This window comes from Paraburkholderia sp. BGA-UO-ETr-F12, assembly GCF_059567945.1.
In genome coordinates, this window is record NZ_JCAQOZ010000007.1 from 1 (window position 1) to 50869 (window position 50869).

General features: G+C 61.0%; 62 protein-coding genes and 2 pseudogenes. 45 read left to right on the forward strand and 19 right to left on the reverse strand.

Annotated features, from left to right (window positions below; genetic code table 11):
* Window positions 1-116: 116 nt before the first annotated feature.
* The 4 genes and pseudogenes from AC57B6_RS01695 to AC57B6_RS01710 all read right to left on the reverse strand — a co-directional run.
* Window positions 117-680, reverse strand: a pseudogene (locus AC57B6_RS01695) (relaxase family protein); the annotation flags it as partial.
* Window positions 674-913 carry a hypothetical protein gene (locus tag AC57B6_RS01700; RefSeq protein ID WP_496416788.1) on the reverse strand — a complete coding sequence of 80 codons (240 nt, stop codon included), beginning with the start codon at window positions 911-913 and terminating at the stop codon, window positions 674-676. The pseudogene AC57B6_RS01695 and the gene AC57B6_RS01700, both read right to left, overlap by 7 nt.
* Window positions 914-938: 25 nt before the next feature.
* Entirely contained in the window at window positions 939-1304 is a 366-nt protein-coding gene (locus AC57B6_RS01705) for a plasmid mobilization protein (RefSeq protein WP_496416789.1), read from the reverse strand.
* On the reverse strand, window positions 1304-1561 hold the full coding sequence (locus AC57B6_RS01710; protein WP_496416790.1) for a hypothetical protein: 258 nt from the start codon (window positions 1559-1561) through the stop codon (window positions 1304-1306). Before AC57B6_RS01710 ends, AC57B6_RS01705 begins: the two co-directional genes overlap by 1 nt.
* 346 nt (window positions 1562-1907) lie before the next feature.
* On the opposite strand from AC57B6_RS01710, the gene AC57B6_RS01715 reads away from it, so the two are divergent.
* Window positions 1908-2438: a hypothetical protein gene (locus AC57B6_RS01715; RefSeq protein WP_496416791.1), complete on the forward strand. Its 531-nt coding sequence runs from the start codon at window positions 1908-1910 to the stop codon at window positions 2436-2438.
* 222 nt (window positions 2439-2660) lie between these two features.
* On the opposite strand, the gene AC57B6_RS01720 is transcribed toward AC57B6_RS01715, so the two are convergent.
* A complete protein-coding gene (locus tag AC57B6_RS01720) occupies window positions 2661-2936 on the reverse strand; it encodes a MerR family DNA-binding protein (protein WP_496416828.1) in 276 nt (91 codons plus the stop codon).
* A 33-nt stretch (window positions 2937-2969) separates the two neighbouring features.
* On the reverse strand, window positions 2970-5939 hold the full coding sequence (locus AC57B6_RS01725; protein WP_496416792.1) for a Tn3 family transposase: 2970 nt from the start codon (window positions 5937-5939) through the stop codon (window positions 2970-2972).
* 142 nt (window positions 5940-6081) lie between these two features.
* Between AC57B6_RS01725 and AC57B6_RS01730 the strand changes: the two genes are divergently transcribed.
* Genes AC57B6_RS01730 through AC57B6_RS01740 form a run of 3 tightly spaced genes read left to right on the forward strand, consistent with a single transcriptional unit; the run spans window position 6082 to window position 7860 of the window.
* Window positions 6082-6738, forward strand: a complete 657-nt coding sequence (locus AC57B6_RS01730) for a recombinase family protein (protein WP_496416793.1) — start codon at window positions 6082-6084, stop codon at window positions 6736-6738.
* Window positions 6710-7492, forward strand: coding sequence for a helix-turn-helix domain-containing protein (locus AC57B6_RS01735; RefSeq protein WP_496416794.1), 783 nt, complete (start codon window positions 6710-6712; stop codon window positions 7490-7492). The genes AC57B6_RS01730 and AC57B6_RS01735 overlap by 29 nt, the downstream gene beginning before the upstream one ends.
* A 26-nt stretch (window positions 7493-7518) precedes the next feature.
* A complete protein-coding gene (locus AC57B6_RS01740; protein ID WP_496416795.1) occupies window positions 7519-7860 on the forward strand; it encodes a hypothetical protein in 342 nt (113 codons plus the stop codon).
* Window positions 7861-7966: 106 nt separating this feature from the next.
* Here AC57B6_RS01740 and AC57B6_RS01745 read toward each other — a convergent pair whose 3' ends face one another.
* Complete coding sequence (locus tag AC57B6_RS01745) at window positions 7967-8110, reverse strand: MerR family DNA-binding transcriptional regulator (RefSeq protein ID WP_496416796.1); 144 nt, start codon at window positions 8108-8110, stop codon at window positions 7967-7969.
* Between AC57B6_RS01745 and AC57B6_RS01750 the strand changes: the two genes are divergently transcribed.
* The 7 genes from AC57B6_RS01750 to AC57B6_RS01780 all read left to right on the forward strand — a co-directional run bounded on the left by AC57B6_RS01750 (window position 8109) and on the right by AC57B6_RS01780 (window position 13245).
* Entirely contained in the window at window positions 8109-8585 is a 477-nt protein-coding gene (locus tag AC57B6_RS01750) for a mercuric transporter MerT family protein (RefSeq protein WP_245292648.1), read from the forward strand. The genes AC57B6_RS01745 and AC57B6_RS01750 overlap by 2 nt on opposite strands.
* A gap of 17 nt (window positions 8586-8602) precedes the next feature.
* Window positions 8603-8941 (forward strand): heavy-metal-associated domain-containing protein, encoded by a 339-nt coding sequence (locus tag AC57B6_RS01755; protein ID WP_225246255.1) that lies wholly within the window; start codon window positions 8603-8605, stop codon window positions 8939-8941.
* A 4-nt stretch (window positions 8942-8945) separates the two neighbouring features.
* Window positions 8946-9164: a hypothetical protein gene (locus AC57B6_RS01760; RefSeq protein ID WP_125302879.1), complete on the forward strand. Its 219-nt coding sequence runs from the start codon at window positions 8946-8948 to the stop codon at window positions 9162-9164.
* Window positions 9165-9173: 9 nt separating this feature from the next.
* Entirely contained in the window at window positions 9174-10604 is a 1431-nt protein-coding gene (gene merA, locus AC57B6_RS01765; protein WP_052642505.1) for a mercury(II) reductase, read from the forward strand.
* Between the two features lie 9 nt (window positions 10605-10613).
* Window positions 10614-10874 (forward strand): hypothetical protein, encoded by a 261-nt coding sequence (locus AC57B6_RS01770; RefSeq protein ID WP_052642507.1) that lies wholly within the window; start codon window positions 10614-10616, stop codon window positions 10872-10874.
* Window positions 10875-11004: 130 nt separating this feature from the next.
* Window positions 11005-12360: a dihydrolipoyl dehydrogenase family protein gene (locus tag AC57B6_RS01775; RefSeq protein ID WP_052642509.1), complete on the forward strand. Its 1356-nt coding sequence runs from the start codon at window positions 11005-11007 to the stop codon at window positions 12358-12360.
* A 219-nt stretch (window positions 12361-12579) separates the two neighbouring features.
* Window positions 12580-13245 (forward strand): hypothetical protein, encoded by a 666-nt coding sequence (locus AC57B6_RS01780; protein ID WP_052642511.1) that lies wholly within the window; start codon window positions 12580-12582, stop codon window positions 13243-13245.
* Here AC57B6_RS01780 and hisI read toward each other — a convergent pair.
* A complete protein-coding gene (gene hisI / locus AC57B6_RS01785; protein ID WP_077472851.1) occupies window positions 13176-13592 on the reverse strand; it encodes a phosphoribosyl-AMP cyclohydrolase in 417 nt (138 codons plus the stop codon). The genes AC57B6_RS01780 and hisI overlap by 70 nt on opposite strands.
* A 55-nt stretch (window positions 13593-13647) precedes the next feature.
* Entirely contained in the window at window positions 13648-13941 is a 294-nt protein-coding gene (locus tag AC57B6_RS01790; protein ID WP_077472850.1) for a hypothetical protein, read from the reverse strand.
* A gap of 387 nt (window positions 13942-14328) precedes the next feature.
* Here AC57B6_RS01790 and AC57B6_RS01795 point away from each other — a divergent pair, with 387 nt between their 5' ends.
* From AC57B6_RS01795 to AC57B6_RS01805, 3 genes are all read left to right on the forward strand, one after another.
* The gene (locus AC57B6_RS01795; protein ID WP_052642515.1) at window positions 14329-14751 is read left to right on the forward strand and encodes a mercuric transporter MerT family protein; all 423 of its coding nucleotides are present in this window, start codon (window positions 14329-14331) and stop codon (window positions 14749-14751) included.
* Window positions 14752-14770: 19 nt separating this feature from the next.
* Window positions 14771-15064, forward strand: a complete 294-nt coding sequence (locus tag AC57B6_RS01800; protein WP_052642517.1) for a cation transporter — start codon at window positions 14771-14773, stop codon at window positions 15062-15064.
* A 151-nt stretch (window positions 15065-15215) separates the two neighbouring features.
* Entirely contained in the window at window positions 15216-15614 is a 399-nt protein-coding gene (locus AC57B6_RS01805; protein WP_052642519.1) for a MerC domain-containing protein, read from the forward strand.
* A 132-nt stretch (window positions 15615-15746) separates the two neighbouring features.
* On the opposite strand, the gene AC57B6_RS01810 is transcribed toward AC57B6_RS01805, so the two are convergent.
* Window positions 15747-16373 (reverse strand): recombinase family protein, encoded by a 627-nt coding sequence (locus tag AC57B6_RS01810; RefSeq protein ID WP_052642521.1) that lies wholly within the window; start codon window positions 16371-16373, stop codon window positions 15747-15749.
* A 95-nt stretch (window positions 16374-16468) separates the two neighbouring features.
* Between AC57B6_RS01810 and AC57B6_RS01815 the strand changes: the two genes are divergently transcribed.
* Window positions 16469-19366: a Tn3 family transposase gene (locus tag AC57B6_RS01815; RefSeq protein WP_080843317.1), complete on the forward strand. Its 2898-nt coding sequence runs from the start codon at window positions 16469-16471 to the stop codon at window positions 19364-19366.
* 62 nt (window positions 19367-19428) lie between these two features.
* Window positions 19429-19557, forward strand: a pseudogene (locus AC57B6_RS01820) (Tn3 family transposase); the annotation flags it as partial.
* A gap of 204 nt (window positions 19558-19761) precedes the next feature.
* On the opposite strand, the gene AC57B6_RS01825 reads toward AC57B6_RS01820, so the two are convergent.
* Entirely contained in the window at window positions 19762-21864 is a 2103-nt protein-coding gene (locus tag AC57B6_RS01825; protein ID WP_496416798.1) for a ParB/RepB/Spo0J family partition protein, read from the reverse strand.
* 202 nt (window positions 21865-22066) lie between these two features.
* On the opposite strand from AC57B6_RS01825, the gene AC57B6_RS01830 reads away from it, so the two are divergent.
* From AC57B6_RS01830 to AC57B6_RS01855, 6 genes are all read left to right on the forward strand, one after another.
* Window positions 22067-22480 carry an antirestriction protein gene (locus tag AC57B6_RS01830; RefSeq protein ID WP_496416799.1) on the forward strand — a complete coding sequence of 138 codons (414 nt, stop codon included), beginning with the start codon at window positions 22067-22069 and terminating at the stop codon, window positions 22478-22480.
* Window positions 22481-22535: 55 nt separating this feature from the next.
* On the forward strand, window positions 22536-22856 hold the full coding sequence (locus tag AC57B6_RS01835) for a hypothetical protein (protein ID WP_496416800.1): 321 nt from the start codon (window positions 22536-22538) through the stop codon (window positions 22854-22856).
* Complete coding sequence (locus tag AC57B6_RS01840) at window positions 22853-23047, forward strand: hypothetical protein (RefSeq protein ID WP_496416801.1); 195 nt, start codon at window positions 22853-22855, stop codon at window positions 23045-23047. Before AC57B6_RS01835 ends, AC57B6_RS01840 begins: the two co-directional genes overlap by 4 nt.
* Window positions 23048-23091: 44 nt before the next feature.
* Window positions 23092-23316, forward strand: a complete 225-nt coding sequence (locus AC57B6_RS01845; protein WP_496416802.1) for a DUF3717 domain-containing protein — start codon at window positions 23092-23094, stop codon at window positions 23314-23316.
* Window positions 23313-23723, forward strand: a complete 411-nt coding sequence (locus AC57B6_RS01850; protein ID WP_496420606.1) for a hypothetical protein — start codon at window positions 23313-23315, stop codon at window positions 23721-23723. The genes AC57B6_RS01845 and AC57B6_RS01850 overlap by 4 nt, the downstream gene beginning before the upstream one ends.
* 341 nt (window positions 23724-24064) lie before the next feature.
* On the forward strand, window positions 24065-24364 hold the full coding sequence (locus tag AC57B6_RS01855; RefSeq protein ID WP_496416804.1) for an XRE family transcriptional regulator: 300 nt from the start codon (window positions 24065-24067) through the stop codon (window positions 24362-24364).
* 110 nt (window positions 24365-24474) lie between these two features.
* Here the strand turns inward: AC57B6_RS01855 and AC57B6_RS01860 are convergent, their stop codons facing one another.
* The 7 genes from AC57B6_RS01860 to AC57B6_RS01890 all read right to left on the reverse strand — a co-directional run bounded on the left by AC57B6_RS01860 (window position 24475) and on the right by AC57B6_RS01890 (window position 31785).
* Window positions 24475-27309, reverse strand: a complete 2835-nt coding sequence (locus AC57B6_RS01860) for an IS1096 element passenger TnpR family protein (protein WP_496416805.1) — start codon at window positions 27307-27309, stop codon at window positions 24475-24477.
* 16 nt (window positions 27310-27325) lie between these two features.
* The gene (locus tag AC57B6_RS01865; protein WP_496416806.1) at window positions 27326-27655 is read right to left on the reverse strand and encodes a hypothetical protein; all 330 of its coding nucleotides are present in this window, start codon (window positions 27653-27655) and stop codon (window positions 27326-27328) included.
* Window positions 27656-27679: 24 nt separating this feature from the next.
* Window positions 27680-27952 (reverse strand): type II toxin-antitoxin system YafQ family toxin, encoded by a 273-nt coding sequence (locus tag AC57B6_RS01870; RefSeq protein WP_496416807.1) that lies wholly within the window; start codon window positions 27950-27952, stop codon window positions 27680-27682.
* Entirely contained in the window at window positions 27952-28239 is a 288-nt protein-coding gene (locus AC57B6_RS01875; protein WP_496416808.1) for a type II toxin-antitoxin system RelB/DinJ family antitoxin, read from the reverse strand. Before AC57B6_RS01875 ends, AC57B6_RS01870 begins: the two co-directional genes overlap by 1 nt.
* An 815-nt stretch (window positions 28240-29054) precedes the next feature.
* Entirely contained in the window at window positions 29055-29909 is an 855-nt protein-coding gene (gene trfA / locus AC57B6_RS01880; protein ID WP_496416809.1) for a plasmid replication initiator TrfA, read from the reverse strand.
* A 177-nt stretch (window positions 29910-30086) separates the two neighbouring features.
* Entirely contained in the window at window positions 30087-30971 is an 885-nt protein-coding gene (locus tag AC57B6_RS01885; RefSeq protein ID WP_496416810.1) for a ParB/RepB/Spo0J family partition protein, read from the reverse strand.
* Window positions 30964-31785, reverse strand: a complete 822-nt coding sequence (locus AC57B6_RS01890; RefSeq protein WP_496416811.1) for a ParA family protein — start codon at window positions 31783-31785, stop codon at window positions 30964-30966. Before AC57B6_RS01890 ends, AC57B6_RS01885 begins: the two co-directional genes overlap by 8 nt.
* A gap of 284 nt (window positions 31786-32069) precedes the next feature.
* Between AC57B6_RS01890 and AC57B6_RS01895 the strand changes: the two genes are divergently transcribed.
* The 4 genes from AC57B6_RS01895 to pxpA all read left to right on the forward strand — a co-directional run bounded on the left by AC57B6_RS01895 (window position 32070) and on the right by pxpA (window position 37648).
* A complete protein-coding gene (locus AC57B6_RS01895) occupies window positions 32070-34340 on the forward strand; it encodes a bifunctional diguanylate cyclase/phosphodiesterase (protein ID WP_496416812.1) in 2271 nt (756 codons plus the stop codon).
* Window positions 34341-34344: 4 nt separating this feature from the next.
* Window positions 34345-35379, forward strand: a complete 1035-nt coding sequence (locus AC57B6_RS01900; RefSeq protein WP_496416813.1) for a helix-turn-helix transcriptional regulator — start codon at window positions 34345-34347, stop codon at window positions 35377-35379.
* 100 nt (window positions 35380-35479) lie between these two features.
* Window positions 35480-36616: a TRAP transporter substrate-binding protein DctP gene (gene dctP, locus AC57B6_RS01905; RefSeq protein ID WP_496420607.1), complete on the forward strand. Its 1137-nt coding sequence runs from the start codon at window positions 35480-35482 to the stop codon at window positions 36614-36616.
* 252 nt (window positions 36617-36868) lie between these two features.
* The gene (gene pxpA, locus AC57B6_RS01910) at window positions 36869-37648 is read left to right on the forward strand and encodes a 5-oxoprolinase subunit PxpA (RefSeq protein ID WP_496416815.1); all 780 of its coding nucleotides are present in this window, start codon (window positions 36869-36871) and stop codon (window positions 37646-37648) included.
* Window positions 37649-37656: 8 nt separating this feature from the next.
* Here pxpA and AC57B6_RS01915 read toward each other — a convergent pair whose 3' ends face one another.
* The gene (locus tag AC57B6_RS01915) at window positions 37657-38055 is read right to left on the reverse strand and encodes a helix-turn-helix domain-containing protein (protein WP_496416816.1); all 399 of its coding nucleotides are present in this window, start codon (window positions 38053-38055) and stop codon (window positions 37657-37659) included.
* Window positions 38056-38145: 90 nt separating this feature from the next.
* Between AC57B6_RS01915 and AC57B6_RS01920 the strand changes: the two genes are divergently transcribed.
* The 19 genes from AC57B6_RS01920 to AC57B6_RS02010 form a co-directional block, all read left to right on the forward strand.
* Window positions 38146-38394 carry a DNA-binding protein gene (locus tag AC57B6_RS01920; protein WP_496416817.1) on the forward strand — a complete coding sequence of 83 codons (249 nt, stop codon included), beginning with the start codon at window positions 38146-38148 and terminating at the stop codon, window positions 38392-38394.
* Window positions 38364-39200, forward strand: coding sequence for a lytic transglycosylase domain-containing protein (locus AC57B6_RS01925; RefSeq protein ID WP_496420608.1), 837 nt, complete (start codon window positions 38364-38366; stop codon window positions 39198-39200). The genes AC57B6_RS01920 and AC57B6_RS01925 overlap by 31 nt, the downstream gene beginning before the upstream one ends.
* Before the next feature lie 50 nt (window positions 39201-39250).
* On the forward strand, window positions 39251-39616 hold the full coding sequence (locus AC57B6_RS01930) for a hypothetical protein (protein WP_496416819.1): 366 nt from the start codon (window positions 39251-39253) through the stop codon (window positions 39614-39616).
* Window positions 39617-39623: 7 nt separating this feature from the next.
* A complete protein-coding gene (locus tag AC57B6_RS01935) occupies window positions 39624-40061 on the forward strand; it encodes a VirB3 family type IV secretion system protein (protein ID WP_496416820.1) in 438 nt (145 codons plus the stop codon).
* Complete coding sequence (locus AC57B6_RS01940) at window positions 40061-42631, forward strand: VirB4 family type IV secretion system protein (RefSeq protein ID WP_496416821.1); 2571 nt, start codon at window positions 40061-40063, stop codon at window positions 42629-42631. The genes AC57B6_RS01935 and AC57B6_RS01940 overlap by 1 nt, the downstream gene beginning before the upstream one ends.
* Window positions 42567-43427 (forward strand): TrbJ/VirB5 family protein, encoded by an 861-nt coding sequence (locus tag AC57B6_RS01945; RefSeq protein WP_496420609.1) that lies wholly within the window; start codon window positions 42567-42569, stop codon window positions 43425-43427. Before AC57B6_RS01940 ends, AC57B6_RS01945 begins: the two co-directional genes overlap by 65 nt.
* Window positions 43417-43662 (forward strand): hypothetical protein, encoded by a 246-nt coding sequence (locus AC57B6_RS01950; protein WP_496416822.1) that lies wholly within the window; start codon window positions 43417-43419, stop codon window positions 43660-43662. Before AC57B6_RS01945 ends, AC57B6_RS01950 begins: the two co-directional genes overlap by 11 nt.
* Before the next feature lie 23 nt (window positions 43663-43685).
* Window positions 43686-44606 carry a TrbL/VirB6 family protein gene (locus AC57B6_RS01955; RefSeq protein WP_137959719.1) on the forward strand — a complete coding sequence of 307 codons (921 nt, stop codon included), beginning with the start codon at window positions 43686-43688 and terminating at the stop codon, window positions 44604-44606.
* Between the two features lie 9 nt (window positions 44607-44615).
* A complete protein-coding gene (locus AC57B6_RS01960; protein WP_496416823.1) occupies window positions 44616-44741 on the forward strand; it encodes a hypothetical protein in 126 nt (41 codons plus the stop codon).
* A 93-nt stretch (window positions 44742-44834) separates the two neighbouring features.
* On the forward strand, window positions 44835-45149 hold the full coding sequence (locus tag AC57B6_RS01965; RefSeq protein ID WP_496416824.1) for a hypothetical protein: 315 nt from the start codon (window positions 44835-44837) through the stop codon (window positions 45147-45149).
* Window positions 45150-45162: 13 nt separating this feature from the next.
* Complete coding sequence (locus AC57B6_RS01970; RefSeq protein WP_496420610.1) at window positions 45163-45306, forward strand: hypothetical protein; 144 nt, start codon at window positions 45163-45165, stop codon at window positions 45304-45306.
* An 8-nt stretch (window positions 45307-45314) separates the two neighbouring features.
* Window positions 45315-46154 (forward strand): VirB8 family type IV secretion system protein, encoded by an 840-nt coding sequence (locus tag AC57B6_RS01975; protein ID WP_496416825.1) that lies wholly within the window; start codon window positions 45315-45317, stop codon window positions 46152-46154.
* Window positions 46151-47059, forward strand: a complete 909-nt coding sequence (locus AC57B6_RS01980; RefSeq protein WP_496420611.1) for a TrbG/VirB9 family P-type conjugative transfer protein — start codon at window positions 46151-46153, stop codon at window positions 47057-47059. Before AC57B6_RS01975 ends, AC57B6_RS01980 begins: the two co-directional genes overlap by 4 nt.
* An 18-nt stretch (window positions 47060-47077) precedes the next feature.
* A complete protein-coding gene (locus AC57B6_RS01985) occupies window positions 47078-48430 on the forward strand; it encodes a TrbI/VirB10 family protein (protein ID WP_496420612.1) in 1353 nt (450 codons plus the stop codon).
* Between the two features lie 11 nt (window positions 48431-48441).
* The gene (locus AC57B6_RS01990; RefSeq protein ID WP_496417504.1) at window positions 48442-49104 is read left to right on the forward strand and encodes a hypothetical protein; all 663 of its coding nucleotides are present in this window, start codon (window positions 48442-48444) and stop codon (window positions 49102-49104) included.
* 54 nt (window positions 49105-49158) lie between these two features.
* Complete coding sequence (virB11, locus tag AC57B6_RS01995) at window positions 49159-50196, forward strand: P-type DNA transfer ATPase VirB11 (RefSeq protein WP_496417505.1); 1038 nt, start codon at window positions 49159-49161, stop codon at window positions 50194-50196.
* A complete protein-coding gene (locus tag AC57B6_RS02000) occupies window positions 50193-50456 on the forward strand; it encodes a hypothetical protein (RefSeq protein ID WP_171928297.1) in 264 nt (87 codons plus the stop codon). The genes virB11 and AC57B6_RS02000 overlap by 4 nt, the downstream gene beginning before the upstream one ends.
* Window positions 50453-50680 carry a DUF3717 domain-containing protein gene (locus AC57B6_RS02005; RefSeq protein WP_315697671.1) on the forward strand — a complete coding sequence of 76 codons (228 nt, stop codon included), beginning with the start codon at window positions 50453-50455 and terminating at the stop codon, window positions 50678-50680. Before AC57B6_RS02000 ends, AC57B6_RS02005 begins: the two co-directional genes overlap by 4 nt.
* A gap of 60 nt (window positions 50681-50740) precedes the next feature.
* On the forward strand, window positions 50741-50869 hold a 129-nt coding region (locus AC57B6_RS02010; protein ID WP_496420613.1), incomplete at its 3' end, for a DUF5131 family protein.

Sequence of the window (50869 nt, forward strand, 5' to 3'; positions counted from 1 at the left end):
CGCGATAGCTCAGGGACGCATTCACGGCCCGAGTTCCTTATTCCATCAAAGCATAGAGATCCGTCGCTTCATAACTTTCAGGCTTATGATAGCAATTTGACCGGATCTTGGTCAGATCCCTTGTACCGGCTGATCATCTCGGATGCGTCGGTAAACGCGACGCGCCGGTTGTCCTTCGGACTCGCGAGGCCATATTTCGCGTTCGCGTGCTCCTGAAAGGCCTCGAGAAAGCGTGTCTGCTGGTCGACCTTGCCGAACGGTTCCAGCCGTCGCCCGGTCAGCAGATTGACCTCCGGCACCACAAAATGGATATGGATCTTGCGCTCGATCGGCTCGCCGCTTTTGCGGTCGGCGTAGCTTTTAAGCCGCGGCACGTGCGCCTCGGCATAAAACGCATACTCGTCGGGTCGATAGGCGGAAAAGGCAAACGCTTCGAAGTCACGCGCAATCGCTTCCAGCACGTCGCGCGAGACCTCGTCCTCCTTGAATGACAGGGTGATTGTCAGATACCGCTCGGCCGCCGTGTCCATCGACTGGATGATCTCGTTCGTCAGGTCCAGGTCGCCCGCGAGAATGACCCGCTCGTCCATCTCGTCGCGCTCGAACTCGCGATCCTGCTTCTGGCCTTTCTCCAGATATTCCTTGATGCCGTCATGGTGGCCACGCACGCGGATCAGCATGAGCCGGCCTCCGGCTGCGCGCGCGCCTCAAGCCACAACTCGACCTGCGCAATGCGCCGCTCGAGACCGAAATACACGTTCGCGTACAACAGGTGCCGCGCTGCCATGACCTGAGCGCGCACGCCGTCGCAGTGCGTGCGGCTCAACGCGCCCCGCCCGGCGCCAATGAGTTCGCAGTGCAGCCGCGTTTCAAGCTCGGCCACTGATGCGATCGCCTTCTGCACCTCGCTCATGTCGTCTCCGTATCAGGTCACCGTATCAGTCGACCTTGCCTAACGTCGCTTTCAGGTACCGCGAGATCATCTGCAACTGGTCAAGCAACTGCGCATACGTCGCCTCGGACAGCTTGCCGCGCACGTGCTCGGAGTTCGCACGGTGCGCGATCTGGTTCAGGTTGTTGCTCGTCTTGTTGAACACGTACAGCAGGCGCTTGCGATCGGTGCTTGCCTTCGGTCGCGCGACGATCTGCGTGCGGTTGGTCAGCACCGCTTGGCGGAAAAACTCCGATTGCGTCATCCCGCTTTGCGCCACCTTGGCAAGGTACGCTGCGCGATCCGCATCCGACAGACGGAACGCGATCGGCTTGCCCAGCCCTGCCACGCCATTGCTTTTCTGCTTTGGCATCACCAGAGCCCCTTTGAGCGACTACGGTCGATTTCAGCGCCGACCATCGCAAACGGCCTGCCGTCGTCATCGATCGGATGCGCGCGAAACTCGTATTCCGGCCACCGCAACTCGCACTCGCGCAGCACGCGCATCGCCTGGTCCCCCGTCATTGGCCACGTATAACCGGCCCACGGCGGATAACGCGGCTCGCTGCCGCGCTCATCGGCACGCGGCCCCACGACAAGCTGGATCACCCATTCGCTGCTCGGAATCATCGCCTGACCTCCGTATTCGCTACATATGCATTACGCATACCTGGCAGTGCTTAGTGTCGGTAACGGAGTGCCGACATGCTGACGCGGCAGTAGCCCGCGTCGGGGTTTCAAAGGGGCTCGCCCCTTTGGCACGAGATATTTTACGGGATGCGTAGCATCGCGTAAACATATCCGACGTGCCTCGCCTCGCCTTCAATTTTAACCGCGCTACCTCACAATACCCGCCTACACCCCGAACCATACCCTAAATGCACCTTTCAGGTGGACATCAACAGACACCAAGTGGACACAACATACCCATCATATGCCATCATCATCCCGTCCAGTACCCTCCCAGCAGACACCAATGCCCAAGATTGACATTGATGCCATTACCCAGTCGCTCGCACCCGACCATGACGCCCCTTCCGATCGCCGCGAATCGGCTTTGCTGGTCGATCTGATCGAGCACATTGACGCCGCCATTGCGAGAGGCGTCCCACGCGCCGTCGTCCTGTCGCGCCTCCATGAAGGCGGATTCACCATGACACTCCCGGCTTTCATCAAGGCCTTGCAGCGGATTCGCAAACGCCTGGGTAGGCCAGCCCCCCGCCGAGGTTCGCGCAACCCCGACCAGGCCATTGCGCAACCAGCCACACCGACACCTCAACCTCGGCCCGCATCGCCAGTCACTCACGCGCCTACGCCCAACGCAGCGTCTGCCATGACGAATAGCGCCACCGTCAAGACACGTGAAGAACTGCAACGCGACAACCCAACCTTGTCGAGCGTTCAGATCAGCAAACTGGTTGCCCAGCAGTACGCCGATCCAGTCGTTACGTCCGAAGAGCTTGAAGAAATGAAACGCAAATACAACCCACCTCAGGTGAAGCGCTAAACCGTATCGCCCCGCCGCGCTGCGCCGGGTCGGGCCGCTCCCCATGCATCCTGCATGGGTCCCCGTGGCCCTCGATACGGGCGCGCGGCGCGCGCCAATCCGCCTGGTGGTCGTCAGGCGCAGCAAAGGGTTTTCAGAAAAGGGGCGGTATTCAGGGTTTTACTGCCGTGCCGTTAATGGGGTCGGTTCCGGTATGGGGCGAAATGACACCCTAAGCGCCCGTCAAGCGGCGAGCGCGTTAAGGATCGGGCATTCCGGCACGTCTTCGCCAGAGCATTGCGAGATCATTGTCACGAGCACCGCTTCAATGCGCTGGAGGTCGGCAATCTTGGCGCGAACCTCGGCTAGATGCGGTTCGGTCCGGCGCTGCACCTCCGCGCAGGTCTGGCTTCTGCAATCGACAAGATGAAGCAGGCCGCGGACCTCGTCGATGCCAAAGCCGAGTTCGCGCGCCCTGAGGATGAAGCGCAGGCGGCGGACGTCGGTTTCGTCATAGATGGGGGCATCGCAGAATCTGGTCGTAAACGTACGCTAAGGTTCTGACTGGCGGTTTTGTGTGCGTAATGGACGGAATCCATCTTCCGGCAATTTCATATCACCCCAGAGGTAATCGCCGGTGAGGCTGATGTGCTCCCAGCCCAAGGGCGCCGAATGGCTGAGCAATGCGTCGTTGATGTCGCGGCCTTGCCCTCGAAGATAATCTGCCGCTTGCCCCAGATAGACGGTGTTCCACAGGATGATCGCCGCCGACACGAGATTGAGGCCCGAGGCCCGGTGCCGCTGATTTTCAAATGTGCGATCCCGTATCTCACCAAGCCGATTGAAGAATACGGCACGGGCCAAGGCGTTGCGGGCCTCACCTTTGTTGAGATTGGCGTTGGTGCGGCGACGCAGATCGATGTCATCAAGCCAGTCGAGCATGAACAGAGATCGTTCTAGACGGCCAATTTCCCGTAGCGCCCGCGACAATGAATTCTGCCGCGAATAGCCCGCGAGCTTCTTCAGCATGACGGACGCACTGACTGTACCGGTGCGGATCGATGCGGCCAGATGCAGCACATCCTTCCAATCGTCCTCGATGGCCTTCACATTGATGGTCCCGCCGATCAATTGATCGAGGGCGGCAAATTCGACGCTGGGCGTAAGCGTATAGAGCCGCCGCTCGCTGAGGTCGCGAATACGCGGGGCAAACCGGAATCCCAGCAAATGGCAAAGCCCGAACACATGATCGACAGCGCCAGCGGTGTCGGTGGCATGCTCCTTGATCTCCAGTTGGCTCTCATGGTTGAGCAGGCCATCGATGACATGCGCCGCCTCGCCAGCGTTGGCGGCGATGACCTTGTTGTAAAATGGGGCATAGCGGTCTGACACGTGGGTGTAGAAGAGGACCCCGGACTCTGAGCCATATTTGGCATTGTAGTCCGCGCGGCCTTCGCCCTTGGCGCCGGCTCGGTAAAACTGACCATCTGACGACGAACCGGTGCCTGGTCCCCAGATCGCCGAATGCGGCAAGACATGATGGTAATCGACGATGGCCGCCAGTGCGGCCGCATAGGTTTCGTCGCGGATGTGCCACTGCGCGGTCCAGATCAGGCGGGCGTGCGTCAACCCTTGCGAGCTTTCTGCCATGCGCCCCAACCCGAGATTGGTGGCATCGGCCAGGATGGCGGCCATCAAGGCTGGCCCATCCTGGGGCGGCTCGCCGCTTCGCACGTGGGCGAAGTGATCGCCAAACCCTGTCCATACCGCAACTTCGGCGAGCAGATCGGTGATGCGGATGCGCGGCAATAGGCCGTAAAGCTGGGCTTTGAGCACCTCGGCTTCCTCGGGAACGGCGTTGCGGAGCGGGGAGATTTTGAGACCGCCATCGTCGAGGATTACGTCGGGCAACTGGCCCTTCAACGCTTTGCGGTTAACCTCGGCCATGCGTGCACCGAGCCTTTGGCGTCGATCGGCGAGCCAGGCAGCAAACGAGGTATCGACCGCGACGGGGACATTCTGCTCGAGGAGCATGGTTTCGAACGCGGGCTTTGGAAGCAAATAGTCACTCAGCGTCCGATATGCCCGGCTGCCCTCGACCCAGATCGCGCCCGACGCCAAGCGCTCCCGCAAATGCACAATGACTGCGATCTCATAGGCCCGGCGATCCACCGTGCCGTCCTGAAGAACGAGCTTGCGCCAGCGAACCCGAAGAAATCCTAGCGGCACGTTGGGCGGAAGAGCCCGCCGGTTGGCCGTATACATGTCATTGAGTATAGCGACTGCCGCAAGAACGGGTTCGTTCGACTTCGCTGCCCTGAACGTAAAGGCCGCCAGAAAAGGCGGGGCGAAACGCCGTACCGATGGATAGCGTTGAAGCACATCCTCAAGGCCGTCTTCGCTCCCAGCAGTGAGCAACTCGGTTTCGCGAACGCTGCGCTCGATGTTCGACCATCCAATTTCCCGGTCAATTGCATCTCTAGGATCTTCGGGATTCCAGCGCCCTTCGATCAACAGGCGTCCGAGGGCTGCATAGATTTTGCCAATTTCCTTCAGACGGCCAGCTTCCTCGACAAGCCGGTCGGAGCGCGATCGGGCGGCACGACGGAAGAGCGACCCGATCATCTTTTCCATCATGAAGACGGCGGCGTCGGTCAGCGCCACTTCAATTTCGATGGTGAACGCGCAGAGCGTCGCGGTACGCCGAACCTCATCCAGCCTCGATAGATGCTGTGCGCTCATGATCGCCGCCTCGCGTGCCATGACGGCATAGCGGTTGGCGTGAATGGTGCGCGCCCGCTCCGGCTCGATGGCCAGACCCCGCGCTATTTCCAGCCTTTCAATCACTGCGGCGAGGTTGCCGGCGCTCGGCGCTTCGGGATATTCGCGCAACCAGGCCAACGTCGTCCGGCCAAGAGCTGGCCCCGTAATGAGCAATTGTGCGAGATTATCCCGCTGGTCGCCAGATAGGCCACGCGCAATTCCGGAATAAGCAGATTTTCGCGCACGGGCGCGGGCTACTAGGGCGATACGCTCGAACGTATCGCTGGCCGGCAAGGTGACATTGTTGTCGCGCATGGCCTGCACCATTGCCACAACGATCGCTTCGCCCCTGTCGGTCGCTGCAGCCACATCGGCGGCGATTTCGAACAGCGCACGCCTATCTGAAACCACGAACGGGCGCATGCCCAGCCACGCTTCGGCTTGAGCGCGATGTTCGCGCAGCGTCGGGGATCGATCTGCATAGAGGTCAAAATCCTTGACTGTGCAGGTGAGCTGTTCGGCGAGCAGCGCCAGCATCGGCAAGGGCGGTGCCTCATCTGCGCGAAGGGCTCGGCCCGGCGCTCGTAAATAGCAAAGCTGGACGGCAAAGCCGATCCGGTTAGCGGGACGACGCCGACGAAAGATCTCCGCCAGCTCCGCACTGCCCAGCGTGTAGACCCGCTCAATGCTGGAATGGTCTGTCGGGGGATCGAACAGCGCCGCACGCTGCCCGGGAGTGAGGATGGTTTTGCCCGCCATGTGCGATTCCCGATTTCACGTGTCACTTATTCATATTGAGAACCGTTTATCATCCATAGACAAAATGACGGATTATATGACACTATCGTGTCCAGTGGCAGGGTGCTGGCAACCGCGCTCCATAAACGGACGTATATGTGACATGCTCATCGGATATGCCCGCGTCTCGAAGGCCGATGGCTCGCAGGCCCATGACCTGCAACGCGATGCGCTGGTTGCCGCCGGTATCACCGCCGACCAGATCTACGAAGACAGTGCATCGGGACGCCGTGATGATCGCCCAGGGCTCGACGCCTGCCTGAAGGCACTGCGTGCCGGCGACACTCTGGTCATCTGGAAGCTGGATCGTCTAGGCCGCGACCTGCGACACTTGGTCAACACCGTCGGCGAACTGACCACGCGCGAAATCGGTCTCAGGGTTCTCGCAGGAGAAGGTGCCTCGATCGACACAACGACTGCCAATGGCCGCCTCATTTTCGGAATTTTCGCCGCACTGGCAGAATTCGAGCGCGAACTGATCGTTGAGCGCACAAAAGCTGGTCTCGCGGCGGCCCGCGCGCGCGGGAGGAAAGGAGGACGGCCATTCAAGATGACGCCAGCCAAGCTTCGCCTCGCGCAGGCGGCGATGGGAAAGCCGGAAACCGTCGTGGCAGACCTTTGTGTGGAAATCGGGATTACTCGGCAAACACTGTACCGGTTTGTCGATCCCAAGGGCGCATTGCGCGCCGAAGGCGAGCGCCTGCTCGGTCAGAGGAAAACTGGAAAATCTGATGAGCGAACCGTTAAAATCTCTGAGTGAACGGGAACAGGACACGTTGCGGTTGCTGCTGGCGGGACATGATGCCAAGTCGATCGCAAGAGATCTCGGTCTTTCGGTTCACACGGTCAACGACCGCCTTCGCGAGGCACGACGCAAACTCGGCGTTTCCAGCAGCCGAGAGGCAGCCCGGCTTCTCGGCCAAGCTGAGGGCGAACACCCCAAATCTCTTGCACCCACAAATTTCGGGATGGCCGAGCAGGAGATTGGAACTCAACAGACGGTGCGCACCGGCCCACTTACGGGCATCAACCACCGTCGCTGGTGGCTCGCAGGAGGATTACTCGTGTTATTTGCCATCGTCGCCGTCGCCTTCCTCTCAGTGAATGGCGTAGAGGAACCCCGCGCTTCTTCAGCGCTCGCGAGCCAAGCTAGCGCCCCTTCGCCCGCGCCGTCCAGTGCGGCTAGTGCAAGCCAAGCCCAAAAATGGCTGATGCTTGTCGACCAGCAGAACTGGTCGGAGAGTTGGCGCGAGGCGGGGACGATATTCCGTTCCCAGATTTCAGCAGATGGCTGGGCCTCTGCAATCGTCCCAGTCCGTAAGCCGCTTGGCGCGGTAATATCCCGTTCGCTTGCCAAGGCGACGAAAGCCACCTCGCTACCCGGCGTGCCAGCAGGGGAATATGAGGTTCTCGAGTTTCAAACGAACTTTGCCGCCAAGCGAGGGGCGATTGAGACGGTGATACTGGCAAAAGAACAGGCCGGATGGAAGGTAGATGGTTATTTCATCCGCTAACATTCTGATCGACGGGAAGCGCTGAGATGATCCAGTCAATCATCGCCCTCATCGCAATAGGCCTGCTGATCCGCATGTCCTTCCGTGCCAATGCTCGCTTCCGCAAAGAGGTCCGGTTGCCCATGCAATGGGCATTGGACGGATCGGTAAATTGGACCGCGCCTCGCGTTTTTGCGCTTGCGATGACGCCAGCTTTGGCTTCCTGTATTTTGTCCGCCATCGTCGCGGTGACACTTTTTCTGTCGCCCAGACCGGGCCAAGAAGGAATGGAAATTCCAGGGGTGATTTTCATAGCCTTGGTTTTCCTGACCGCGCACTGGTTCCATCTCTGGATGATTGAGAAGTCACTGAAAAAGAACGACCTCTGATCCCCAGCGATCCGGGCACCTGATACGTTAAAGCCAGAGCCATTGCCGCTCCGCTCGACAAGCGCAGGCCTTAGCGTACGTTTACGACCAGATTCTGCGATGCCCCCTAGATGCGATAACCGCTGGCGCTGCGCGGCGGGTCGGGTAGCAGGCCGATCTTCTCGTAATAGCGGATGGTCTCCAGATGGCAGCCGGTCGCACGGGCCAATTGGTGGCGCTGCAGTCCCTTGGCGGAAAGAAGAGAATTCATGGTGAAAATACCTCTTGAGTCTGTACTGGCTACAGAGCCTATCCTGTTTTCAGTCAGAAATCGAGGATGGTTTGCGATGAACGAAATTGGTAGCAAGACATTGAATTCTTCGAAGGCGGCCGCCGAACCGGATCGGCGCGAGGGCGGGCTCGCGGCGATAAGCGTTATCGGCGCTTTTCTGGCATCGGCCTGTTGCATCGTCCCGCTGCTCCTGGTGACACTCGGTGTATCGGGCGCATGGATCGGCAACCTGACGATGCTCGAACCCTATAAGCCCTATATCGCGGCGGCGACACTCGTGCCGCTCGGGTTTGGCTTCTGGCAGGTCTATTTCAAGCCCAAAGCCGCGTGCGAGCCGGGTTCCTACTGCGCCCGTCCGCGCTCCGCCATCATCACCAAGACCGCGCTTTGGATCGCAACGATCCTCATCGTGCTCGCCAGCACCATCGGCTGGTGGGCGCCGCTGTTCTATTGAAACGAGGAGATAACCACGTGAAATACCTGTCGAAACATCTGGTCGCCGCGGCTGCGCTTGGCTTGAGCGGTACTATTATGCTGCCACTTGCCCTTCCCGCGTCCGCACAATCCGCGTCGGAAACGGTTACCGTCAAGGAGCTGACGCAGACCTTCGCAATCGAGAACATGTATTGTGCCCTTTGTCCGGTCACCGTGCGCAAGGCCATGGAAGGCGTTGCGGGCGTGAAGTCGGTCAAGGTGGATTTCGAGGCCAAGACGGCGACGGTTGCCTATGACCCGTCGACCGCGACGGTCGCGGCCATTGCCGCTGCTTCCACCAATGTTGGCTATCCTGCCAAGGCGATCGGGAGTTGAGTCCGTGCCTGACCGGTCCATGCTTGGCGTCGGAGTGGTTGGCGTCTTGATCGCGGCGCTGTGCTGTCTGGTGCCGATCCTGCTGGTGGCGGCAGGTTTGATCGGCGTGGGAGCGCTGACAACAGCGGTCTACGGTCTGGTGCCAATTCTCATCCTCATCATTGCCGCAGCCGGTTACCTGCTGTGGCGACATCGTTCACACATCGATACCAGGAAACATTAGGAGATTTTCATGTCTGACTGCTGTGCGCCCCAAAAAGGCAATGGCCGCTACGATCTTGCGGTGATCGGTGCCGGTTCGGCCGGGTTCTCGGCCGCAATCACGGCCTCTGAGCAGGGGGCGAATGTCGCCCTGATCGGCCACGGCACGATCGGCGGCACCTGTGTCAATGTCGGCTGCGTACCGTCGAAGACGATGATCCGCGCTGCCGAGGCGCTGCATGGTGCACGCGCCGCGCATCGCTTTCCCGGTCTTGCCGGGGAAGCCAACGTCGCTGACTGGGGCCGTTTGGTCGCCGCCAAGGACGACCTGGTGACCACGCTCAGGCAGAAGAAATATGTCGACCTTCTGCCACAATACAACGGCGTCGCCTATCTGGAAGGGAAAGCGCGCCTGAATGGTCAGGGCGCTCTGATTGTGAACGGCGATCCGATCATGGCTGGCAAAATCATCATTGCTACCGGATCAGCGCCGGCCCTGCCGGACATTCCCGGCATTGGGGATGTGCCTTACCTCACCAGCACGACCGCGCTCGAGCTTTCCGAGCTGCCGCGTTCGCTGCTGGTGATCGGCGGTGGCTATATCGGCTGTGAACTGGCGCAGATGTTCGCCCGTGCCGGGGCGGAAGTGACACTTGTAACCCGCCGCCGCCTGTTGCCGGAAGCCGAGCCGGAAATCTCCGCAGCATTGACCGGTTATCTTCGCGACGAGGGCATTACCGTCCTAACCGGCCTCTCCTATCGCCGGATCGCGCGCACGGACCGCGGTGTCGAACTGACGGTCGCCATCGACGGAGCGGACGAAGTGATCGCGGCCGAGCAGGTGCTTTTGACCACTGGGCGGTCCCCGAACACCGGCGGTCTTGGCCTTGCCGAGGCGGGAGTTAAGCTATGCGGTAATGGCGGCGTCTTGGTTGATGAGCGGATGCGCACCTCAAAGCCTGGCGTCTATGCGGCAGGTGATGTCACCGGTCGCGACCAGTTCGTCTATATGGCAGCCTATGGCGCCAAGCTCGCTGCCCAAAACGCACTGAACGGTGACAGCCTTGTCTATGACAATGCGGCCATGCCGTGGGTGACGTTCACCGATCCGCAGGTCGCGGGCGTCGGCCTGACCGAACAGGCGGCTCGCGACGCCGGCTTCGAGACCAAGACTTCGATCGTATCTCTTGACCAGGTGCCGAGGGCGCTGGCCGCGCGCGACACGCGCGGGCTCATCAAACTGGTTGCCGACGCCAAAAGCGACCGATTGCTTGGTGGACAGATCCTCGCGCCCGAGGGCGCCGACAGCATCCAGACGGTGGTGTTGGCCATCAAGCACGGCATGACGGCGAAGGCGCTCGGCGAGACAATCTTCCCTTATCTCACCACGGTCGAAGGGTTGAAACTGGCGGCGCAGGGCTTCGGCAAGGACGTGGCGAAGCTGTCATGCTGCGCCGGATAGGAGGCTTCGATGGAACCTTCGAACGGATACGGCCTTGCGGGATTGCTCGCGGCTAAGATCGTCTGCTGCGGCGCGATTGTACTGGCAGCAACAGGCGCGATCAGCTTTGCCGGCCTTGCCAGTTGGCTGGTCGGCGGCGGCTACTTCTGGCTGGCAGCGGCCGTCTTGGCCATTGTCGGAATCTACTTGTGGCGGCACCGCGCGCGGGCAAATGGCAAGACCGACGGCAAAGGCCCCGTCGGTCAACCGATATACGGTCGGCGCAAGTAGTTCTGCTCAAAAGCGTCGCCGGATGTCATGTTGAGAAGGGTATTATTGCAGGCAGGGCGTTGCAAACCTTGCTGTGGGGGTTAGGTTTTTTGTCAGGGGGAAAAGTAGTCTTTTAGGAGAGGAGAATTGCATGAGCGATAACAAAAGCTTCGATCTGATCGTGATCGGAGGTGGGACGGGTGGAAATGGTGTCGCCCGGATGGCCGCTGACGCTGGCTGGAAGGTCGCCAGCATCGACGCCCTTCCTTTCGGCGGCACCTGTGCATTGCGAGGCTGCGATCCCAAAAAGATGCTGATCGCCGTGACTGAGGGCATTGACTGGGCCCGCAACTTGAGCGGCAAGGGGCTGGAAGCACAGACATCCGTCGACTGGGCGGACATGATCGCCTTCAAGCGCACGTTCACCGACGCGATGCCTGGTCGCATCGAGGGCGGGCTGGAGAAAGCCGGTATCACCGTGTTGCATGGCGAGGCACGCTTCACCGGGCGAGACAAGATCGAGGTGAATGGCGAGATCTTGTCGTCCCGGAACTTTCATATCGCCACCGGCGCTCGGCCAATGACGCTGAATATCCCCGGCGAGGAGTTGCTGGCGACTAGCACCGACTTTCTCGAGCTGCCCGAACGGCCGGACCGGGTCGTGTTCGTCGGCGGCGGATTCATTGCGATGGAATTTGCCCATATCTCCAAACGCGCAGGGGCGCGGGAAGTCACGGTTCTGGAGATGATGGAGCGACCGCTGGGCAATTTCGACCCCGACCTGGTCGGTATCCTTTCCGAGGCGACCGCCGATCTGGGGATTGACCTGCGGACCGAGGCCAAGGTTCTGAAGATCGAGAAAGACGGGTCGGATTTCACCGTTACCTATAAGACGCCGGAAGGAAAGCAGACGATCAATTGTGATCTGGTGGTTCATGCCACCGGGCGCGTGCCCAACATCGAGCATCTCAACCTGGAGGCCGCGGGCGTGGAATACGGCCGCAAAGGCATCAAGGTCAGCCCCTACATGCGGACCACAAATTCCGCCATTTTTGCAGCCGGCGACTGTGCCGACAGTGGGCCTAATCTGACCCCGGTTTCGGCCAACGAAGGCCGGATTGCAGGCAAGAACCTGCTCGCAGGAAAGGATGAGCGCGCGGTCAGTTATCCGCCGATCCCAAGCGTTGTCTTCACGCTGCCGCAGCTTTCCTCGGTCGGCCTGTCCGAAGCCGCAGCACGCGACAAGGGGCTGGCCTTTGACACGCATTTCGAAAAGACCGCCGGCTGGTACTCGTCGCTGCGGGTCGGGGCGCGCTACAGTGCCTACAAGGTTCTGGTCGAGAACGGGACCGGCCATATTCTTGGTGCACATCTGATCGGCCCCGGAGCGGAGGAACAAATCAATCTCTTTGCCATGGCTATGGGCGCAGGGCTGACCGCGAACAGGATCAAGGGCATCATCTTCGCCTATCCCAGCTATGCGTCGGACATCAGTTCGATGGTGTAGCTGATGCGGCAAGGCTGGCATTTCGATTGCGGGCGTCTCTGAAAACGCTCGACGCGACGGGGAGCAGAGTTTGGGAGGCGCCCCACCGGCAGACACACGATCGTTTCGAACGGCCAACGGCCTTACCATCGAGGACAGCATGAGCAAAGGAATGTCCCCCAGTCAGCGATTCCCGACGGTCGAGCGTCTTAGTCCTGCCCGTTCAGCAGGATTACGCCCATGACCAAGCGCCGGGTCTGTGATTCCGAGGCACCCTACGGCGATCCGGGCATGCATCTCGGCCGCCTCGCACTCGGTCTCTCCGACAGCGCCGCTGCGTCGACCGACGCGCGTGCGGTGATCCGCGATATCGGACGGTTGCTGTCCGCGGCAACGCTTCGCGTCGATCGCATCTTTGTGAGCGCGCAGCCGCTGCATCCGGCCTTCCGTGCCCGGACCTATCTCTGGCTTGCCGACGACGACAGAGTTCGTGTCATCGATTGGCCGCATGGTCTGAAGAACCGACCGGGCTATCTCGCTTCCCCGGATCATCATGTGCACACGACGCGCACGGAGCTCCGCGTTCCTCGCCTGCAGGACGTCCGAGCGTTTCGGTGCGACCTCTACGGCGAACTTAGGGCTGACGGCTTTACCGACTATCTTATCGTTCCGCTGCGCTTCGGTGATGGCACGATCAATACTCTCTCCATCGCGACACGCCGGCGGAACGGCTTTCCGGAGGTGGCTTTGGAGGGTTTTCGGCGGCTGGTCGGTCTTCTGACCGTGATACTGGAGCGCCTGGTCGCGCTCGAAAACATCGATATTACCCTGAGGACCTATCTCGGCGGGGCATCCGGCACCCGGCGGAGCGTCGGGCGACCCGGCGCCGTAACGATCCGGCGATAGAAGCAACTCGCCCGGCCGGTATGGCAACATCCGCCGTCTCCGCCAGCGCGCACCTTGAGCCACACCGCGTCCTGATCACAATCGATGCGCAGTTCCTCGACCTGCTGGACTTGCCCACTCGTCGCGCCCTTATGCCAAAGACACTTGCGGGACCGGCTCCAGTACCAGGCCTGACCGGTCTCGATCGTCTTTTCCAGCGCCTCCGCATTCATCCACGCCAGCATTAGCACCACACCGTTCGCCGCATCCGTGGCGACTGCAGGAATGAGCCCATCCGCGTTGAATTGCGGCGTCAGAATGGAGTTTTCTTCGATCGTTTCCGCGAGGTCCGCGGCCGGCGTGGTCATGGGCAAGGGCGTATCTCCGAGTGTACGGGGTATTTCGCGATTGGAGTGTGCCGGCTCAAAGGATGGTTGGTGGTTGGCGGCTGCCGGGCCGTGCTTTGGGCTCGTCACATGTGCATGTCGGGGAGGCATCTTCCCGACGAGATGAAGCCCGGCGCCAGCGCATGAGGGCATAGCCGGCGGCTCCAGCCAGGAGTGTCAGCACACCCCCTATCACGAGACCTTGCCCGCTGAACCAGCCCAAAACGCCGCCCACCGCCGAGCCGATGACTACCGGTCCAAGGCAGCAAAGCGCGACTAAAGGCGCGATGATGATCGCGGTCACGATGCCGGCGGTCGGTTTGTCGTCCAAGGCGCTCTCCGTTCTGATCGCAGATCCATAGCATCGCTGCGGCGCGGTCCATTAATCACAAGCACGACCGCGTCGGGTATCCCGATGACGCGATCGCTGCCAAAGAGATTCGTTACACCCTGTACTCGGTACAGGGTCAAGACAAAATCTTGATCGCTTGGCCACGTAGGCACTGCGGAAACAGAGATTGGTAGCGCCACGGTTCATGATGCTTGAAAACCCCAGCTACGGTCTTCAGACGACAGCGACTGCTCAACGGGTTCCACTTTCCAACGCCCTCACAGAAGCGTGATCGCAAATCGTTGAAATCCCCCTTGAGTCTGTAGTGACTACAAGGCGTAGGCTACTTCGCAAATCGCTGTTCAACGATGCAGAAAGTGAGCAATTATGGAGGCATCATCAGGTCTCAAAGGATCCCGAACGTCGGCGACCGCCGCCATCCACGTGACATCGGAACACCAGCGGGGCGGACGCCAGCAACTGCTCGCCGCCGGCGGCATTCTCGGGGCGATCGCCGTCTCGAGTTGCTGCGTCATCCCGTTTGCCCTGTTCACCGTGGGCATCGGCGGAGCCTGGATCAGCAACCTCACCGCCCTCGAACCGTATCAACCGATTTTTGCCGCCATGACGTTCGGTATCCTCGGCTACGGGTTCTATCTCGTCTATCGCGAGCCAAAGGTCGCCTGCGCTGAGGGCTCCTATTGCGCCCAGCCCAAGTCGGGACGGATCGCCAAAGCCGGCCTCTGGGTTGCCACCGTCCTCGTCATCGTCGGACTAGGGTTCCCGAGACTTGCGCCCCTGTTCCTCTAAGCCAAAGGAGAATGATCCCATGATCCGCCCTGTCGCAGTTGCCGTTCTCCTCGCTCTGCTTTCCCCGCTCGCCGCCGTGGCCGGCGAGAAGACTGTTATACTGAACGTTGACAACGCCACCTGCGCGCTCTGCGCCCCCATCGTCAAAACGGCCCTCTCTCGTGTCTCGGGTGTCACAGCGGTCCAGGTAAAGGAAGCCGACGCAATGTCGGGTGCTGTCGCCACGGTCTCTTTCGATGACGCAGTCACCGGCGTACCGACCCTCATTGCTGCGACGACCAACGCCGGCTATCCGTCGCATGTGGCGCAATAGCCGCCGGCTGATTGGCGGCGGCGGGCGGAGAGCGGTATCACCTCTCTTCGCTGCTCCACATCGGCACGCTGCTGCCTCAAAGGGTGAACGGCGCCGTCGAAAATATCCACCCGGCGGGTGCGAAGTTGCAGGTGTGTAGGAGACTGCAGCTATGGCCGCGAACACCATCGAGCAAAGTACCTTTTGGAAACGGCACCTGGACAAATTCGGGGCCGCCGGATCGGTCTTCGCGGCGCTCTGCTGCCTCGGTTCCCCGGTACTCCTTTCGATTGTATCGGCCGTCGGGCTTGGCTTCATCAAAAGAGATGCGATCCTGTTCCCATTGTTAGCAGCGTTTCTGGCCGTCACCCTACTCGGGCTATATCTTGGAACACGCAGCCATCATCAACCGTGGGCTCTCATCATCGGGGGGCTCAGTACGCTGGCGATAGCGGTCGTGTTTCTCGGTCTCATGCCAAGCCTTGTCCTGGCCTACGTCGGCATTTCTGGTTTGATCGCCGCCAGTTTTCTCAATGTCTGGCTCAGAGTACGCCAGCTAAGGAGCCGGTAACACCGAAACAATCAGTTCGCTTTTGGCGAACGGGAGACGATGTAGGCGTATCTCTGGTCATGGAGCCGGCGTTGCCCGGCGATCAACCGGCGTTCCGGTTCTCGCTCGATGTCATCGGGACCTTTATCGGGCTCAACGATTTGGCTCGCGAGCGACGATAGCGTTGCGGTTACGTTGCACGATATCGGAGACGGTGTTCTTGCTGAGCCCAAGTTCGCGACCAATGAGCCGATAGCTGCGGCCTTCAGCAACGAGCGCCAGAACTCGCGGAGCCAGACGGTCCGACTTCGGGCGCTGCCCCCGCTGTCGACCGAGTTTCTTGCCGCGCGCTTTGGCAACGGCCAAGCCCGATTTGACCCGTTCGCTGATAAGATCGCGTTCGAATTCAGCGATACCGGAGAGGAAAGTCGCCAGCATACGGCCATGAGGAGATGACAGATCGAAGGTCATGCCGTTCATGGCGATGACTGAGACCTTCCAGCTTTCCAGCTCGCGCAACGTGTTGAGGAGATCGATCGTCGAGCGTCCCCAGCGGGAGAGTTCTGTGACCAGGATGGCGTCGATATGTCTGGCCTGAGCGAGCGCCATGATCTTCTTGCGCTCGGCCCGGTCCAGCTTCACGCCCGAGCCCGTCTCTTTATATATGCCGGCAATTTTATATCCGGCACGTCCGGCGAAGGCGGTCAGATCTCGCTCCTGTCGTTCGCAGGACTGATCAGCCGTCGAAACCCGGCAATAGATGGCCACGCGCTGTCCCAATTGAACCCTCGTGGTTTTGTGGCTCGCAAAGCCTTGATTTGCATGGGGCGATTGTTGTCCAAAACAGACTGTACTTCAACAGGGACAACGCGCGCATGCCAAGACGACATATTCTCGCCGAGCGACAGCGCTCGGCGTTGCTCGACCTGCCGACGGACGAGTTATCACTGCTGAAGCATTACACATTGGGCGACGACGATCTGGCAAACATTCAGGAACGCCGCAGACCAGAAAACAGGCTGGGTTTCGCCCTGCAGCTTTGTGCACTACGCTATCCAGGGCGCGCGCTGGCTCCGGGCGAAATGATTCCGCATGAAGTCCTTTCCTTCATCGGAGCTCAGCTCGGCGTTCCGGCCGATGCGCTTCTCACCTATGCCGCCCGGCGTCAGACCCGCCAGCAACATATGGAGGCGTTGCGCGAGATCTACGGCTACAAGACATTCACGGGGCGCGGGGCCCGTGATCTGCGGGATTGGCTTTTCGATCAGGCTGAAGATGCCAGGTCGAACGAAGATCTGGCGCGGCGCTTCGTCGCGCAATGCAGGAAAATGGTGACCATCCTGCCGGCGGCGTCAACGATCGAGCGTCTGTGCGCCGATGCCCTTGTTGCCGCCGAGCGATGCATTGAGACACGGATAGCGGAAAGGCTCGACTTTAGTGTGCGCGAGCAACTGGACGGGCTTCTGACCGAAATGGTTGACGGAAACATCAGCCGTTTCATCTGGCTTCGCCAGTTCGAAGTCGGCAGCAATTCCGCATCAGCGAACCGCTTGCTTGATCGGCTGGAGTTCCTGCGCGGTCTGGAAGTCGATCCCCAGATCCTCCTAGGCGTACCGCCACACCGCATCGCGCGCCTGCGTCGGCAGGGCGAGCGTTACTTCACGGATGGCCTGCGCGACATCAGTTCGGATCGGCGGTGGGCGATCCTCGCCGTTTGCGTCGTCGAATGGGAAGCCGCGATCGCCGATGCCATCATCGAAACCCACGACCGCATCGTTGGGAAAACTTGGCGAGAGGCGAAACGGCTACATGACGAGCGGATTGCCGGTTCCAAGGCCGCAGTCACCGATACGCTTCGCGCTTTCACGGCATTGGGAGCCTCTTTGCTGGAAGCTCGCGACGATGGTGTTCCGTTGGACAATGTGTTGGCACGGTCGGCCGAATGGCATCAGCTTGAACAGCTGGTTGCCGTAGGGACGCAACTCACCAGTACATTGGCAGACGAGCCGTTGGCTCACGTCGGACAAGGGTATCATCGTTTTCGCCGATATGCGCCGCGGATGTTGCGATGCCTGAAGCTCAAGGCTGCGTCGGTGGCGGAGCCATTGATTGCAGCCGCGAAAGCCATCGGCGAAACACGTGCGCCGACATCAACAGGTATATCATTCCTGCGGCCGAATTCGAAATGGCATCGCCATCTCCGAGCGCAAGACCGAGGCGATGGTCGTTTATGGGAGGTCGCGGTGCTGTTTCATCTTCGCGATGCTTTCCGGTCTGGAGACATATGGCTGGATCATTCCCGCCGCTACGGCGATCTCAAGCAGGTGCTTGTTCCGATGACCTCGGCGCAGGCGAATGCCAGGATGGCTGTTCCTCTCGATCCTCAAGCTTGGCTGGCTGACCGCAAGGGTCGCCTTGCGGATGGTCTGAAGCGGCTGGCACGTGCCGCTCGCGACGGGACCATCCCCCATGGTAGCATTGAAGATGGAACGTTGCGGATCGACCGGTTGACCGCAGACGTTCCCGAAAGCGCAGAGGAACTGGTCCTCGATCTTTATCGTCGAATGCCGCCTGTGCGGATCACTGACATCTTGCTGGAAGTTGACGCGGCGGTCGGATTCTCGGACGCCTTTTCCCATCTCAGAACCGGAGCGCCATGCAGCGATCGGGTCGGCTTGCTGAACGTTCTGCTCGCCGAAGGGCTGAACCTAGGCCTTCGAAAAATGGCGGAAGCCTCGAACACGCATGATTACTGGCAGCTCTCGCGCCTTGCCCGCTGGCATGTCGAAAGCGAGGGCATGAACCAGGCGCTGGCGATGGTCGTGGCCGCGCAGGGCAAGCTGCCGATGTCCCGGTTCTGGGGCATGGGAAAAACCGCATCAAGCGATGGTCAGTTTTTCCCTTCGGCACGACAGGGCGAGGCCATGAACATGATCAACGCCAAGTACGGCAGTGAGCCTGGGCTCAAGGCTTATACCCACGTCAATGACCAGTTCGCGCCGTTCGCCTCACAGACTATTCCCGCAACCGTCAGTGAAGCTACGTACATCCTCGATGGCCTGCTGATGAATGAAGTCGGCCGGCAGGTCGGCGAGCAATACGCCGATACGGCGGGGTTTACCGATCATTTGTTCGGGACCAGTGCCATGCTCGGCTACCGGCTCGTCTTGCGCATCCGCGACTTACCGTCGAAACGGCTTTATGTCTTCGATCCCGCGGGGACACCCAAAGATTTACGCAAGCTGGTGGGCGGCAAAATCCGCGAAGAACTGATTGTGTCAAACTGGCCTGATCTCTTCCGCTGTGCTGCCACGATGGCCGCCGGAAAGATCAGACCGAGCCAGTTGCTCCGGAAACTCGCATCCTATCCCCGACAGAACGATCTTGCGGCCGCGCTTCGGGAAGTCGGCCGCGTCGAGCGCACTCTCTTTATCATCGAGTGGATCCTCGATACCGATATGCAGCGCCGCGCCCAGATTGGCCTCAACAAGGGCGAAGCCCACCATGCCCTCAAGAGTGCCCTGCGCATCGGCCGTCAAGGTGAAATCCGTGATCGAACCACTGAGGGGCAGCATTACCGGATCGCCGGGCTGAATCTGCTGACGGCGATCATCATCTACTGGAATACCGTCCACCTTGGCCACGCCGTCGCCGAACGGCGAAACGAAGGCCTCGATGTGCCACCCGAACTTTTAGCCCACATCTCTCCTCTGGGCTGGGCGCATATCCTGCTGACCGGCGAATATCTTTGGCCCACGGAGGCAAACGCTTAGGGTGTCATTCCGCCCCCAGCCGGAACCGACCCCTTAATGAGGCTAGCCGGTTGGTCGCCCGATCCGTCNCCGAACGGCGAAACGAAGGCCTCGATGTGCCACCCGAACTTTTAGCCCACATCTCTCCTCTGGGCTGGGCGCATATCCTGCTGACCGGCGAATATCTTTGGCCCACGGAGGCAAACGCTTAGGGTGTCATTCCGCCCCCAGCCGGAACCGACCCCTTAATGAGGCTAGCCGGTTGGTCGCCCGATCCGTCGGCGTGTGTTTGCGGAGCCAGGCCTGACCGTACCTGACGGCCTCGGCTCCCTTTTTGTGCCCACACGACATGCAGGGCGCAAAAAGCCGCCCGGGCCTGCACCCGGACGGCTTCACGTGTGAACAGCTACCGTCGTCTATGCGGCTTCGGCCAGTCCTTCGTGGTCGTCGCCAGCTTCGTGCCCGGCCTCATCAATCACGTCATCCGGATCAGCACCCGCGTTGTGCGCCTCGTCGTCCGCTTCACCGTCTGCGTCATCATCCGCCCACGCATACGACCGAAATTCCGGCACCGCGCGGTTCGCGAGCACTTCCGGCAGCCAGCCCGACTCGGCCATCCGCACTTCGGCGGCAGCCGCCGCCGCGTCCTTCTTCATGCCCTGCACCTCGGCGGCGGCCTGCGGTGAAACGTGCTCGCGCAGCACGTCCGCGATGCGCGATTTCGACACGTGGTCAAAGTAGCTCGCGCGCGTGGGCTTCCAGTAATACGACAGGTCCACGTTCAGCACGTCAGCAAGGCTGTTGACGGCGTGTTCGCCGTCACATCCGTCGATACCATCAACGGTGGCCGCCACGCAGAACGCAAACAGATTCGACTGGATATCGGAACCCTGATCAAGCAGCCACGGCAGCAGTGCATCCGCGCGCGCCGGAAGCATGCGCATCCACTTCGCGCGCTCGGCCTCGGTCTCCTTCCACGCCACGCTGTCGGCCATGTCGTCGGCGTGCTTCACCAGGGCGTTGCGTGACGTGCGCAGGTCAACCTGGATCGCGTGCTCCGGATACTGCCGTTCATAGTGTTCTTCGAACACGACCGGAATCATGCGGCTCATCAGCACCGCGAGCGCGACGTTCGGATGCCTCGCCAGTTCGGTCTGGATCGCCGCCGTGCGGTGTGCTGTCAGACGGCGGCACAGCTTTTCGTTGTGCAACGGCGTCACACGCGCAGGCTTGCCGGATTGCTCCGTTGCCGTCACCGGCAAGGCATTACCACCGCGTGCGGCGGTCCTCTCCTCGGGCCGGATCAGGCCGCGCTCGATGGTTACGAACCCATCGTCATCGAGATAGACGAACGCCCCGGCGCGCTGCATGTCCTCCGGTGCGAACACTTCGAAGCGTTCGGCGTACTGGTCGACCGCGTGCGTGGCAACATCGACAGCCGTACTCAGGCGGTCGTGTCGTGCCTCATCTTCCTCGCCGTCCTCGTCGTAATAGGCGTTCAGTTCCATGTGCGCCGCGTCGCGTGTCGCGACCAGTGCGGCAAGCTCGGCCTTTTCGCTCTTCGTCGGCTTGCGCGTGGTCGAATGCACACGGCCATAGCGGATCAGTTCGTTTGCGTCGCCCCGGGTCCGGGTCTCTATCCAGTTCCACCCCTGGGCGGCGACAGCCTGGGAGATTTCAATCAGGCGGTCGGTCGCGAGCCGGTGCAGCAGGTCGGCATCCGTGATGTATCCGGCATTCTCGCCGTCGCTGAACAGGTCCCGACGCACGAAGCCGCCTGCCGCCTCATACGCGTCCAGCCCGACGAACTTCGCGAGCGCATTGTCGCGTGAATCGATTTCGGCCTTCGTGATCGCCGCGCGCAGCTCGGACGGGCGGCGTTGCCATGCGTTGATCGCGTTGTTCCACACGCTCTCCTGCGTCGCGTGATCGTCGGCCAGCGCCAGCATTTTGGCCTGCTCGTAGTCGAGCTTGTCATCACGCAGCAGATCCAGCAGCGCCGGCGCAAGGTTGGCAATTTTTAGCGCACGGCGCACCACCATTTCCGACACCTTGAACAGCGCGGCGATGTGAGCCGTGCTTTTCCCCTCCTCGGTGAGCAGCCGGAAGGCGACGCTTTCGTCTGCGATCGACATGGCTTCTCTTTCCCGGTTTTCGATCAGCGACGCGGCCACCGCTTCGCCCTCGCTGACGATCAACACCGGCACCTGGTAGTCCTTCGTAATCCGCTCCTGCGAAAACAGCAGGTCCAGCGCGGCGAGCCGCCGCTGTCCGGCGCACACGCCGAGCTTCGGCTGCTTGCCACGGCCCTTCATGGCGTGCACGACCAAATTTTGCATCAGGCCTTTTTCAGCGACAGTTCCGGCGAGCGCCTCGATGCCGGTGGGAGCCTTCTTGCGGACATTCAGCGGCGAGCGGCACAGCCGGGCGTACGGGACGTATTCGATCTGCGTCGCCTGGACTTCGTTACTGGGATTCTTTCGGGATGTTTGCATCAGAGTTATCTCCGGTTTGGCCATCGCTTTATTGCGAGGCACACCGATATCTTATCAGTCTTTTAGCCCTAATAAACGTAATGTCGATGATTTAATCTAATTGATTTATTTTGCCAGTAAACATATTAAATCAATTCTATGCAAAATAGACGTTTCTAAGGGGCTTTTAGCCCTTATAATGAAATCGTGCCTCGCAATAAAGCGATGGCCAAACCGGAGATAACCGATGACCCAGACTCTTGCCCGCATTACCTCTTCCGTCGTCCCTGACGAGTTGCGCCTCAATGTGCTTCCCCGCTACCTCGGTCGCCACTTCCTGCCGGGCGAGGCGCTTGTGTACGACTGGGCGGCCCGCCTTTGCCATGCCTACGACGGCGGCTTCTGGAATTTCTTCACGTTGTCCAATGGTGGCTTCTATATGGCTCCGGCCAACCTTGGGCGGGTCCATGTCCGCTGGCACCTGAACGGCTATAACGACACGATGGGCGCGGACGCCTTCGGCATCGTCGTCACGCTGTTCGCACTGTGCCATCTGGCCGAAAAGACGCGCGATGACGCGATCATCAACCGTTACCACGAACTGCGCACGTTCGCGACGCAGCACGTGGAAGCGGCCAACATCCTGCGCGTAATCGACTGATCGTGTTTTCCGGCCTGTGGTCTTCCCACAGGCCGGACATACCAAGGACACCGAAATGGATACCCTGAACATCCGCCCGACGTGGCTCACTGCCCTTCTTCCGTTGCTGGCCGTCTATCAATATGGAGACCGGGAAATCGTACGTGCTGAACTGTTCCGCATGGCGCTGTCTGCGGATGCGGCGGCCAGGTCGGCCGACGCACTGCACCGTATCGCCAACATGCTCGACCGGGACGGTCACGCAATCGACATGCACCGTGAGGAGCTTTGCGCCATCGCGCGTGCGGCGCTTTCCGAATTCGACCGCGTACCGCCTCGTGCGCCTCTGGTTGCGGTTCATGAAGCCGTCCAGCGCACCCGTGAGCGCGCCGCATGACGACAGAACTGAAACAGGGTTGCGACCTGAAGCGCGGCGACGTGCTGCGTACATGGTTCGGCAACCAGACGATTCTTCAGGTGCTGCCGTACAGCGGCCCGTTCGACTTCATCTGTGGTGTAGCGAAGTTCCCGGGCGCTGAAATGTCGATTGTCCGCGCCGGGCGTTACGAAGTGCTGGTCACCCGATAACCGGAACTGCCCGCGCGTACCGCGCGCGGGCTATGGAGTCTGACATGCCAACCTTTACAATTGCCGAAATTGAGCAGGCGATCAACGTGTGGCGCAATCGCCAGGCGTCAGGAGAAGACGCGGCGCTGTGCCCGAAAGCGCGTCGCCTTGCCGACATCTATGGCGAGATGATCTATACGCACGCAACGACCATCGACGTGTCTTCGCTGTCAGCCGAGCAGGTGGAAGCTGTGACCACTGCCCTTTATCAACAGGAATTGCCGCTATGACCGACGAATCGAAGTTTCCCCCCGAAGTGCTCGAACAGTTTCGCCGCGAGCAGGAGGAAAGCGACGCCCACTTTACTGCCGCGCCTGAGCGGTTTTTTGAGGCATGGAAACAGGCTGTCATGCTGGCCGGTCCGGTGTATTTCGGCGATGGCACCAGACAAGCCGTTGAGAAGGCGAAAGACAAATGGGCGCTCGCGCCCAATGGCGCGGTCATTCTCGATGCCTTCGGTGTTCTCAGCAGCGGCGAGCGGACCTTCCTTGCCGCGCTGTATTCGTTCTACAACTCGGACGATAGTGTTCCTCTGTGGGAGAAAGCGGGCATCAGGGGCTTCGCCGACCTGTCGGGGCTGGACCTTGTTCGTCGCAAGCTGATCGCGGAGCTTTTGCTGAACTACGTTGGCTGGTGATGGCCCGGTGTATCTGTGTTCGAGGCTGACAGGCTCCCACTCGCCAGTCTGGTTGCAGACACCTGTGCCGTGCCCCCCTTCCTGCTAAACACGGTCTCAGGATAACCGGGAGCGTATCGCGCGCGCCGGCGCGCCCGGATCGAGGCGCCTGGGGACCCACGCCGGCAGGCGTGGGGTGCGCGCCGGCGCGCCGCAATAGCGGCGTGACGATCCGGTGCGGCCTGGGCAGACCGCCGCCCGGGGTCGTCAAGCGTCCGCAGGACGCGTGAATCCTCCGCGGCGCAGCCGTGGGGGCACGAATGCAGGAGGTTCCCTGCGACCACACAAAGGAAATTGAACCGATGAATTACGAAGTGAACATCAGGCCGGAATGTCTGCGTCCCGCAGAGGCGGGATGGGAGCGACCACACGGCGCCGAGATCCAGGAAGTGATCCGGCGCACCGGCTTGCCCGGGCGGGGCGTCGCGCGCGTGCTGGGCTTGTCTGAATTCGGTGGCCGGCAGGTGCGTCGCTGGATCAGTGAGGACGCTGCCATTCCCTATTCCGCATGGGCGCTGCTGTGCGATCTGGCGGGCCTGGGCTGCATCTGGCGCGTCCCAACGCCCGGCACACAAGCCGATCCGCCAGACTCGCCGGCCTGATGCGGCATGGGGCCATCGCACGTGTGCCGCCTTGCTTGCCCGCTGCTACGTCAATCCGCACCGTATTGCCCGATCAGGTATGGCGTGCCGCCACGCTCCTCAATCATGCGTCACTCCCAGCCGCTGCCGATGTTCGCAAGCCGCGCATTCGCTTCGGCGACGCGAAACGCCTCCGGATCGAACGACCCGCCGAGCCAGTCGAGCAGCTCGCGCCGGGCGCCCGTCCTCCGGCCGGCGAGCGTACGCAGCAGATGCGCGTAGCCGGGCGGACCGCCACAGTCTTCCGGTGGGCAGGCGCGCCGGCCTGCGACACAGCGCGGATACCGGATGCGCGACGAGGGCGGCACTTCCGCCTCGATCTCAACCGCGTGATGCCAGTCGTCGCCCATGTCATACGTGTAGCCGATCGTGTCGCCCGGCTGACAGACGTTGAGCAACCGCACGCCGTCGGCGCGATCGACGTCGAGATCGACCCGGTCGAGGAAGCCGTACAGTCCAAACCCGTACCGGTGCATGTCGCCCCACCCCATCGCTGCCTGAAGTATCCCGTGCAGCCCGGCCAGACTGATGTCGGTCGGGATCTCGATGCGCCTCCAGATCTCCGGCGCGACACCGAGCAGGCTCACACGCAGCCGCCAGATGCGCGGCGGCGACACCGCGGGCTTCCCCGATTCCGGGAACGGAATCACGTCTGCTATAGACCGTTCATCAGGCAACCCGGAGTGCGTCCAGCGACGCTCGCCCCACTGCGCGTCGATCGCGCAGGTGCAGTTCCGGTCCTGCGCCTCGATCGAGATGTCATCAAGCCAGGCCTCGACCTCCCTGTCGAGCAGGATCTCCTGCCCGTAGGCGATCGTCAGCAGAACCACGCCCGGTTCGACGGTCTCGGCATCACTGGTCTCGAGGATCCAGCGTTCGAGCTCGCCGCGTACGCGCCCGGCCAGACGATCGGATGACGCCTGAACCTGCAGCGTCAGCCGGATCCTGGCAATCTGTTCGACGACCGGAGGAAGTCCCGGTGGGACCGGCCCGGCATCCCCGGCGGGAGCCACCGGTGGTGGCGTTGCCTCGTGACCGGATTCCAGCGCGTCTTCCACGGATCCGGCCGTCGCCGATGTCGTCAGCGCCTGCATCTGCCCAAAATAACCCGCCAGTTCGCGCCGGACCCGCTTCGTCTCGGCCTGCGCATAGAGCGTGGTCGTGGTCAGCGACGCGTGACCCAGCACTTTCTGCGCGACATCGGGCGGCACGTTGGCCGCGACCGCCTGCGTGCCGAACGTGTGCCGCAGCGCGTGCGGGGTCGAGTTCGCCAGGTGCCGGCGCTCGTCGTCGGTCAGGTCGAGGGTGCCCTGCAGCTGGTCGAACGCCCAGCTCACCAGGCCGCGTAGTCCATTGCTCGAGTAGCCGGCTGGCTCCGCCGACCCGGCAGCGTGCCGGCGCTGCGCGGCCGGCGTCGGCGGAATGTCGACCGGCCTGATCAGCGGCGCCGTCGCCGGCGGATCATTGAAATCGAGCCTGCGGTCGGCCCAGTGCGCGCGCAGCGCGGCCAGCGTCGCGGTGCTGACCGGCACCGAACGTTGCTTGCGTCCTTTACCCAGCACACCCAGCACCCAGCCGGCGGGCGTATCACCGTCGGCTTGCAGGTAACCCAGGCGTTCACGGCGCGCGAGCGTCGCCTCGGTGATCCGCAGCCCCGAATCGCCCATCAGCAGGATGGCCGCCTGGGCGGCCCGCCATTGCGGACCCGATGGCCCCAGGCGCCCGCTGCGCCCGTCGAGGCCCACGCGCACTTTCGTCCAGAGCTGCAGCGGCAGCGCCCGCTCGATGCGGATCGCGTATTCCGGCGTATCGGTGGCCGGGTCGGTCACCGCCGCCCACGGATTGCCGGCCAGATAGCGGACCTTCACGAGCCAGTCGAACGCGGCGCGCAGCACGGCCACCGCGTATTTCTGGCTGCCGGGCGTGAGGCCATCGGGGGCGAACGGGCGCCAGCGCGGCGAACGGCGCGCCATGCGCGGTCCGGTGAAGCGTTCGGCCGGCGCGGCGAGGAACGCCTTGTACGCGTCGCAGTCGTCGACGGACAGCGACGACAGTGCCGCGCCGCGTTCCGTGACCGCCCACAACAGCAGCCGTTCGAGCTCGCGCGTATACGCGCGCAGCGCCTGCGGCCGGTCGGTATAACGGTGCAGATACGAGCGAATGGCATCCAGGTCGTGCTGCGCCTGCAGGTAACACAGGCCCGACGCGCGATTCACGCCGGCGGCACCGGACAGCAGGTCCGGCAATTCGATCCGTTCGAGCGGCGCGAGCGGGCCGGATGATGGCCCCGCCGAGCCGGCGGGCACGAGCGCGACGTGGGTGGCCGTCGGCGCGGCGAGCGGTTCGGTGGCATCGACGTCGGCGTCGACCGTGACCGCCAGCGAGCCGGCGTGCCGGCGCAGCCAGGCGACCAGGATCCGTGCGCGCAGGAGGCCAATGCGCGGCACCGAGCGCCACCAGCTGCCGCCGTGCCGGTTGCAGAACGCGACGAGCCCGCCGAGCGTCGTACTGCCCTCGCCTGTGAGCCGCCTGGCGATCAGCGGCCGGAACCACAGCCCGACCGGGTGATGCGCGAGCGGCACGGCCACGGCGAGCCGTGAGGCCTGCTCGACCATGCGCAGGCTCACGGCGGTCAGCTGCGCGCTGCCGTGCCGGCGGATCGACGCCTTGAGGTGGTCGGCCAGCACGGATGAACCGTGCAGCAGCGCGAGCTGCACGAGCCCATCGCGCATCGTGCGCAGGTGGTGCTCGAGCCGGGCGGGATCGTCGTGGTACGGCGTCGTATCGGAATCGAAGTACAGGCGCGCGATCGTCGGCAGCGGCACGCGCTGCACCCAGGCGCGCAGCGCCGCGAAGTCGGTGCGCGTCCAGGTGCGCAGGGGTGGCTGGATCAGCTGCTCGGCCATGTCGGATCGGCCCGGCTCAGCGGAAACCGCGGAAAGGCGCGCGGGCGACGTGTGCCCAGCCCGGCGCGTCCTCGAGGCAAACCAGCCGGGCGAACGTGCTGCGGCCAGCGGCCGTGAGCTGCGCGACCTCGGCCGGCGCATGATAGAACGCCGAGTCGGGCGAAGACTGCTGCTGCGAGACGCGCACGGGCTGACGGGTCCATTCGATCAGGCCCAGTGCGTGCAGGGCGTCGAGCACCCTGCCGTGCCGGTAGCGGACCACCTGCCGTTGCCGCACGTGGCGTAGCGCGTCCAGCACCGCGGTGTGGGTGACCGTGATTGAACGGGGCACAGGCGTCTCGGCCATCGCACGCATGGTCAGTGTGCCCCGCTATTCGTCGAACAGATCGGCGTGCGTACCGGTGCGCTCCAGACGCAGCACGTTGCCGTCGATCTTGTAGAGCAGCAGCCAGTCCGGTTCGAGATGCGCATCCCGGAAGCTGGCCCACTCGCCCTTGAGCGGGTGATCGCGATAGGGCGCCGGCAGCGGGCCACCCGCGAGCAGCAGGGTGATGAGCGCCTTCAGCTTTTCCATGTCCTTGCGGCGTTTCTGCGCGCGCTTCACGTCGCGGTGAAACTGGTTTGAATAAACCGGTGTGCGCATCAGATGCCGAGTTTCCGGAACAGGTCATCGGCGTCATCGGCGCGGTTCAGCTCCTCGTCCCGCTCGCTCCTGCGCAGGGTCTCGGCGGTCACGGCATTGGGCACCTCGACCGCGAACGGCACGGCCCGGTCGCGCGCGACGCGCACCAGGGCCATGCGAATGTAGTCGGACACCGAAAGCCCCATCGCGGCAAGCGCATCGGCCGCCTCGCGCTTGAGTTCGGGCGAGACACGGGCGCGCACCACGGTATCGGTGGGCGCGGCGGAATGGGTGGAGTGGACGGACATGGCAGCCTCCATGGGTGGTGATTCGCTAATTGTAGCTACAACCGGCCACAAATTCAACTCGCAGCGGCGGCGCAGCGCGATTTCACGGATTCTGGCTAACCAAATGCAATGTTGCTAATAGCAATTAGCAACATTGAAATGTCATCACACATCTCGCTGGCACGCACAGACCACTGTACGAGGACTTTCGTGCCGAACGGACGAGGTTATCCACGCCCGGAAGTTTTGACGTTGGACTTCTTTCTGATTGGGGCAAGCCCCAGCGGGGCGCGTCAGGCCCGTAGGGCGCGCTCGCGAAGAGGCGGTGGGCATCTCGGGGACCCCGAAGGCCGGGGACCGGCCAATGGGGCTGTGCACAGCTTTATGCTGTGTGCAGCCGAGATGTCCACCGACGGACGCGGGAATCCCGCTGGACTGAGCAATCGATGGGTTTGGAGTGTGAATTCCGTGAACTTGTCCACAAGCCATAGTGGTTAACTTAGGTTAAAGATAGGTTAACGACTTTTCATCGCTTGCTAAACCCCGCCCAGCTTAGGTTTGGCTGCGGCCGGGTGGAATGTCATGCCGTGAAACCGGAATGCTATGCCGTGAAACCGGAATGTTGTGCCGTGAAGGTCGGAATGTTATGCCGTGGCTCGCTAAAGATATCCACACGGCCGCCTTCGACCAGGTTAAAACACGCTTGTGCGGAATGCTGTGCCGTGATTTTTGGTTTATCGCCTGCTTGATGCACGGTGGCGGAATGCCATGCCGTGATCGTGGCCGCCTTGTGCTTGTCTGGAGAGCGGAATGCCGTGCCGTGGATTTACCTCTGCTCAGCTGCGTGTCCACTTGACCATCGTGTCGTCTTTATAAAACGCGACGTTGGCGAGAATTCCGACACGCTCGAGCTCTTCAAGGGCCTCGGCAAGTGCTTCCCGAAATTTACGCAGAGGTGACGTGTAACCGCACCACTCCTTCAGCTTTATCACACTGATACGGTGCAATCCGCGTTCGTGACTCGCTGCGTACGACTGAAGCCACTTGGCCATGTCCACGCGATTCGCGATTTGTTGCCGCTTTCTGATATCAATGAAGGAGAACTCGTCATTTTGAAATAGGGTCCGAATTTTGCCCCCGATCGTGAATTCCCACTCTCCTGTCTCATTGTCCTGAACAAATTCGCTTACCAAGGGGAGATGTGCCTTGTAGCGTTTCGTCTTGATCGTCAGCGTGCCGGATAGGCGTTGAAATGATTGTTCAAGCCACTCATACGCGGATTTTCCGAATGCGCCGGTCTTCCCTGTTGGCTTCCAGCCGAGCGCTTTGAGAAATTCCGCGCGGTTGAGGCGCACCGGTTGTGTCAGATCAACGCCCTGCGCGAATTTCAGGGCGAGCATGAATACGTCTTGGTCGGCCATATCCAGCTGTTTGCCCGTGAATCGAACTTCAACGCCCTCTGGCGAGGCTAAAAGAGTGTTGTCATGCATCTGGCGCCGCCCTGGCTGAATCGGGGCGAAAAGAGGCGTCCGCGCAAGGTAATTTGGCAGTGCGCTGGTGTCCTCTTCCGGAAAGAGGGGCAACTGGCCGCCAGTGGCGGCCGTCTGGACTTGTTCCTCTAGCTGTTTGGCGTCCTTGCCGGTCGCTCGTTTGACTAGCGCGGCGGTTTTCGCAATAACGTCTTCGGGCATATCGATCGGTGGTTCCTGTAACGGGGGCGCGGAAGGCCTTGAAACACGGCATGGCATTCCGCCCGGCGGCTCCTGATAACTGTCAAAAGCCTTATCCATATTGGGTCGAACGGCTACCCATGAATTTGGGCGACCTTGCCGATTAGGACAATGTCCAAAGTTTGGACATCCCGTTCCCTACTCCAGAAGCTCCAGCACGAACCGTTGAATCTTCTCCATTTGTTCGTCCGTTAGCGCGCTATTTGCCAGTTTCATTACGAACTCGTTGGGTGTATGCGAGAACGTGCCAACCTTTGCCCCTCGCCTCAAAATATGCGTCGGCTTCTGGCGGGATGCCTGCGCACTTACCGGCTTGTGGCTCAGGAACATCGCTACCTTGGTCTGATCGAGCTTCCCGGTCTCCAACAACGCCCAGGCTTCCTCGAGTCTCTTACGGATAGCTCCATCGTCGCCTGCTTCCTTGAGCACCTTTACGATGTCCGTTGCCGCAGAACGAGACAGCAGCTTCGGTTTGGCCGCTAGTCGCTCACGGATATCGGTAGGGAGATCGGAAAACGACAAATACCGGTAAAGATCGGACCGTTGAATACCAAGGGATTCAGCCAGCTTTGTTCGCTTGGGAAAGTGTTCTTCGAGGCGTTTGATGCTCTCCCCTATCTCGAAATCTGACAGATCTTCCCGTTCGATGTTTTCTGCGAGCGCGAGCGTTGCACTGACGGCCTCGTCCACCGCTATCACCAAGGCTTCGATCGTCGGCTTGCCTAGGAGTTTGTGCGCACGCAAGCGCCTCTCCCCAGCTATCAACTGGTATCGATCACCGTCTACGGGGCGTACGCTAATTGGCTGCAGCAAGCCCACGGCACTGATGGAGACGGCCAGTTCGCGGATCTCCTCCTCCGGAAAACTGGTTCGCGGCTGGTACGGGTTCGGGTCGATCTTGTCGAGATGGAGCTTTGTGTGTTGCCGGCCGACGTCAAAGTCGTCGCGATAGTTTGCTTCGCGATGGCGCTGCGTGTTTTCTTCTGCTTTTTGCGCCAGTTGCGCCTTCAGGCTCTTACTCATTTTCTGCGCCCTCCTCAACTGCCTTGAGTTCAAGTGTCTGCACCAGGCTCGCGGCGAGCTGGCGAAACTCTCGTGCGACTTTTGAGGTCCGGTCAAGCGCGTGCAGGCTCTGTTGCATCACGGCGGCCTGATTTACTTTGGTGCTGGTAGAAATCTTGACGGGCAAAATCTCGCCAAACGTCTTCAGCGCAGTGCTCTCCAACAGCTTGCATACCGTTTGCCGCTCGTCGTGTTTCAGGAGAAGTGCACCCAATAGCTTTACCGAAGGATTGATCCGTCTGATTTTGTCGATGTGCTTTAGCAGGTCGTCGGCGCCGTAAAGACCGTATTGAGAGCCAGATTCGACGGGCACGATGATGTGCGTGGCGCATGCCATCGCATTGCTCGTGAGGAGCTTGAGGCTCGGTGGGCAATCGATCAGGATAACGTCATATATCCCGTCGGCTGCCTCGAGCTTGCTGCGTAGCTCCTCCGATGGGCGCGGTGTCTCATCCTTCAACTCATCTTCTGTTTTTCCTAGGGCAAGAGAGCCATAGATCAGGGACACGCCATCGATGTTCGTCTCTTCATGGATAGCACTCGGCAGGTTCGTGACGTTGGACAACAACAGCTCGGCGCAGGTGAAATCAACCCGGCTTGGATGTGTTTTGCCAATATGGAGACTGGCGTTTGCCTGTGGATCTATGTCGACGACGAGGACCTTCAATCCCAGCCGACCAAATTCGGCCGCTAGGTTTATGACAGTCGTTGTCTTGCCGCACCCACCTTTGTGATTGGCGATTGCCAAGACCTTAGTGTGTTCGAAGTTTGGCATTGCGTGTCCGATGTTGTTGATTTGCGTGCACGATACCGATATCGGGCGGCCCTGTAAAGTCGGTTTTGTCCAAAGTTTGGACAGTCAACCGCCTAGGCATACATATATGGGTATAAAAATGCGAGCCGCATGGGGCCGGGTGGTTTCAACGAGGTCAGACGTCGAAAGCGAGCAATTTGCTAACAATTTAAGGGTTGTCGGGCCGGTAGGGGATTCGTACTATGCCGGTATTCGTCATATGGATTCGCCGCCGTGGCATCGATCCAGTAACAGGAGGCGCCGTTATGGCGAATACAAAGAGCGGGCAGGTTAAAAGCAGAATCACGGGTTGGGCGCAACGCGTAGGGAGCGTTCGCCCAGCACTTTCTGTGATCTGGATCCCAGCAGTCGCAATTGCACTTGTCGTTGGTATCTGGGCGACTGTAGTCGTCCGCATACAGACCGAGGGAAGGGAGGCGCGGGACACGGCTGCAGCCTCCACTGTCGAACTGGCGTCGTCATTTTCGGCACACATTGCCAAGACGGTGCACGATGCCGACATGGTCGTTAGGTGGGTGAAGTTCGAGTATGAGCGCTCGCCGGCTACGTTCGACCTGGCTGCATATGACCAGCGAGGAATGATCTCAGCCGACACCGCCCTGCAGGTGACGATCGTAGGGTCGAACGGGGATGTGTTGCAGACAACAACACCTGGCGGGAAACAGGTGAATCTCAGTGACCGGCCTCACTTTCTGATCCATCAGGCCAACCCCGAGGCCGGCTTGTATATCAGCCAGCCCGTGCTCGGTCGCGTGTCGAACCAATGGACGTTGCAGTTCACGCGTCGTTTGAACAACCCTGACGGCTCGTTCGCGGGCGTGGTCGTGGTTTCGGAGAATCCCGATTTCCTTACCGACGGCTTTTACAATCTCGATACCCTCGGGCCTCGGGGTATGCTTGCCGTCATATCGGATAATGGGTATCTGCTGTCCCGGCGAACGGGGCTGGGCAAGGCGTCGCCCGTGGGTCCACCCGCAGCGGCGTATCACGAAATGGTGGGCGCGAAAGGCCGTGTGGTCAGTGATCCTGTCGATCACATTCGCCGGTTTGTGACGTATCGACACATCTCCCAATATCCTGTTGCTGTTCTCGTCGGACTGTCAGAGCGCGACGAGCTGGCTGGCTACCAGCACGCGAAGGTGCTGTACCTTGTGATGGCAGCCGTCATCAGTGTTTTGTTGCTCACGGCAGCAGGCTTTATCACCGTGATGATGGGCAAGCTACAGGGTTTGGCTGAAACCGATTCGCTGACAGGCTTGCCGAATCGTCACCTGCTTACGCAAACGCTTCGCCGGCGAATGGATGCCTTGGGTGCATCGGCGCGGCTCGCGATGCTGTATATCGACCTCGACAATTTCAAGAAGATTAACGACACGCTGGGCCACAAGACGGGTGACGAACTCCTGCTCAAGGTTGCGCATCGACTTGCCGATGTGGTTGGAAAAGAGCGACTGCTAGCACGTATCGGCGGAGACGAGTTTGTCATTCTGGTAGAGGATGACGACGCAGCAAGGAAAGCCGGAGATCTGGCCGATGTTGTGATCAAGGCGTTCGAGCGCCCGTTCGTCATGCGCGGCAACAGCTATCTGATCTGTGTGAGCATCGGCATCGCGGTCCACAGGAATGCGGTTGATAACGAGTTTGCCTTGCTCACGCAAGCGGATCTCGCGATGTATGCGGCCAAGGAGACGGGCAAGCCCGCCAATGTCAGCCAGCATTGCACCTACACGCCAGCACTGTCCGAGCGCGCCCTGCACGATATTGAACGGCATCAGGAATTGCAGTACGCCATCATCAATCGTGAGTTTTTCCTCGAATATCAACCGATCGTTAGCCTCGATGGCGAACTGCGCGGCGTCGAAGCCCTGGTGCGCTGGCGACATCCCACAAAGGGCGTGTTACAGCCAGCCGAATTCATCCAGTTTGCCGAGTCGAGCGGGCTCATCGTGCAGATCGGTGAATTCGTGCTTGAACAGGCGTGCCAGGACTTTCGGGAATGGCAGGACACGGATCCGCGACCACTGACCCTGTCAATCAATGTATCGCCTGTGCAGCTCACCACGGGCAATGTGGTTCGCGCTGTTACGCGATGCCTGAATGACTACATGATTGAGCCTGACCGGTTGCAGCTGGAGGTAACAGAAACGGTCGTTCTTGATGAGTCGGCTTTGGTCAGGACCCGGCTCGAAGCGTTGCGCAGGGCAGGGGTGAAGATCCTTCTCGATGATTTCGGTACCGGCTATTCGTCACTGTCAAACCTCGTCAACCTGTCGATCGACGGCGTGAAAATCGACCGGCATTTCACGCGCGGGGTGCCCGCCAAGAAGGCTTCGTCGGCGATGCTGACGCACCTGATCGGCCTGGCGCGCGACCTTGGGCTGTCATTGGTGATTGAAGGCGTCGAGACGCAGCAGCAGGTTGCGTGGCTCTCGCGTTTTGGAGACGTGACGGTCCAGGGTTTCTATTTTTCCAAACCGGTGCCGGCGACGGCGCTTCCGATCGCCAGGGCGGCCTAGTCGCATGGTTACGCTGGCTACAGATAGAGCTGCGGACGGACGGGGAGAGGCCGTCTATGAAGGCGTGAATCGGCTCGGCCGCGATGAAGTCACGTTGCGCCTGCGCCGGGGAGGTGGCGATCTCTTCACGCTCGAGCGTCAGCTCGTTCGCGCTGGCGGCGTTACGTTGACGCAGGTATTTCCCGTCGGCGCTGAGGCCGAACTTCATGATTTCGCGTCGGCGGACCCATATGGCGACAGCCTGCAAAGCTCTTATCTGGCTTTGAAGCAGCGTTACCTGTCAGAGGCGAGAGGGCCGATCGTACAACGCCCTGGCATGCCCGGCGATTTCTTCGACCAGATTGGCGAAATCGAGCATTGCCACCATGAAGCTGAGTTACTGCCGATTGTGCAGACCGTGACGCGGGCGCTCGGTGCTGAACAATACATCTTCAGCTGGCTTGTACTGGACGCAAAGTCCGGTGACGTCATTGAGCATCGATATCTTGTCGGCTGCGATCCTGCATGGCTGAACAAGTACATCGATCACGTCTGGTACATGAATGATCCGTCGCTCGAATATGCAAAACGCAATGCGACACCGGTGCTCTCGTCCCGGCTGGATCTGTACAACGATGTTCACTGGCTGACCGAAGCGGCGACACACGGCTTTCGCAACAACCTGGTCTGCCCCGTGCATGCAGGTGCCAATTCGTTGGTCGTCCTGCTTCAGGCCAGCAACGCAGAACCAAGAGAGGCCGGAGAGGGGATCTTGTGGCGCAATCGACGACTGCTGCGAGCGCTTGCATGCGAGCTGCTTGACTGGCGTTTGGCAGGACTACGGCAGCAGGCAACCAGCCAGTTTGGCCTGAGCGAGGAGGAGCTGAAAGTCCTGCGACTGGTGCACGGCGGAGGAACGGCGTCCAACGTTGCGGACGCACTCCAAGTGTCCGTGAAGACCGTCTACGGCGTCGTGTATCCGAGAATCAACAACAAGATGGGCACGCCTAACATTAACAAGGCGGCCGACATGGCTGTTAGCTGCGGACTGATCAAGTAGGCGCAAAAAACGTACGCCAACTTTTCATCATATCAAAGGCGTTGGCGTTTGGGAATGGTAATTCGGAAACGGAATTACCCTCGCTTTTCCGGTTAGAGTCTTGTCCAACTGGCCGTCGATGCGCCTCTCGCACGGAAACTGGCGGCCTCCCCTTCGTCACCGGCAGTCCGCCTTGATAAAAATGAACAGATTAGGACAACTATTTACCCGGCTGGCTGTCGCCAGCACGTTGATCTGCTGTGTAGGGCTTCAACCTGCCCTCGCGCAGCAGACCTGGTCGATCGCGACCGCGTATCCGGCCGACACGGTTGCAGGCCGGGGCGTCGCGTTTTTCGCCAGCGCGCTGACTGGCCAGACAGGTGGCAGGGTGTTGGCAAAGCCGGAGTTCAAGGCGAAAGCTGGCGCGACGGATCTTGTATCGGCGGTTCAGAACGGACGATTGCAGGTAGCGGACGTGTTTGGCGGGGCGCTCGCACAGCTGGATCCGATATTCGAGTTGTCTACGCTGCCATTCCAGGTGCATTCACTTGGCGACTCCCAGCGTCTTGCGTGTGTGGTTGAGCCTCTGTACCGCCGCGCATTGTTGCGTGCCGGGCTTCACATGCTGTTCATTTCGCCGTGGCCGCCGACCGGGCTGTGGTCGCGCGAGCCGGTGGCGGATCCAGCCGACATGGCCGGCCTGCGGGTACGGACCTACGACGACAGCTCTGCCCAGGTTCTTACCGGCTTGGGTATGCGCGCAACTGCGCTACCCGTTCAGGACGTGCGTCCGCTGCTGCGGACCGGTGCGCTGGACGGTGTGCTGTCATCAGGCGATGGGGCGGTTGGAAGGTCTTTTCACGGACAGTTGCCAAACTTCACCGCGATCCACTACGCGTTCCCGGTGTCATTTGTCGTGATGAGCCAGACGCGTTATGAGGCGTTACCGGACGAGTTGCGAGATCAGCTCGATAAGGCGGCCAAAGACGTACAGCGCCGCCAGTGGGCAACGTTGCCGGCGCGCATCCGTGAGAACTACGCAGCCATGCGGCTGGCTGGCGTCAATGTAAACGCCTCGATCGATGACGGCTTTCGAACGCATCTTCGCGAGGCGGGTGATGCACGCATGAAGGAATGGCTTGCACGCGTGCCGGTTGAATACGCCACAACTGTCAAAGCGTTTCTGGAGGAGGCGCCGTCGGCGCAGGACACATGTCCAATCAGCTTGCTGGAAGCTCAACAGGGCGCTCGCGGGTAGTCGCGATACGTAGTGCGATAGTGGCCTCAGGCGTGATCGGCACCTACGTTTTTCTTGTGCTCGCGAGCACGTCACATATGTCTGCCAGAGAGCGTGCAGAGATCCTGATGCCGTGGAAGGCGAACGAAGGACCGATTGCCACGTTGCATGTACGAGTTGGCAAGAGTGCGTGCCGTTTCGAGAACGTATTTATTGGCGACGGCGCTGTTCGTACGGCCAGCCATTGTGTATCTGAAGAGGAGAGTGCAAAGGATGAGCGCGAAAAGAATTGACCTGAACGTCGACATTGGCGAAGGTTTCGAGCACGACATTGAACTGCTTGGCTACGCCACGTCGGTCAACGTCGCATGCGGATGGCATGCAGGTGATCCGCTGACCATGCGCCGCGTTACGGCGGAGGCAATACGTCGAGGCGTTGCGATCGGTGCGCATCCGAGCTTTCCTGATCGCGAGAATTTCGGCCGGGCTGTCATGACCCTTTCGCCAGATGAGGTGTACGCCGGAGTGCAATACCAGGCCGGTGCGCTTGCGGCGGTTGTGGCGGGTCTGAGTGGCCGTGTCATGCATGTGAAACCGCACGGCGCTTTATACAACCAGGCTGAGGAGGATGCCGACCTGGCCCGCGCCATTGTGCACGCTGTCCGTGACATGGATCCCGACCTTGCAATATTCGGCCTCGCGGGCGGGCAGCTTATCCGGATTGCGCGCGAAGAAGGGCTAGTCGCGATCGAAGAGGGTTTCGCCGACCGCGCCTATACGCCGGCAGGCAAGCTGGTGCCTCGATCCCAGCCGAACGCGCTGCTCGAGAACGACGGCGACGCCTGTGAACAGGCCATCAGCATGGTATGCGATCGTCGCGTCCGGGCATCCGACGGCAGTTGGGTTGCGATTAGCCCACAGACGCTGTGCCTGCATGGAGATGGATCCCACGCGGTGATTTTCGCTGACCAAATTTGCGCTGCGCTCGCGAAAGCAAAAGTGGCTGTCCAGCCTGTCAAGCGTGCTAACGAAGTGGCCTCCGTCGTGGATTGAAGGATCGCTCAGGAAAGGAGATCAACAGCTTTCTGGACGACGAGAGGGTCGACCTGTCCGGATTCCGAAGCGGCTTGGTAGACCAGGGAAAGCAGCTTTGCTTTCTTCTCGCCGCCAAAGCTTCGCCCAGCGTGGGACAAGCCGTCTTCAAGGGCACTGAAGACTCTTTGTAGGAGTTCCGGGTCCACTGCACCGTAGCGCGGTGCTCGATGGCCGGTCAGGAGATATGTGACATCGAAACCGTGCGCAAAGAGCGTCATGAGATAGGCGGCGTCCGGATAACTCTCTTCCTTTTCGTAGGCAGACTGGGTTTTGCGGTGAATTCGTGTCCATTCGGCGACGTCTGTCTGAGTTAGGGAGAGGCGATCACGTTCTTCCACTAGACGCTGCCCAAAGGTTGATGGCATATGGAACGGCCTTTTGTGTTGTAAATGGCAGAAAAATGTTTCATACTGATCGCAAACGTATCAGGCACGGACAGTATACGGACCCATCTCATGACACTGAAAACCTTAGAGGAAGTCCGGGCAGAGTTCGATCGGTGTGGCATCTCCGTTTCGGGCTGGGCCGTAAGACACGGAATCCCCCGCAACATCGTTAACGGCGTGTTGCAGGGAAGACTGAAGGGCAAGCGCGGCCACGCGCACAACGCGGCGGTCTTGCTGGGACTGAAAGACGGCGTTGTAAATCGTGAGGAGGCGCGCGAGCCAGATCTTTGCGAGGCACTGCCAGCCAGGGAAGGGTAGGTGAGGGTGTAGGAGCGGTCAGCGTCGATGTAGCGAGCATCGGCGCCGACCTGACCAGTTGTTGGAACCTGAGAGGTCGACAATGGCTAAAGCCATTATATCGTTCGGGCACAGCCGGCGACATAACGTGGGCGAGAGGGGAAGTCATGCTTGATTTCATCTCGTTAGCCCAGCAATGCGCGCCGAACGTCCACCCCACGACGCTTCAGGCGGTCGTGAGAACTGAGTCCGGCTTCAATCCGTACGCGATCGGCGTCGTTGGTGGCCACCTTGCGCGCCAGCCGCGCGATCGCGCTGAAGCGGTGGCGACGGCAAGGGCGCTCAATGCACAAGGCATCAATTTCAGTATGGGGCTTGGACAGGTCAACAAGGCCAATCTTGCCCGCTACGGATTGACCTACGAAACGGCCTTTGATCCGTGTGCGAACCTGCGCGCGGGCAGCGCGATACTGCACGACTGTTATGAGCGGGCGACTGCGGCAATGGGGCAGAGTGCACCGGCATTGCGTGCTGCGATCAGCTGCTACTACAGCGGCAATTTCACGCGCGGCGAGACTGCCGACGCCAACGGTACCAGTTACGTGCAGCGCGTTGTTGCCAACGCCCAGACGGTGGCAGGCTCAAACAATGTCGTTCCTGCGATTCCTGTTGTGATGGACAGTCAGTCCGACAGACCAGCACACGCTGCAGCGCCTGATGCCAAAACATCTTCCGCGCGCCGCAGTGGCCCCAAACAACGGCAGGACGCACCGCACCCGTCATGGGACGCATTCGGCGATTCCGCTTGTGACAACGACTGCAACTGACCTGAGCCGCGACGACGCGGCCTGATCTCAACCACGTGAAAGGAGAAGCCATGCAACGCAATACAAAATTCAAGATTATGAAATCAGTACAACTGAAATGTTATGCGTATCGCATGACGGCGCAGCGAATCTTGACCCGCGCGCGCCAGGCGGTGGCATTGGGCATCGCAATCGGCCCCGAACTCGCATTCGCGGGTGGGGGGCTGGACTCAGCAACGCAGGGCGCGACCACCTTCAAGATCTGGCTCTATTCGTTCCTCGGCGTCGTCGCGGCCTGCGTGCTGATGTGGAAAGGGGCGGAGTGCTGGGCCGATCGCGCGCACTGGAGCGAGTTTGTGACGATGTGCGGCAAGGTGGCGGCGGTGGGCTCGGTGGTCGGCGTGCTCGCACCGTATCTGTGGAACATGTTCAGCTGAGCACGCCATGTCGGACGAAAAAACCCGCTATCCCGGATTCAACGGCCTTGGCCGCACGGCGGCCATCTGGGGCGTTCCTTATATGGCGATGCTGGTTGTCGTCGTCGCGTCGATGTTTGTCGGCGTGCTGATTTCCTTCTTCGTCGGACCAGGCGGTCTGCTGTTTGTCTTCCTGGGCTTTCCGGTGCTGCTGTATTTCAAGCACATCTGCGAAACCGACGACCAGGGCCTGCGGATCATGTGGCTGGAATTGCGTTGCCGCTTCTACTTCTGGCAGCTGCGGGTCCGCGCGCGGCTAAATGCCGGGCGAGCCGCCCCGCGCTTTGGCAATACCTCTACGCTTGCGCCGCTGCGATACGGACGGCAACGCCGCGTCTACCGCGATTTTTTCAAACCGTTGTCCAAGAGTGAGCGCCGGCTGCGTGAGCTCGATCCGGAGGCCTGATGCAAAGCAGACCCGCCGTCACCAGCGAAATCCTCGGCGCGATCGGCGCCGTGGAAGACTGGATTCCGAAGTACGGGCATCCGGTCACGAAACACGTACAGCACCTTGAGGGCAACCGGTTCATGGTGACGCTGGCCATGCGCGGCGTGCCGTTCGAGGTGCACGAGAACGTCGCGATGGAGCGCATGTTCGATCGCGATACGGAAGCGTACAGCAAGCTTGGGCGCGACCTGGGTGGCCGCCTTGGCTATCACGCAACGTTCGTGCGACAGCGCGTGAGTTTTGATCGCGTGTACCGGTTCAAACAGCGCTTCATGCAGTGGTTCGTACGCGAGTACATCGGGCGACGTTTCGGAGCCGAAAAGTTCTTCGAGAATCGCTATTACCTGTCGCTGATCCTGAAATACGAGGACTTCGATGACGGGCTCAAGGAAATCGGCTCCCTTGCGAAACAGGCGCTGCTGCAGTTCGGCGAGTATGAAGCCGAGTTGCTTGAAGTGTACGAGCGCAAGCACATGAACGGCACGAAGATGCTGTTCTCGCCCTTGTATGGGCTCGTCAGCTATCTCATCAATGGGAAGACCGGTGATCTTCCGGTCGCAGCGGAACCCGGTACCGATGTCATCCCGTCGAGCCATCTGCACTTTGGGTACAACACGCTCGAGATCGGGGCGAGCGACGTGCCGGCGTACCGGCGCGTTGCAACCTGCCTCGACCTTCGCAGTTGCCCGGAGAAGCCGGGCTGGGGCCAGCTCGACCCGCTGATCACGTTGAACATGGAATTCACGATTACGCATACGTTCAACTGCATGACGGGCTTCGAGTCAAACCGGACCATCGATTCGGCGATCAACAAGCTGGAATCAGCCGGTGACAAGGCGAAGCACCAGGTCAAGGAACTACGCGACGCACAGGGTTACGTGAACACGGGTGAGCTGTCGTTCGGCGAGTATCACGGCGCGGCGGTTATCTACGGCGAAACAGCGAAAGAGGCGTTGGAGAACGCCGACAGGTTTGCGTCCCGTTCGCGCAACGAGTGTGGAGTTGAATGGTCGCCCGCGACGGGGTCTGCTCCGTTCACGTACTTCTCGCAGGTCCCGGGCGCGCGAGTCAAACCGCGACCGAAAGTGCAGTCCTCGCGCAATTTTGCGGCGATGTACACGTGCCATGACTACTCGTCAGGCAAGGCGGAGGGCAACCCGATCGGTGACGGCTCGGCCGTCATCCCATTTCGCTCGGATTCGGGCGTGTACAACTACAGTTCGCACGCGAGCCGGCTGGGGGACATCAATGTCTCGGAGAAGGTGGCCGGGCATTTTGAAGGGAAAGGCACGACGGGCAGCGGCAAGTCTACGGTCGTCGTTGCGGCGACGGGCATGCTGTCCCGCTTCGATCCGATGCTGTACGTGCTGGACAAGGGTCGAGGCTGGGAAGTGTTCATCCGGGTGATGGGTGGCGCCTATGTCTATCTGGAGAAAGGCAAGCCGACCGGGTGGGCGCCGTTCGAGCTCGCCGACACACCAGACAATCGCGAATTCCTGTATGGACTCGTCGAACTGTGCGGCCGGAAGAACGGTGTCGACCATCAGGGTAAGCCAATCAGGATTGACCTGACGGCCGGCGAGAAGATTCACTGCCGCAACGCCGTCGATGCGGTAATGGGGGTCGATGACGTACGGCTGCGCCGCTTCAGCCTGCTACTGGACAGCATTCCGGACGAAGGCGACGACGGCCTGCGCGCACGTCTGTCGATCTGGTGCAAGTCGGAGGGCGGCCGGTTCTGGTGGGTGTTCGATAACCCGCCCAATCTCTCATTGAACATGAGCGAGCAACGCTGGATCGGGTTCGATGTTGAGGCGTTTCTTGTCGAGAACTATGAGCCGTCGGAGCCCGCATTTGCATATCTGTTCCATCTCAAAAAACTGATGCGTCGGGAAGGCACCCTGATGCTGACGGTGATCGAAGAGTACTGGCTGCCGCTGCGCTTTCGCACGATCCGCGAGCAGATCGAGGAAACGCTGGCGAGCGGGCGTAAGGAAGGGGAATTCATGGGACTGATCACGCAACAGCCGGAACAGGCGCAGCGGGCGGCAGACCTGTTTCCCGCGCTGCGCAGTCTGGTCGCCACGAAGATCTGGCTGGCCGATCCGGCGGCAGAAGAAGAGGCCTATCTGCGTGACGGCATGACCCGCAAAGAGTTCAAGGAATTCAAAAAACTCACGCCACAGTCGCGCCGATTCCTGATCAAGCAGGGCAACCAGTCGGCCTTGGCCAGTTTCGACCTGAGCGGCCTTGACGATGCGATTGCGGTGTTCTCTGGCGATCGCGAGAACGCACTGATCTGCGACGGGGTGCGCGCTGAGCTGGGCGACGATCCGGACGTCTGGTTGCCCGTCTATCTGTATCGCGTGTTCGAACGGAAGCTGCGCACACGGCTCGCGGCGAAGCACGGCGCCGATGAGCGGCTGTGGTCCACCGAGCTGCAGCGCGGCCTCGAGCGCAAGCGTGCCGAGCTTGCGCAGATTTATCCGCCGGTTAATCAGCCGGTTGACGACGAAGTTTTTGCCTGATGTGCTGCAACCCAAGGAGGGAACGATGAACAGCACCGATGTCTATCCGGCCGTGCGCCGGCCGGTTGACCCCGCGATCCGGAACCTTCGTGAGGCGCTGCGGGCACGATCAGCGCGCGCGGGCATGAGCCTCGTCTATCTGCCGGGAATTACGCTTTGGCCGCGCCGCACTCTGGTCGCGGTGTTGTGTGCGTGCGCGCTTTCACAGGCCCACGCGCAGGGTGTGCCGACCATCTCACCGGCGGAGCTCGCGCAACAGATGATGCAGGTCGAGCAGCTGGGGCAGCAGATCAAGAATCAGGAGGACCAGTATCAGGCGCTGACTGGCAACAGCAGTTTCGGCAACATCATGAACGATGCGTCGCTGCGTAACTACCTTCCGGAACAGTGGCAAAACATTTACGACCAGGCGAAGAACGGCGGGCTCTCGGGTATCAGTTCGTCGATGCGTTCGATCGAGCAGCAGGAAAGCATGACCGGCGCGAGCACGCCCGGTCAGCAGCGCTATTACGACACGCTCGCGGCCAACAAGGCGATGAACGAGCAGGCGTACAGCGCGACGATGGCGCGCCTGAGCAACATCCAGGCGCTCATGCAGCAGTCCAATATGACGCAGGATCCGGCGCAAAAGGCTGATCTGCAGAACCGGATGGCCGCGGAAGAGGCGATGGTCACAAATGACCAGACGCGCCTGCAGCTCACCGCGCAGTTGCAGAAAACAGAGCTGCAGCTTGCCGAACAGCAGCAGGATCGCGAATTCAAAAACCAATTTCTTGGAGGTTCAAGTGGTCAATAAAGCCCTGCTCGGCGCAATTATCAGTTTGCTGGTCGTGATTGCTGGATATCTTGGCTATCTGGCGTGGGACCGCCATCAGCATAACGTTAAGGAGGAGATCGAGCATAGGCAGGAGCTGGAATTCAAGGCGCACCTGCTCGGCACGACGCCAGAACAACTGGAGAAGGAGGAAACGCCTGAGCAGCGTCAGCAGGACAAGGATGCTGACGAAATAGTGAAGAAAGCAATGCGATAACTGGCCTAGCTTCGGAGCGTCTTATGTCATACACACCGATCACCACGACGATCTTTTCCAGCATGACGTCCGACTTCGATGCGAACGTGGTTTCGACCATCAGTTCGGGTTCGGAGCGCATCATCGGATTGATCTCGCCACTGATGGCAGCATGTTTCAGCATTTATGTGCTGCTGATCCTGTGGACGTACTGGCAGGGGCGCAACGACGAGCCGATCAACGACTTTCTCATGCGTATGGCGACCTGGGCGTTCATCCTGACGTGTGGGATGAACATCCAGTTTTACAGCACGTACATCGTACCTGCCTTGAACGGTCTGGGTGAACAACTGGCCGGCGCGATCACGGGGCAGGCGAATCCTATCTCCGGCCTGGATAACCTGCTGAGCTCGTACATCAACGCGTGCGCGCAGATCTACGACAACGCACACAATTTCCAGATCATCGGTGCCGTGTGGGTGATCACGGTGCTGCTTATCTTCGCGACGCCGTTTATGGGGTTGGCCGTTGCATACATCATCCTCGCCAAATTTGCGCTCGGTTTGCTGCTTGCGCTAGGGCCGCTCTTTATCTCAATGGCGCTGTTTCCGCCGGTGCGTCAGTTCTTCTGGAACTGGGCAGGGCAGTGTCTTAACTACGCCCTTCTCGTGGCTCTATTTGCGGGTGCCGGCGCTATTGAGGTGGGTTTTGCGCAGAAGATCGCGCCTTCCGGATCGGCTTTCCCATCCATGAAACAGGTGGTTGAAATCGATGTGATGGGCGTGGTGTTCTTCATTGTCGCGCTCAATCTGCCGGGTCTTGCTTCGGCGTTGGCGAGCGGTGTGGGGATTTCCACGATGACCGGCAATCTCGGTGCGGCTGGTAGGGCTCTCGCTGCCGCGTCGAAGATGAAGATAGGTGGCGCGGGTAAGCAAAACACGGGCGGATCCGTGTCGAAAGCGTAAGGAGGGTACATGCCTGATTTTTTTGCGAAGCTGATCCGCTGGTGGTTGCTCGCTGTCTGCTGGGTCACGTTTGCTGGTTTCGCGCTGGCATTGCTGAATAGCATTGGTACATTCATTTACCACCGTCTGCAGTAAGTGTACACAGCAGGAGATCACGATTGAAAGCGCAGCTTTGCATTGGTTAACTGTAGCCACGGTTTTTTGATTAAATGAGACACGGAGAAAGACATGCAACCAGTAGAAAGCAATGCAGCAAACCGACGGGTGCCGGTGCGGGCTGTGATAACGCGGGCACTCCTTGGACTGGCCGTCAACGTGGTGTTGCTCGCGTTTTTCTGCGCGCTCGCCTGGCAGTTGCTTAGTCCCTACCAAGGGGAGATTCGCCATATTGTTGCGCCGTTGCGCCCGGCATACGTCACGCTGTTCAGTCTGTGCGCGGTATTGGGCTACATGGCGTGCCACATTCCCAGCGTGGGGGCCGCGATCTCAACCGGACTGTGCGATTTTCTTGAGTCGCGCTTTCGCCGTACGCCGCAGCGTTGAGGAACCGGAGACCATGAAATCTTCCATTCCAATCCTGTTGGTAGCGCTTGCGCTGCAGGCCTGCAGCTCACCGCCGAAACCACCCGAGCCAACTGGCCAGTGGGTACCCGTCAACCAGCCGTTGGCCCAGCAATCGGGCCATACGGAATCGAAGTGAGGAACAGGATGACATCGACTATCAGGCAATGGTTTGCGTCGGGAGCGAACGCGCGCAAACGTAAGGGAAGCCCGGCCGGGTCGACCACGCGCGCAGACGCGCCGGTGAGCGGTGTTGAGTCGGGCGAGCGCGATGCGGTCAGCTGGTACCTGAAACAGGCACAGGCCTTCGAAAAGTCGAAGGTCGAAGCAGCGGAGGAGAAGGCCCGTATTGCGAACCGGCGCTCGGTGTTATCGGGCGTTGTCGCTCTCGCCGCTGTTTCTGGCATGGGGGCTTTAGGACTCCTAAAGCGGCCGAACCCGCCCGCCGTGCTGCGCGTGGACTCGTCGACCGGTAAGGTCGACGTGTTGCCAACAACAGCTAACGGACACGTCACATTTTCGGAGAAGACCGATCGCGCGGATCTGCACCGTTACGTCGAACTACGCGAGAGCTACGACTGGGAGACGATTTCGGACACGCACGCCGCGGTGATGTTCATGAGCGACGATCACGAGAAGGAAGCCTATGACGGGCTGGTCCGCGGCCCGGTGGGCCCGCTCAAGCTGCTGAAGGATCAGGCGCGGGTCATCGCACACGTCGGCTCGATCACGTTCGCACCCGCCGCGCAGGTGTTCTTCTCGCGTCAGCTGGTCCCGCTGAATCCCGCAGCGAAACGGCCGGATCCGACGTACTGGATTGCGACGGTCGCATTCGAGCGTGTGAACGTTCCGGAAAAGCAGGATCAGCAGGATATCAATGCTGACGGTTTTCGCTGCACGAGCTACGAGGTCACGCGAGACTGGACCCGGGCGCCCGCCGATGCTGCGCCGGCGTCGGGCTCTGCGGCAGCCGGAGGTGGAGCATGAAAGGACGAACGATCCGGATGTCAGCAGGCGCGGGCGCGGTCGCACTGGGTTTCGCGTTGGCGCCGATCCACGCGCGAGCGCTCGAAACGCCGCGCAGTTGCGGTTCAGACCCGCACATCCAGTGCGCGACCTACGATCCGGACCAAGCCTATCGTGTGGCCACCATGCCGGGGCGCGCGGTGATGATCCAGTTCGAGCCAGGCGAACACATCATCAACAGCGGCGAGGGCATCGGAGACGGCAAGGCGTGGCACGTGGCCATCAACGACAGTGGCGCGATGCTCAAACCGGGTGCGCCGCAGCCAGAAACCAATCTTCTGCTGGTCACCAACCGGCGCACCTATCCGCTCTCGCTTGTTGACGTGTCGGCCGCACAGCCGGCGACATGGATACTGCGTTTCGACTATCCGGACACGCGTGCCAGAGCGGCGAGCGCGCAGCTGCGCCGCGAGCAGGCGGTAAGCGCTGCGCTGGGCAGTCAACAGGGCAATGGGCCGGCTATTCCCGCATCGGTCGTGAGCGTGGGCGCTGCGAAATCCGCACCTGTCGCGTCGGTTCCTGCAGCCAATATCCAGTACATGATGCGCGGCGATCGTGCACTCGCGCCGACTGCGCTGTGGGACGACGGCCGATTCACGTACTTCAAGTACTCAACCGCGCGTGACCTGCCGACGATCTTCACGAAGCTTCCCGACGGCGGCGAGGCGACGGCGAACTTCCATATGGAGGGCGATACGGTCGTCGTGCACGAAGTGTCGAAGTCGTTTGTCATCCGCTACGGCCAGTCGGTGCTGGGTATCCGCAACGACGGCTATTCGCCTGATGGTCATTACAACCGTGCGGGCTCGTCGGTGCCGGGCAGCGCGCGCATCGCGCGTGACCATACCGATGCATCGACGAACTGATCAGGGAGCGAACAGGGTATGACTGAACGAAACGAAATGGAACATGCGGCGTCGAGCGACGTCGGCCCGCAGCCTTCGCTCGACCTGCCGGGCCGCCGGAAGACGCGCGTGGGCAAGCTGCGTCTGGTGCTGGTCGCGCTCGCTGTTATTGCGCTGGGTGCATCGGGCGTCACGATCTATCTGCAGCGCCTGTTCCAGCAGCATGAGGACGCGAAACAGGCGGCGCTGACAAAACCGAAAGACAGCGGCGCGAGTGACGCCGGTGCGGATCTGGAGACGCAGAAGGATCGGATCAAGCGCGCGGAAGATCAGGCCCGTGCCGCGTCGGAGGCTGCGGCCGCCGCTGCCGCGAATTCCCACCTCGCGACGCCGGCCGGCGCGGCATCGCAGACAAACGGACAGGCGGTGGCCGTGAGCAACCGGCCACGGCCGCTCACGCCGGCCGAGCGGCGCCTGCAGGGCAGCGTGCTCGTCGCGAGCGGCAGCAACGATTCTGGCCAGAGCAACGATGGTCCCGTGGCATCAAACGAAACTGCAGGTGACAGCGGTGGCAACACCGGCAGCGGCAACGCCGGGGCCAGCGGCCACGATGCGTCTGGTCTGGCAGGTCTGGCGAAGTCGATGGGTCTGTCAGCGCTGCGCGGCCGCAATGCAGGCGGCACGTCCAGCTCGCCGGGCAAGACGGACACCAGCGACGGCAACGGTTCGTCGATCGACCAGTCCTTGCAGCCGTCAAAGCTGCAGCCGATGCAGGCCTCGTTCCGGCCGAACCGGCACTACCTGCTGAGTCGCAACACGATGATCCGCTGTGGTCAGTCGACGGCGATCCGTACCGACCGGCCGGGCCTGATCGGGTGCCCGATCGCGCAGGACGTGTGGTCCGACGATGGCACGACGCTGCTCGTTCGCAAGGGTGCGATGGCGAAGGGCGAGCAGCGCGATGCGGTGATCCAGGGGCAGGGCGTGATCGGCGCGATCTGGGATGAGATCGACGACGGCGACGTGCACATTCCACTGAACTCGCCCGCTACCGATCCGCTCGGTGCCGCCGGTATCCCAGCCTACGTCGACGAGCACTTCTGGCTGCGGTTCAAGGGCGCGCTGATGGTCAGCCTGATTGGCGACTTCGGCCAGGCGCTGGCGAACAAGGCGAGCGGCAGCGGCAATCAGATCACATTCTCGAACAGTTCGAACGCCACGCAGGATGTGGCCGCCGAAACGTTGCGTAACACCATCAACATCCCGCCGACGGCGTATTCGAACCAGGGCTCGGTCATCAATATCTTTGTGGCGCGCGACGTCGACCTGAGTGGCGTGTATGAGAACGTCGATGCGCAAGGCAACGTGGTTGGCCAGAACGGGCAGCAATGAGGAACGGACCCATGAACCTGAAGATCACCTACCCGGACGACTTCCCGCTGCATGGGCTCGATCGCGACATGTTCGAGACGAAGCTGCGCGATGCCCTGCGTTTCTGTTTCTACGGCAACACGATCCGGCAGCTGGCCGAACGGGTCGATGCACGGCGTGCGCGTGTGGTTCCCGATGCCTTGCCACTTAGGCAGATCGCCGACGAGCACGCGTTTGAGGATTGCATGACCCTCGACGGGTGCCGGATCGACGACATGTCAGCGCCGCTGCGACGCAACCTGCTACGTAACGTCGGGGCGCGTATCGGGCTGACGATCTCGGAGTGGGGCGACAGTGCGTTGCCGTCGCTCGACGAGCCAGCCAATCATGCGGTCGATCACGCAATGGAAACGCACGCAACTAACCGTCAACCCGTCGAAACCCCGGCGATTCCCGATCACCAGACGCGACGCATCGCGCGCATCTGGCTTGCAACGGGGCTATGCGCAGCCGTGGCAATCGGCGGTGCGGGCTGGAAATTGACCCGGCCGGCCGTGCCCCTGAGTGCAACCGTGGTTTCCACGTCGCCGGCGCAAACGCTCCGCGAGCTGGCGAGCAGCGTGCCGGACGATCGACGCCCGTATCGCGTGTCCGTGCAGATCGAGCCGCAGGATACGGGAACCACGCCTCGTTGATTCTGCACGGCACTTTGATTAACGGATGTGACCCTAAACCAGAAAGGAGTACGAATGAGTGCAGTCGTAATCGATGTGATCGAGAAGGGCACGATCGCCCGCAGCTTCCTCAAGCAGATGGGCATCTCGAACTTCTTCGACGGTAGCCTCACCGAGGTCGCGATCAACCGTCCCGGTGAGATCTGGACACAGGGGAGTGCCGGATGGCGACGGCACGATGCACCGGCCTGCTCGCTCGATGCGTGCTTCAAGCTCGCGAACGCCCTGACGGTGATGAAGGGCGGCAAGTTCTCCACAAAGGAGCCGATTCATCCGGTGGTCCTGCCCGAGGGCCAGCGCGGACACGTGCTGATGCAGCCGGCCTGCGAGCAGGACACCATCTCCATCACGATCCGGATCCCGTCAGACGTGCGCTTCTCGGTCGCTGAGTACGAGCGCAACGGCTGGTTCGAGGGTTATCGGGACGTGTCGCCGCGCCGCGACACGTCGGTGTCGCTGGATCTGCAGCCGTTCGAGCTGGAGATGCTCGAGGCGAAAGCCCAGCGCAACGTCACGCGCATGCTCGAGCTCGCTGTCGCCAACCGGCTGAACATTGTGCTGGCCGGCGGCACCGGCTCCGGCAAGACCACGCTGAACAAGGCGCTCTCGGACCTCGTGCCGTCCGATGAACGGATCGGGACGATTGAGGACACGCCGGAACTGTCGCTGCCGAACCACCCGAACCGCGTACACATGTTTTTCAGCGACACGCTGCCGGCGAAGGAACTGGTGCGCTCCACGCTGCGCATGAAGTTCGATCGCGTGTTTCTCGCCGAGTGTCGCGGCGACGAGACATGGGACTACATGACGCTGCTGAACACGGGCACGCCCGGCGGTATCACAACCGTGCATTGCAACGATGCGCGCTCGGCACATTCGCGCATCGCGACGCTGGTCAAACAAAGCGCGGTCGGCCAGACGCTCGACTGGCAATTCATCATGGAACAGGTGCGCGTAACGGTTGATCTCGTCATTTTCATGCGCAACAAGCGGCTCACCGAAATCTGGTACGACCCGATCGGCAAGGCGCAACTGCTGGGGTGTGTCTCATGAGCGCCGATGCCGCGGCGCAGATGATCGAACAGATCGTGATCAGCCTGTGCGGTGCGCTCGCCGTTTTCCTGTCGCAGGACCGGCGTGTGCACTGGCGGCGCTGGGCCTGCATCTTCGGGCTGGCCGCGCAGCCGTTCTGGTTCGACATGGCGTGGCGAGCGCATCAGTACGGCGTGCTTGCGCTGTGCTTGGTCTACGCGGCGTCGTGGGCGCGCGGTTTCACGGCGCACTGGCTCGTACGCAGGGAGGATGCCTTATGAATTTCGCGATCAGCGACATCGAGGCGGCGATCGAGGGGTGGCGCATGCGTTCGTCGTCGGACGAAGCATTCGCTGGGAGCGCAGAGGCTCGCGCGCTGGCCCGGCTCTACGGCGCCGTGATCGCACACGGCTGCGAGGGCGTCACCGACGCCGGGCTGGACGACGCGCAGCGCGATGCACTGCGGATTCTTTCCACCCATGCAGCCGGAAGGCGCACGCAATGAAGGCGGATCTCCCGATTCCCGATGCACCGGCAGCTTGCATTGCACGAAATGGAGTGAGTGATGGGTAAAACCACGATCGAATGGACTGACGAAACCTGGAATCCGCTGCGTGGGTGCAGCCGCGAGTCGCCGGGCTGCATGCACTGCTACGCGGAGCAGGTCGCGCGTCGGTTCAGTGGCACGGGCCAG

Coding starts and splice junctions, on each gene's coding strand:
- AC57B6_RS01940 (WP_496416821.1), top strand. CDS start 40,061: ATGCAAAGCAGACCCGCCGTCACCAGCGAAATCCTCGGCGCGATCGGC.
- AC57B6_RS01960 (WP_496416823.1), top strand. CDS start 44,616: ATGCCTGATTTTTTTGCGAAGCTGATCCGCTGGTGGTTGCTCGCTGTC.
- AC57B6_RS01870 (WP_496416807.1), bottom strand. CDS start 27,952: ATGCGCACACCGGTTTATTCAAACCAGTTTCACCGCGACGTGAAGCGC.
- AC57B6_RS01775 (WP_052642509.1), top strand. CDS start 11,005: ATGAGCGATAACAAAAGCTTCGATCTGATCGTGATCGGAGGTGGGACG.
- AC57B6_RS01975 (WP_496416825.1), top strand. CDS start 45,315: ATGACATCGACTATCAGGCAATGGTTTGCGTCGGGAGCGAACGCGCGC.
- AC57B6_RS01715 (WP_496416791.1), top strand. CDS start 1,908: ATGCCCAAGATTGACATTGATGCCATTACCCAGTCGCTCGCACCCGAC.
- AC57B6_RS01885 (WP_496416810.1), bottom strand. CDS start 30,971: ATGAGTAAGAGCCTGAAGGCGCAACTGGCGCAAAAAGCAGAAGAAAAC.
- AC57B6_RS01980 (WP_496420611.1), top strand. CDS start 46,151: ATGAAAGGACGAACGATCCGGATGTCAGCAGGCGCGGGCGCGGTCGCA.
- AC57B6_RS01710 (WP_496416790.1), bottom strand. CDS start 1,561: ATGATTCCGAGCAGCGAATGGGTGATCCAGCTTGTCGTGGGGCCGCGT.
- AC57B6_RS01740 (WP_496416795.1), top strand. CDS start 7,519: ATGATCCAGTCAATCATCGCCCTCATCGCAATAGGCCTGCTGATCCGC.
- AC57B6_RS01700 (WP_496416788.1), bottom strand. CDS start 913: ATGAGCGAGGTGCAGAAGGCGATCGCATCAGTGGCCGAGCTTGAAACG.
- AC57B6_RS01845 (WP_496416802.1), top strand. CDS start 23,092: ATGCCAACCTTTACAATTGCCGAAATTGAGCAGGCGATCAACGTGTGG.
- AC57B6_RS01705 (WP_496416789.1), bottom strand. CDS start 1,304: ATGCCAAAGCAGAAAAGCAATGGCGTGGCAGGGCTGGGCAAGCCGATC.
- AC57B6_RS01830 (WP_496416799.1), top strand. CDS start 22,067: ATGACCCAGACTCTTGCCCGCATTACCTCTTCCGTCGTCCCTGACGAG.
- AC57B6_RS01965 (WP_496416824.1), top strand. CDS start 44,835: ATGCAACCAGTAGAAAGCAATGCAGCAAACCGACGGGTGCCGGTGCGG.
- merA (WP_052642505.1), top strand. CDS start 9,174: ATGTCTGACTGCTGTGCGCCCCAAAAAGGCAATGGCCGCTACGATCTT.
- AC57B6_RS01930 (WP_496416819.1), top strand. CDS start 39,251: ATGCAACGCAATACAAAATTCAAGATTATGAAATCAGTACAACTGAAA.
- AC57B6_RS01795 (WP_052642515.1), top strand. CDS start 14,329: ATGGAGGCATCATCAGGTCTCAAAGGATCCCGAACGTCGGCGACCGCC.
- AC57B6_RS01915 (WP_496416816.1), bottom strand. CDS start 38,055: ATGCCATCAACCTTTGGGCAGCGTCTAGTGGAAGAACGTGATCGCCTC.
- AC57B6_RS01780 (WP_052642511.1), top strand. CDS start 12,580: ATGACCAAGCGCCGGGTCTGTGATTCCGAGGCACCCTACGGCGATCCG.
- AC57B6_RS01865 (WP_496416806.1), bottom strand. CDS start 27,655: ATGGCCGAGACGCCTGTGCCCCGTTCAATCACGGTCACCCACACCGCG.
- virB11 (WP_496417505.1), top strand. CDS start 49,159: ATGAGTGCAGTCGTAATCGATGTGATCGAGAAGGGCACGATCGCCCGC.
- AC57B6_RS01900 (WP_496416813.1), top strand. CDS start 34,345: ATGGTTACGCTGGCTACAGATAGAGCTGCGGACGGACGGGGAGAGGCC.
- AC57B6_RS01835 (WP_496416800.1), top strand. CDS start 22,536: ATGGATACCCTGAACATCCGCCCGACGTGGCTCACTGCCCTTCTTCCG.
- AC57B6_RS01895 (WP_496416812.1), top strand. CDS start 32,070: ATGGCGAATACAAAGAGCGGGCAGGTTAAAAGCAGAATCACGGGTTGG.
- AC57B6_RS01730 (WP_496416793.1), top strand. CDS start 6,082: ATGCTCATCGGATATGCCCGCGTCTCGAAGGCCGATGGCTCGCAGGCC.
- AC57B6_RS01935 (WP_496416820.1), top strand. CDS start 39,624: ATGTCGGACGAAAAAACCCGCTATCCCGGATTCAACGGCCTTGGCCGC.
- AC57B6_RS01855 (WP_496416804.1), top strand. CDS start 24,065: ATGAATTACGAAGTGAACATCAGGCCGGAATGTCTGCGTCCCGCAGAG.
- AC57B6_RS01770 (WP_052642507.1), top strand. CDS start 10,614: ATGGAACCTTCGAACGGATACGGCCTTGCGGGATTGCTCGCGGCTAAG.
- AC57B6_RS01955 (WP_137959719.1), top strand. CDS start 43,686: ATGTCATACACACCGATCACCACGACGATCTTTTCCAGCATGACGTCC.
- AC57B6_RS01920 (WP_496416817.1), top strand. CDS start 38,146: ATGACACTGAAAACCTTAGAGGAAGTCCGGGCAGAGTTCGATCGGTGT.
- AC57B6_RS01750 (WP_245292648.1), top strand. CDS start 8,109: ATGGTGAAAATACCTCTTGAGTCTGTACTGGCTACAGAGCCTATCCTG.
- AC57B6_RS01815 (WP_080843317.1), top strand. CDS start 16,469: ATGCCAAGACGACATATTCTCGCCGAGCGACAGCGCTCGGCGTTGCTC.
- trfA (WP_496416809.1), bottom strand. CDS start 29,909: ATGCCCGAAGACGTTATTGCGAAAACCGCCGCGCTAGTCAAACGAGCG.
- AC57B6_RS01805 (WP_052642519.1), top strand. CDS start 15,216: ATGGCCGCGAACACCATCGAGCAAAGTACCTTTTGGAAACGGCACCTG.
- AC57B6_RS01990 (WP_496417504.1), top strand. CDS start 48,442: ATGAACCTGAAGATCACCTACCCGGACGACTTCCCGCTGCATGGGCTC.
- AC57B6_RS01985 (WP_496420612.1), top strand. CDS start 47,078: ATGACTGAACGAAACGAAATGGAACATGCGGCGTCGAGCGACGTCGGC.
- AC57B6_RS01850 (WP_496420606.1), top strand. CDS start 23,313: ATGACCGACGAATCGAAGTTTCCCCCCGAAGTGCTCGAACAGTTTCGC.
- AC57B6_RS01725 (WP_496416792.1), bottom strand. CDS start 5,939: ATGGCGGGCAAAACCATCCTCACTCCCGGGCAGCGTGCGGCGCTGTTC.
- pxpA (WP_496416815.1), top strand. CDS start 36,869: ATGAGCGCGAAAAGAATTGACCTGAACGTCGACATTGGCGAAGGTTTC.
- AC57B6_RS02000 (WP_171928297.1), top strand. CDS start 50,193: ATGAGCGCCGATGCCGCGGCGCAGATGATCGAACAGATCGTGATCAGC.
- AC57B6_RS01970 (WP_496420610.1), top strand. CDS start 45,163: ATGAAATCTTCCATTCCAATCCTGTTGGTAGCGCTTGCGCTGCAGGCC.
- AC57B6_RS01860 (WP_496416805.1), bottom strand. CDS start 27,309: ATGGCCGAGCAGCTGATCCAGCCACCCCTGCGCACCTGGACGCGCACC.
- hisI (WP_077472851.1), bottom strand. CDS start 13,592: ATGACCACGCCGGCCGCGGACCTCGCGGAAACGATCGAAGAAAACTCC.
- AC57B6_RS01890 (WP_496416811.1), bottom strand. CDS start 31,785: ATGCCAAACTTCGAACACACTAAGGTCTTGGCAATCGCCAATCACAAA.
- AC57B6_RS01800 (WP_052642517.1), top strand. CDS start 14,771: ATGATCCGCCCTGTCGCAGTTGCCGTTCTCCTCGCTCTGCTTTCCCCG.
- AC57B6_RS01745 (WP_496416796.1), bottom strand. CDS start 8,110: ATGAATTCTCTTCTTTCCGCCAAGGGACTGCAGCGCCACCAATTGGCC.
- AC57B6_RS02005 (WP_315697671.1), top strand. CDS start 50,453: ATGAATTTCGCGATCAGCGACATCGAGGCGGCGATCGAGGGGTGGCGC.
- AC57B6_RS01735 (WP_496416794.1), top strand. CDS start 6,710: ATGAGCGAACCGTTAAAATCTCTGAGTGAACGGGAACAGGACACGTTG.
- AC57B6_RS01825 (WP_496416798.1), bottom strand. CDS start 21,864: ATGGCCAAACCGGAGATAACTCTGATGCAAACATCCCGAAAGAATCCC.
- AC57B6_RS01840 (WP_496416801.1), top strand. CDS start 22,853: ATGACGACAGAACTGAAACAGGGTTGCGACCTGAAGCGCGGCGACGTG.
- AC57B6_RS01875 (WP_496416808.1), bottom strand. CDS start 28,239: ATGTCCGTCCACTCCACCCATTCCGCCGCGCCCACCGATACCGTGGTG.